The sequence below is a fragment of the Verticiella alkaliphila genome, assembly GCF_018904615.1.
GTDB lineage: Bacteria > Pseudomonadota > Gammaproteobacteria > Burkholderiales > Burkholderiaceae_B > Verticiella > Verticiella alkaliphila.
Map to the genome: position 1 here is coordinate 1 of NZ_JADCNH010000030.1, position 48621 is coordinate 48621.

The following is a 48621-nucleotide window of genomic DNA, read 5'->3' on the forward strand; positions in this document are numbered from 1 at the left end:
CGGCGTGCCGGCTGGCACACCTGTCGCCCGGCCGGCTGCGCCCGCGGATCGTCCACGGGAGGCGCCCTCGCCCCGTCTGGCGGCCCAGAGTGGGCCACAGGGCGCGGGTGCGTCGTCCCCCGTTGCCGACGGCCCGCCTGCGGCCAGTCTGCTGCGCCGGCCTTCGCCCGTGAATGTCTCTGCTGTTCCTTCCCGCGACACGCGGGACATGCCATGAATCCGCTTGTCAAACGTGCCCTCGGGCGCGTGTTCGTCTTTGATCCCTGGTTGTTGCTGCTTCTGCTGATGCTGTGCGCGGTCGGCCTGGCCACCATGCACTCGGCGGTGGGCGGCACGCACGGCCGTTTTGCCGAGCAGGTCCGCAATTTCGGCCTGGCGTTCGGTGCCATGTGGTTCGCCGCGCAGGCCTCGCCGCAGATGCTGCAGCGGCTGGCGGGTCCGGTCTATGTGCTGGGCGTGATCCTGCTCGTGCTCGTGGAAGTCGCTGGCGAAACCCGCATGGGCGCCACGCGGTGGCTGAATCTGGGCGTCACGCACATCCAGCCCTCGGAGATCATGAAGATCGGCATGCCATGATGCTCGCGTGGTATTTCCACCGGCGTGAAGGCTCGCTGCGCATCCGCGATTTCTTCGTGGCGGGCGTGCTGCTGCTGGTGCCGTTCCTTCTCATCGTGAAGCAGCCCGATCTGGGCACTGCGCTGCTCGTGTTCGCCGCGGGCTTCTTCGTCATTTTCTTTGCCGGGTTGTCGTTCAAGCTGCTCGTGCCCATCGCCGTGGCTGGAGTCGTGGCCGTCGGCAGCATCATCGCGTACGAGCAGACCCTGTGCGCGCCCGAATTCGACTGGGTGATCCTGCATGATTACCAGAAGCACCGCGTGTGCACGCTGCTAGACCCGACGACAGATCCGCTGGGCAAAGGCTTTCACACCATCCAGTCCTCGATTGCCATCGGCTCAGGGGGGGTCTTTGGCAAGGGCTACATGGCAGGCACGCAGTCGCAGCTCGACTTCGTGCCCGAACGCACCACCGACTTCATCTTCGCCGTCTTCGCCGAAGAGCTCGGCCTCGTGGGCGGCATCTTCCTGCTGGTGCTGTACTTCCTGCTGCTGATGCGCGGGCTCTCGCTCGCCTGGGCGGCGCCTAATGCGTTCTCCAGGCTGCTCGCCGGCGCCCTCACCATGGTGTTCTTCGTCTATGCCTTCGTGAACATCGGCATGGTGGCCGGCATCCTGCCCGTGGTCGGCGTGCCGCTGCCCTTCATGAGCTATGGCGGCACGTCCTTGCTTACCCTGGGGGTCGCCGCCGGTCTCTTGATGGCGGTGCATCGGCACCGCGTGCGGCGCACCTGAGCGCTACAGCAGCGTCCCCTGCGCCGACGTCACCAGCAGCTTGCGGATCGGGGCGGGCAGCCCGGCATCGGCGAGTTCGGCCAGCGGCACCCAGGTGTGTGCGGGATCGCTGAGCGTGCCCGGCTCGGCCGCGGCAATGCGCCACGGCGTGGCGGTCAGTCGAAAGTGCGTGAAGACATGCAGGAAGGGTGTCTGTGGATGTGCGGCGTCCGCCGGGATGCCGAGTCGTCGACAGGCTGCCACGGCGTCCTCACCATCGAATTCCGGCAGGCTCACCAAGCCGCCCCAGATCCCCGTGGGCGGTCGGCGTTCGAGCAGGATGCGGCCATCGTGCTCGATCCAGAGCAGGTGGGTGGTGCGCTCGGGCGAGACCTTGCGCACGCGGGGCGTGGGCAGCTCGTGCTGGCGCGCTTCGCGCAGGGCCACGCAGGTGCTGCGTACCGGACAGCGTCCGCAATCCGGCACCCCGCGCGTACAGAGCGTCGCGCCCAGGTCCATCAGACCTTGCGTGTAGGCCCGCATGGCGTTGGCCTGCGCTTCGGTCTCGGCGCGCAGGGCCGGCAGCTCGGCATCGGCATGCCTCCACATCACCTGCTGCACGCGCGTGGAGGCCGGATCGCCTTCGATGCCGAAGTGCCGCGCGAACACACGGCGCACGTTGCCGTCCAGGATGGCCGCGCGCTCGCCATAGGCGAAGGCCGCGATGGCGGCCGCGGTGGAGCGGCCGATGCCGGGCAACGTGGCGATGCTCGCCGCGTCGGGCGGGAACTGGCCGCCCCATTGCGTCACGATCTCTCGCGCACAGCGGTGCAGATTGCGCGCCCGGGTGTAGTAGCCCAGGCCCGCCCACAGCGCCATCACGTCGGCATCCGGCGCGGCTGCCAGGCTCGCCACGTCGGGATAGCGCGCGAGAAAGCGCTCGTAGTAGGGAATGACCGTCGCCACCTGCGTCTGTTGCAGCATGATCTCGGACAGCCAGATGCGATAGGGATCCCGCGTGTTCTGCCACGGCAGCGCGTGGCGCCCGTGGGTGCGTTGCCACGCGATGACGCGCTCGGCAAAGGGAAGATCCGGGGCCGCGGGGCGGCCCACGCGGGAAAGCACAGAAGACATGATCAGAACCGCTGGCAGCGCGGACAGTAGAAGGTGGCGCGCTGGAATTGCACGATGCGCCGGATGGGCGTGCCACACACCCGGCAAGGCAGGCCCTCGCGGCCGTAGACGCGGCTGTCGATCTGGAAGTAGCCCGAACTGCCATCGCTGTGGACGAAGTCGCGCAGCGAGCTGCCGCCCGCGGCGATGGCTTCGGCCAGGGTGGCACGCACTTCCTCGGCCAGCCGCAGGCAGCGGGCGAGGCTCAGCCGCCCCGCGGGCGTGCGCGGGTGAATGCTGGATCGGAAGAGGCTTTCGGAGGCGTAGATGTTGCCCACGCCCACCACGATCTCGCCGCCCAGGAGCACCTGCTTGATGGGCGTGGTGCGGCCGCGGGTGCCGGCAAAGAGCAGCGCGCCGGTGAAGGCCTCGTCGAAGGGCTCGATGCCCAGACTCGCGAGTCTCGGGTGCGCAAGCACCGGGCCGTCTTCCTCGGGGTGCCACAGCACGGCGCCGAAGCGCCGTGGATCGCGCAGCCGCAGGATGCAGTCGTCGAACACCCAATCGACGTGATCATGCACGGCCGGCGGCTGCGTGGACGGCACGACGCGCAGCGAGCCTGACATCCCGAGATGGACGAGCTGGGTGCCGTTGTCGAAACGCAACAGCAGATACTTGCCTCGGCGACCCGCTTCCAGCACGGTACGCCCGCTCACGGTGTCAGCCAGCGTGGCAGGCACTGGCCAACGCAGACTGGCGTTGCGCACCGCGAGATGACGCAGGGGGCGGCCTTCGACGTGGGGAGCGATGCCGCGGCGGGTGACTTCGACTTCGGGAAGTTCGGGCATGAAAGGTGCGTGAATGCGGCGTTTGCGGAAGATTCACAGGAAGCATGCAAAGCCGCCTGCGTGAGGATACCAAAGCCGCTCGGCGCGATTGCGCAACGCCTTGCCGGGATCGTGTGAAAATGGGGGCTGAGAGCCGCGAGGCAAGCTGGGATACGCTTTGATGCAGCTGAAAATCGTAAAGAACGCGGGATGGGCGCTTTTGCTGGCCGCCGGCTTGGCCGGAGCCCCTGTGGCCGCGCAGCCTGGACCTGGCGCCGCCGGTCCGGACATGCCGATGCTGGGCGAGCTCGAGGAGCCGCCGATCGTCGGTACCCTGCCCGAGAACGAGCTGACCGGGCAGATCCTCTTCCAGATTCTCGCCGCCGACGTGGCCGCCCAGGGCGGTTCGTGGGCGTCGGCCACGAGCACGGCGCTGGAGCTTGCCCGCAACACGCGGGATCCCCGCCTGGCGCGACGCGCGCTGGAATACGCGCTGGCGGGCGACAATCTGCCGCGCGCCTGGGACGCGGCCCGGCTGTGGCTGGAACTCTCGCCGGAGGATCCGCAGGCCTATCACACCGAGCTCATGCTCGCCGCCGCCAACGGCAACACCCAGCATCTGGCCGAGACGCTGCGCCGCCAGATCAACGAGTCGCGTGACAAGGGCGAAGCCATCGCGCAGGCGCAGATGGTGTTGTCCCGCCTGGCCGACCGTCCGCGGGCGTTGGCGCTGTTGGACGACATGTTGGTGGGCGAGCTGCGCGAATTGCCGGAAGCTCGTGCGGCGATGGCGCAGTCCGCCTATGAGGCCGGCGATCACCGCCGCGCGCTCACCGAGGCGCGTGCTGCGCTGGCGGCCCGGCCCGATTGGGAGCTCGCGGCTGGCATGGTGTTGCAGTTCGGCCTGCGCGTCGAACCGCAGCAGGCCATCAGCAGCACGCGCAGTTTCATCGCCCGCCACCCACAGGCGCGCGATCTGCGCCTGGCGCTCGTGAGTGCGCTGGTGCAGCGCGGCGATTACGAATCCGCCATCAACGAGCTGCGCGCCATGGGCCGCTACTCGCCGGAGGATTTCGAGCTGCTCTATCTGCAGGGCGCCATCAGCTATGAAGCCGGCCGCCCCCGAGAAGCCGAGAAGTGGCTCAAGGAATACATCCAGGTCGAATCGGATCGCCGCTCCGCGAGCGCAGACAGCTTCGACCCGACCTCCAGCCTCGTCGATGCGCAGCTCCTGCTCGCCCGCATCGCCGAGGAAGAAGGCCGACTCGATGCCGCCTACGACATCCTCGGCACGATGAGCGCGCCGGACGCCCGCTTCCCTGCACGCATGCGTCAGGCGGTGGTGCGCGCCAAGCAGGGCCGTATCGACGAGGCCATGCAGGTGCTGGACAAGGCAGGCCCCGAAGACGAGCGCGAGCAGGTGCTGCAGGCCATCGTGCGTGGCCAGATCCTGCGTGATGCCGGTCGTGTGCCGCAGGCCATTCGCGCCCTGCAGACCGCCTCGGCGCGCCTGCCGGACAGCACCGAGATCCGCTACGACCTCGCCATGCTGCTGGAGCGCCAGGGCGATGTCGATGGCATGGAGCAGCAGCTGCGTCGCATCATCTCGCTCGACCCGACGCATGCCCACGCCTACAACGCGCTCGGCTACACACTGGCGGATCGCAACGTGCGCCTGGACGAAGCCGAGCAGTTGGTGCAGCGCGCGCTTCAGCTCGAGCCCAACGACGCCGCCATTCTGGACAGCATGGGCTGGGTCCACTACCGCCAGGGCAATTTCCCGCAGGCCGTGGAATACCTGGGCCGCGCCTGGCGTCTGCGTCCGGAAGCCGAGATCGGTGTGCATCTGGGCGAGGCCCTTTGGGCGGGCGGCCAGCGCGACGAGGCCATGCTGATCTGGCGTGCGGTGCAGAACCGCACGCCCGATGACGCGCTCTTGCGCTCCACCCTGCAACGCCTGGGAGTGACGTTGTGATGATGCGTTGGCTGGTCGTGGTGACGACCTTGTTGCTGGGCGCGTGCGCTGCACCGCCCCCCGTCGTGCCTGTAGATGGTGCCTCGGTGGCCAGCGGCGCGCTGGCGCGCAGCGGCCGTTTCGCCTTGCGTGTGGACGAGATCAGCGGCAAGCAGAATGCGGTGCAGGGCGGCTTTGCCTGGCGTGACGATGGGCGTGCTCTGGTGCTGGATCTGACGTCGCCCGTCGGTGCCACGCTGGCCCGAGTCGACGTAGCGCCCAACGGCGCCGCGCTGCTCACCGAGGCCAACGGTACCCAGACGGCGGCAGCGACGGCCGACGAACTCGTCGCCCGCGTGCTCGGCAGCCCGATTCCTGTCGGCGGCTTGCGGGACTGGCTGCGGGGTCACCTGCCCGCCAATCCGCCCGCCACCATCGTCGAGCGCGATGCCGAAGGCCGGCCGCAGGCCTACGACCAGGCCGGCTGGCGTGTCCGCGTCAATGCCTACGATGCCACCGGCCCCGTGCGGCTGGAGATGCAGCGCAACGAGCCTGGCCACGGCGTGATCAACGTGCGGCTCGTCATCACACCGGCCTCCTGAGCGCCATGATCGCTGTAGATTCCGGCTTGGCACCGGCCGCTCCCTGCCCGCTGCCCGCCGAGGGGCAGACCGAGCTGCGCGATCTGCCGGCGCCGGCCAAGCTCAATCTCTTCCTGCACGTCACGGGCCGCCGGCCCGATGGCTATCACCTGCTGCAGACCGTCTTCACCTTCGTCACGCTGCACGACACCGTGCACCTGCGCCGCCGCGAGGACGGCCTCGTGCAACGGGTCAGCGCGCTCGATGGCGTGCCGTCGGATGCCTGCCTCACGGTGCGCGCCGCGCGCGCGTTGCAGGCGGCCACTGGCTGCGCGTTCGGGGTAGATATCGCGCTCGACAAGCGCGTGCCGGCGGGCGGCGGCCTGGGGGGCGGCTCGAGTGACGCGGCCACGGTTCTATTGGGACTCAATCGGCTCTGGGGGACAGGGCTGTCGCGCGAGGCACTGATGGCAATTGCCTTGCCATTGGGTGCGGACGTGCCGGTCTTCGTGGGTGGCACCGCTGCCTTTGCCGAGGGCGTGGGCGAGCGCCTGCAGCCTCTCACGCTGACGCCGGCCTGGTATGTGGTGGTTCAGCCACATGCCCACGTGCCTACCGCGGCAGTTTTTGGCGATCCTTGCTTGACAAGGGATTCATCCGTTGTCAGAATAGCGGACTTTCCTACCCAACATTCTTTGTCACCTGTTGATGAGAATGCTGACGCAGGAAATCGGTCGAAAGGTATCGACCCTGTGGCCTTGAGCCGCTTTGGCAGGAACGATCTCGAATCGGTGGTGTTTTCCCGGTTCTCGCAGGTCGAACAAGCCAGGCAGATCATGGCGCAGGCGGTGCAGCGAATCGGCCGCCAGGCAGGCGATGTTCGCATGTCCGGCAGCGGGGCCTGTCTTTTCGTGGCCTGTGATTCGCAGCAGCAAGCCGATACCCTCAAAGCCGAAATCGCAGCTACAATCCGAGCTTCGGATGAAGCTGCGAAAGCAGCGCCAGCGAATGCGATCCAGGCCATCACCGTGTGTGCTGGCATTGATAAGCATCCGCTGCAACACTGGGCTGAATGAGTCCAGTGCCGTTGGGGAGTCGCCAAGTTGGTTAAGGCACCGGATTTTGATTCCGGCATTCGAGGGTTCGAATCCTTCCTCCCCAGCCATTTTTTTTCCTGAAGGTCCTTCACGGCCGTGAATCAACGGTCACGCAGCCCTGCCGCAGTTGCCCTTTCGGGCTGGCGGGCTTTTCGGAAAAAGAATCCAAATTCCAGTACAGGTTCGCCAGGCTGTTGGTCGCGGTCGTGATCAACAGCCTTGTCATTGGTGCGACAGGTAACGGGCAATTCGCATGACGCGACACAACTTCATGATTTTCACCGGCACCGCGAACCCGCGGCTGGCGGTCGACGTAGCCAATCACCTCGATATGCCCTTGGGCAAGATGACCGTCGGTCGGTTCTCCGATGGCGAGGTGATGGTGGAAATCAACGAGAACGTCCGCGGCAAAGACGTTTTCGTGCTGCAACCCACCTGTGCACCCACGAACGACAATCTCATGGAAATCATGGTGATGGTCGATGCGCTGCGCCGCGCCTCCGCGGGCCGCATCACTGCCGCCATTCCGTATTTCGGCTACGCCCGCCAGGATCGCCGTCCGCGATCGGCCCGCGTGTCCATCTCGGCCAAGGTCGTGGCCAACATGCTCCAGGTCGCCGGTGTCGATCGCGTCCTCACCATGGACTTGCACGCCGACCAGATCCAGGGCTTCTTCGACATCCCCGTGGACAACATCTATGCCGCCCCGATTCTCCTCGGAGACATCTGGAAGCGCAGCATGGAGAACCTCCTCGTCGTGTCGCCCGACATCGGGGGTGTGGTGCGTGCCCGTGCACTCGCCAAGCGCCTCGAAGCCGATCTGGCCATCATCGACAAGCGTCGTCCGCGCGCCAACGTCTCCGAGGTGATGAACATCATCGGCGACGTGGAAGGCCGCAACTGCATCATCATGGACGACATGGTGGATACCGCCGGCACGCTGTGCAAGGCCGCCTCCGCCCTGAAGGAACACGGCGCGCTGAGCGTGGCCGCCTACACCACGCACGCCGTGCTGTCGGGCGGTGCCGTGGATCGCATCCTCCAGTCCGAGCTGGACAGCCTCGTCGTCACCGACAGCATCCCGCTTTCCGAGGAAGCCCGCGCGAGCGGCCGCATCCGCCAACTCTCGTGCGCCGCCCTGCTGGGCGAGACGATGCTGCGCATCTCGCACGCCGAGTCGGTGTCCTCGCTGTTCGTCGAGTGATTGCCCGGGCCGCCATCGCGGCCCGCGTCCTCGACAGACAGCGCATTTGACAGGTTTTCGTGGTGGGGCTGGTCGCGGCCCCGCTGCAAAAAGCGTGTCGCCACGTTGGCGGCGCGTCATCTTGGGCGGCCTAGCCGCCAGAACGGAGCATTTCCATGAAATTCAACGCAACCTCGCGTAGCGTCCAGGGATCGAGTGCGAGCCGCCGCCTGCGCCGCGCGGGCCGTGTGCCGGCCATCGTCTACGGTGGCGAAGGCCAGCCGCTGAACATCGAACTCGACCACAACGAAATCTACCATGCCCTGCGCAAGGAAGAATTCCACGCGTCGATCCTCAGCATGCAACTCGACGGCAAGAAGGGCGACAACGTCCTGCTGCGCTCGGTGCAATGGCACGCCTACAAGCAGCAAGTCCTGCACGTGGACTTCCAGCGCGTGGCCGCTGGCCAGGCCTTGCACACCAAGGTGCCGCTGCACTTCGTGAACGCGGAAGTCTCGCCGGCCGTCAAGCTGAGCAGCAACGTCATCACCCACGTGATGAACGAGCTGGAAATCTCCTGCCTGCCGAACGACTTGCCCCAGTTCATCGAAGTCGACCTGAGCAACGTCATCGCCGGCGGCTCGCTGCACCTGGATCAGGTCAAGCTGCCCAAGGGCGTGACCTACGTCTCGCACGGTGGCGATGCCAACCCCGTCCTGGCTTCGGCCGTGACCGTGGGTGGCGGTGCTGACGCTGCCGACGACGCCGAAGGCGAAGGTGACGCCCAGGCCTAAGCCCAGCTAATTCGCGCTTCTCAACGCCCCGGCTCGCTTTACGCAGCCGGGGCGTTGTGTTTGGTGCGCACGCCCGGGCTCGGCGCAGGGTCCTCCCACACGTGTCCAGGCCGTCGGGTATCCGCACGCAGGTGCGTGCCAGACAGCGCCCTGCGTCCGAGAATCCTCTCAATCTGTGTATCCTAGCGGGTTCGGTTTTCCACGTTCCCGCTGTTCAACTGCATGCCTCCATCGCCCATCCGCCTCATCGCTGGCCTCGGCAATCCCGGCCCGGACTACGAGAAGACCCGCCACAACGCTGGCTTCTGGCTTCTCGACGCCTTGGCGGACGACGTGCGCGCGAGTTTCACGCTCGAGAAAGCCTTTGCGGGATTCGTCGCCAAGGCCCGGCACGCCGGCGAGGCGGTCATTCTCGTCAAGCCGATGACGTACATGAACCGTTCCGGTCAATCCGTGGGCGCGCTGGCGCGCTTCTACAAAATTCCCGCCGAGCAGGTGCTCGTCGTGCACGACGAGCTGGATCTCATGCCGGGCCAGGCCAAGCTCAAGCAGGGCGGCGGTCACGCTGGTCACAACGGCTTGAAGGACATCCAGGCCGCGCTCGGCACCCCCAACTTCTGGCGCCTGCGCCTGGGTATCGGTCACCCCCGCACGCTGAACCTTGCCCAACCGGTGGCGGATTTCGTGCTGCACCCGCCGCGTCGCGATGAGCAAGGCCCGATCGAGGACACCATCACGCGGGGCCGCGCCATCATGCCCGCGCTGCTCGATGGCAACGTCGAGCAGGCCATACGCCAATTGCACGGGGGCAACCCCTGATGGCGGCATCGGTGCCGCGCCTGCGCTTTCGCGACGAGTTCCGGGACTTCTGGCGCTTCTTGCGCAAGCCCACGCTTACGCCCCGCCTGCCGCACGCGCCGATGCCTGCCGTGGCGAGCGACTGGGTCGGCAGCGTGCGCCTGGGCAGTATCGTGCGCTGGGTGCTGTTGCTGTGGGCCGTCAATCTCGTCGTCTTCGGCCCCATCGCGGCCGGCGTGGCCACCGCCACCGGTGCCAGCCATCGGCTCGACCCGAGTGCGGTGCCCTGGGTGCTCGCCATCCTCTGGGCGCCCATCGTCGAAGAGCTGATGTTCCGCTTCTGGCTGCGCCGCCCGGGCACCCTGCTGTGGCTGATGCCCGCCTTCGTGATCATCGTGATGTACGGCAAAGGCATGCTCGGCGCCACGGTGCTGGCGGGCCTGCTCGCGCTCACCGCCCTGCCCGGTGTGCCTGGCGTGCGCTGGCGCTTCAAGGCGCGCCGCCGCTACCGGCGCTGGTTCCCGGCGATCTTCTACAGCGCCACCTTCGCCTTCGCGATCCTGCACCTGCTGAATTTCAGCGACCTGAACATCGCCGCCTGGTGGCTGCTGCCCGTGTTCGTGCTGCCGCAATGGATCACCGGCCTCGTGCTGGGCTGGGTGCGCATGCGGCGCGGCATCGGCGCAGCCATCCTCATGCACGCCTGCTTCAACGCCGGCCCCGTGATGCTGCTCTGGCTGCTCGTGTCCCTGAACGGCGGCATGCCCCTGCCGCTGCCGGACGGCACATGATCCGCAACATCGCCAGCTGGGCCGTCCCCATCGCGCTGCTCGTCGGCGCGAGCGGGTGGCTGTACATGGAAGCCAACGCCGTCCCCGGCGAATGGGACCGCTACGGCGCCGTGAGCGAACGCGTGAAGATCGGCGAAGTCACCGCGCGCCACGCCTCCGGCAGCGGCTCAGAAGTGACCACTTTTTCGCAGGGTTCGCAATGGGTCGTGCAGGGTCTCGTGGCCACGCTGCCCGGCGCCAGCTTCGAGCGCGTGACGCGGCCCTTGGCGACGCTGGTGTGCGTGCAGGCGACGGATCGGTGCTGGCAGGCCGCGCCGGTGGAGGGGGTGCAGGTGTGGTTGGGGGCTGAGTAGGGAAACGCAGGATCGTTTGGGGTGCTAGAGGCACTCACCTGAAGTCCCAAATCGAGACGGGTTTTTGCTCTTTTACAATCTGAAAAATCGGTAGAATTTTTGGTGGTGGTTTTTCTTTTTAGAATCAGTAGGTTGTTGGAAGTGTGTTCCCCGCATACGCGGGGATGAACCGCAGACCACCAGCACGGCCTGCCGTCCTATGAAGTGTTCCCCGCATACGCGGGGATGAACCGCTGTCGATCTGGTTCGAGCTGATCCGCCCAGAGTGTTCCGCGCGCATGCGGGGATGAACCGCCGTAAAAGGCGAGGACCTAGCCGATGTTCTCGTGTTCCCCGCGCGTGCGGGGATGGACCGGGCACCGTGGCTGCGATCCGTGAGGTGCTGGAGTGTTCCCCGCGCATGCGAGAATGAACCGCCCCAGCGGTCGAGCTCAGGTCCGGGCGCGGCGTGTTCCCCACGCATCCGGGGATGAACCAGCCTGGTACGGCCAGCTGGTAGAGCTCGGTTAGTGTTCCTCGCGTATGCGGGGAGGAACAGAACGCATAGCCTTTGCCGCAGATGTTGGCCTAGTGTTCCCCACACATGCTTGGATGAACCGAGGTCATCGTCGCTGAGATGTGCGCTGCCGCTGTATTCCCCGCGCACGCGGGGATAAACCGACGTGTTCGCATCAAGCTTGCCCCGCACGCTTGTTCCTCGCAATGGTGAGGATGAAGCGCTCGACAGGCGATGAGCGGTCTCAATGCCGGCGCGGAGTGGGCACTAGGCGAGGAATGTTTCCCTCGCAAAGCCGCGTCCTAGTCATGACTCGCTCCTGACGCGCAGTGTGTTTCGCGCACGCGGGCAACGCCTCGCTACGCGGGCTCGTGTTCTTTCAACCAGTCTCGCAGTGCGTCGTCCATACGCCCTTGCCAGCCTGGGCCCGACGCTCTAAATGAGTCGAGCACGTCCGGCGATAGCCTGATGGTGATGCGCTCTTTCGTCGGTGCCTTCTGTGGGCCACGTCCGCGTATGCCCAGCTTGGCCTGCAGGGTGGCAGAAAGGACGTCAGCTGCCGGACGTGCGCGGCGGAATGTCGCTTCTGTCCATTCAGGGTTTTCGTCGTCAACCATCTCTGGGTTGGGCGTTCTGAGATCAAGCTTTTTCATATCGAGCTACCTCGCGAGCATTGGCTTTACGTAGGCTGATGACGCGTAGCGACACTTCACGTGCTGTGAACACCACCATGTGCAAACGGCCATCGATCATGCCAAGCGCCTGGAATCGAGGCTCACCGTAGTCGTTGCGGGTGTCTTCGGCAACCAGGGCACTGTTCCAATCGAAACGGCGCACTAGATCGAACGAGAGGCCGCGATCCGCGATGTTTCTATCGTTCTTGGCAACGTCGTACGTGATGTCCATCGCCTAAATTGTGCATACGATATGAAGTCTCTGCAAGTGAGCTTTTTAAGCTCAACCTAACTCGCGCAGAGGGTTGCGCCGAGCGCATGCGAAAGCACGGCGACCAAACCGTAACTCACATAATGACGCGTGTAGACTCGAATTGTCACGATTTCTGTCGTTTGCATGTCGTCGTCTGCCGAGACTACTTTCTTCCGCTACTGGGGAAAAGCAACCCCTCAAGGCGCGAACACATTCCATCTGTTGCCGTTCCACAGTTTGGATGTCGGCGCCTGCGGGGCGGCATTGCTGCGTCTGCCACAGTATTCACTCGAAGGCCTGGCGCGGGCGCTGGGTTGGCCTCTTTCGACGGTAGAGTCGCTGGCCGTCTTTTTTCTGCTCATTCACGACGTTGGCAAGTTCTCGCGGAGCTTCCAGGGCCTGGCCCCCGAACTGTCCGTTGAGCTCGTTCAGAATCACAAGCGACTCCCTTACCGATATCGGCACGATACGTTGGGCTGGGTAGTGTGGGAGGACGACATTTCGTCGGGCACTCTGAAGTCCTTGCTGCCTGGCGCTGGGTCAGATTTCTGGGGTGTATGGGCGCGTACGGCGTTGGGCCATCATGGCAGACCGCCTCAAGAGGCAACTGATAGTGGCGATGGGCTGTACGCCGAAGACCACTTCCTGATGGAAGATCGCGAGGCTGTCGACGCCTTCGTTTCCGAAGTCGCCGCCACTTGGCTTCCCGCAGACATTCCAACACCCGGTCGTCGCGAAGTGAACGTTCTGCGCCATCACGCCTGGAAGCTGGCAGGATTGGCCGTCCTAGCCGACTGGCTCGGCTCCAACCAACGCGTGTTTGGCTATTGCACGTCACCTGTCGCGTTGCGAACGTATTGGACAGATGTGGCATTGGCTGGTGCTGAGCGTGCGTTGGAACAGTCGGGGCTATCTCACAATCCCGTGAGAGCTTGGACGACACCGCTGGCGCTTTTCGAGCACTTGCGCGAACCGACGCCATTGCAGCACTACGCCGCAAACGTCTCGCTCGAGTCGGGTCCACAGATGTTTCTTCTGGAGGACGTGACCGGCGCTGGAAAGACCGAAGCGGCATTGATTCTCGCGCAGCGGCTCATGGCGCAAGGGGCCGCCCACGGGCTCTTCTTCGCCCTGCCTAGCATGGCCACCTCGAATCAGATGTACGACCGTGTTGGCGCCGTCTACCGTTACTTCTACGACGCATCCGCCCGTCCATCGTTGATCCTGGCGCACGGTGCACGAGACCTGATGGAAGGTTTTCGTCAAAGCGTCATTCAGACAGACGATCAGCCCCAGGATCGCAACTACACAGCCCAGGACCAGACCGCCTCAGCGCAATGCAACACCTGGCTCGCAGACAACCGCAAGAAGGCGTTGCTCGCGGACGTCGGGGTAGGAACCATCGATCAGGCGCTGCTGGGGGTGCTGCCCGTGCGTCACCAGTCGCTTCGCCTGCTTGGCTTGGCGGGCAAAGTGTTGATCGTGGACGAAGTGCATGCGTACGACAGCTACATGCGTGTGCTTCTGCGACGTTTGCTCGAAGCGCATGCTCGCCAGGGCGGCACCGCCATTCTTCTGTCCGCCACGCTGCCCTCGGGATATCGAGAGCAATTGGTGCAGGCATATCAACGCGGCCTCGGGTTGACGAGTGAAAGCGTCGCTCCTGATCTGCGCTATCCATTGGCGACACAGGTCGCCGCGTCGATCAGTGTTCATGCCTGTGAGACGCGGCCACAGCTGGTGAGACGAGTCGCTGTTGTGCCCATCCATGACGAGGCTGAGGCATTGGCCTTAGTGCTGGCCGAGGCAGCAGCCGGCCGGTGCGTTTGCTGGGTTCGGAACACGGTGGAGGACGCGCGTCGTGCGTTCGATGTGTTGTCTGACAGTTTGCCCTCGAACCACTTGACGTTGTTCCACAGCCGTTACGCGATGGGTGATCGGCTGGATATCGAGGCCGACGTACTGCGACGTTTCGGCAAGCACTCCGGGCCGGAGACGAGGCGAGGGCATGTGCTGATCGGTACCCAGGTTCTGGAGCAGTCGCTGGATTTCGACGTGGACGCCATGATCACGGATCTGGCGCCGGTCGACCTCATCATTCAGCGCGCTGGACGTCTTCAGAGGCACGCGCGACTCGTCGACGGAACGCCATCGGACGACGGGAAGGAGCATCGTCCCTCTCCGGTATTGCATCTTCTCTGCCCAGTGCCATCGGACGATCCGAGCCCTGCGTGGTACTCCGAAATGTTCTCCCAGGCCTGCTACGTGTATCCCGACGTCGGCACGCTATGGCGTAGCGCCCGAGCGCTGTCGGACTCGGGCTGCATCATCAGCCCAGGGCAGATTGGCGAGCCAGGGGCGGTGCGGCAACTCGTGGAGGCCGTCTATGGCGAGGACGCGGAGCCAATTCCCGAGACGCTGCAGCGCGCTTCGCGAGAGCAACTCGGCAAGGATCTGGCGCAGGCCAGCCAAGGCAGTTTCAACAGCCTCAAGCTGGATTGTGGCTACTGCTGGGATAGCGCCCCGAACCACTGGGCCGGGGCGATCGAGGTGCCGACCCGCTTGGGCGACGAAACGCGAGCGCTTTACCTGGCCCGGGAGGTGGATGGCGAACTAAAGCCCTGGCGGACCGACCTGGGGAGGCAGGCCTGGGACCAATCGGCTGTCCGGGTAGATGCCAAGCGTGTGTCCGATCTGGCGCCAAAGGATCTCAAGCGGTGGGGAGCTGCACTTGATGCGCTCCGCTGCAAGCATCGCCTTTTGGACGCACCCGCTGTCATCGTGCCAATGCGCCGCGACGATGGAATGTGGAAGGCAGATGTTGCGGACGGCTCAGGTCGTCCGTTGACCCTGCATTACGACGACGTGCGCGGCTTGTGGTGGTAGTCCATCGAAATGGCGAATAACAACGAGGCTCCAACATGGGAAAGCATTCATGAACCTGCTGTCTGATCCCTGGCTTCGCGTCCGAGATGCGGCGGGCAAGATCCATCGGATCTCACCGTTGCAGATTGGTGATACCGACTATCACGACATCGTCACAGACCGCCCGGACTTCCAAGGTGCGGTCTATCAGCTTCTGATCGGCGTGCTCCAGATCACCTATGCGCCTGTCGACAAGCAGGAGTGGAAGGAGCGCTGGGCCGCTCCGCCGGATGCGCAGACACTGCGCACATTCGTAGCCCCCATTCTGTCCGCCTTCGAGTTGGAAGCTGACGGTCCTGCTTTCATGCAGGATGCCGACCTGCCCTCGGATGCGAATCAGCTGTCCGTGCTCGACCTGCTGATCGACGCCGGCTCCGACAGTAACTTGTTCTTCAATAAGCCCCTGCGCAGGGTGGCATGTGCGAAGCCTGTGTGGCCCAGGCACTGTTCACCCTGCAGATCAACGCCCCTTCAGGCGGCCGCGGGATCAGAACATCGCTGCGTGGCGGCGGGCCGATGACGACCTTGCTGCTGCCCCAGCAGGAGGACGCCACGCTCTGGCAGCGGCTTTGGGCCAACGTGCTGACGAGCGATACGCTCGGTCATGATCCGGTGACAGCTTGGGGTGCCGTGCTTCCCTGGATGGCACCCACCCGGACAAGCGATGGCCCAGGTGCGCTCGACACGACGCCGGACACCGTACACCCCCTGCAGGCTTACTGGAGCATGCCGCGCCGGATCCGTCTCGACTCGGCGACGATCACGCAGGGAGATTGCGCGGTATGCGATAGCCAGGGCGTCAAGTTGTTCCAGCATTATCGGACGCGGTACGGTGGAACCAACTACACCGGCGCATGGATGCATCCTCTGACGCCGTACAGCCTGGATCCCAAGCACGAGTCGCCGCCGCTGTCTATCAAGGGGCAGCCGGGTGGCATCGGCTACCGGCATTGGTTGGGTCTCACGTTCGGCAAGCCAGATCAGCAGCCTCAGGCAGCGCAGGTGATCAAGCACTATCGAGCGACGCTCAAGGCAGGGCCCGCCCGGTTGTGGTGCTTCGGCTACGACATGAATAACATGAAGGCGCGTTGCTGGTACGACAGCACGCTTCCCGTACACGTCGTCGACGAAGCGGATCAGCGTCTTTTCATCGAACAGGTCAGTGATTGGACGAAAGTGGCGTCGGAAGCCGCCAGCGCTCTGCACTACCGCGTCAAGTCGGCCTGGTTCAAACGTCCCGGCGACACAGGTAGCGAGCCGGCCATCCATCAGAGTTTCTGGCAGGGCACCGAGCCTGCCTTCTATGCGGGTGTGCAGGCGCTCGCCGGCTCAGATGTACGCGATCCCGCCGAGTGTGCCGCACTGTCTCGTCAGTGGCTATCCCATGTTAGTCGCGCTGCGATGAACCTGTTCGAGCACTGGACTCTCTCGGGCCCTGTCGAGGAACGCGATCTTGCTCGGGTCGTCCGGGCGAGGGCAGCGCTAGCCAAGGACCTCAAGGCGGGCAAGGCGGCAAAGACACTTTGGAGTTCGATTTCCCCTCATCTGACGGAGAAAGCATGAAGGCGCGCAATCCTTATCTGGACGACAAACAGCGCGAGTTTGTCCGCGCCTGGTGGAAGGCTCTCCAGCCCAAGGAGTTCGACCCTGAAGCGAAGCACAAAGCGCTGGCATCGGGCCTTGATTTCGATCGTGGGGACCGCGCCCATCTACGGCGTGCCGCCAACCTGGATGACCTCGTGCTGGCCGCCGCCCCGCACCGGCTGGCGCAGCGTCTTTTGGCGTTGGACGCCGCCAAGACGCACCCGCGCCTGTCGGATAGCTCGGACGTCTATCGCCGTATCGCCATGACCTGCGGCTTGCTCGCTCACGTCAAGAAAGACGCCGGGGATGGCCGTTCGCTGGCGTGGCAGGTGGGTTATGCGCCCAAGCGCAAAGACAGCAAAGAGCTGCTGATGAGCGAGCTGCGTTTCAAGCGCATGCTCAAGGCGACATCGCTGGACGACTTGTACCGACAGCTTGTGCGTGCACTGGCGTTGGCCGATGGCCATGTCGACGTGACGCAATTCGCCGATGACGTGCTGGCCTATCTCACCGAAATCGACCGCCCTCCCAGCAATGCGGCGCAGAGCGTCAAGCTGTATTGGGCACACGACTATTACCTGAGCGCCAAGGAACAGGCCGGCGCCACGACCGATTCGAAGGAGTGACGAATGACCCGCTTTGTTCAACTGCACCTGCTGGTGTCGTATCCCCCCGCCAATCTGAACCGTGATGACCTCGGCCAGCCCAAGACGGCGCGCATGGGCGGCGTGGAGCGTCTGCGGGTGTCCTCGCAGAGCTTGAAGCGCGCCTGGCGTACGTCAGAGTTGATGCAACAGCAGGTGGGTGGCCATATCGGCACACGTACCAAGCGCTTGGGGCGGGACGCTTTCGAAACGCTTGTTGCCGCGGGCATTGCGGAGAAGTCTGCTCAGGCGTGGGCGAGCAAGATCGCGTCTGTGTACGGCAGCGTCAAGAAAGACAACCCGCTTGAAATCGAGCAACTGGTGCACGTCGCTCCAGAAGAGCGAGCGACGCTCGATACACTCGTCGCCACTCTTGCTGCAGAGAAACGAGAGCCTACGGACGAAGAGCTTGGGCGCTTGCTCCATAAGCAGACGGCCGTCGATATCGCTATGTTCGGCCGCATGCTGGCAGCCAAGAAGGAGAACAACGGCGAAGCCGCCGTGCAAGTCGCCCACGCACTGGGTGTACATGCCTCCGTCATCGAAGACGATTACTTCACGGCGGTGGACGATCTGAATCTCGATGATTCGGGTGCAGCCCACATCGGGGAGTCTGGATTTGCAGCGGCCGTGTTCTATCAGTACGTTTGCATCGACCGCGACCTTCTCAAGAAGAATCTTGGAGGTGATGAGGCGTTGACCCAGCAGGCTTTGCGCGCCTTGATCGACGCCGCGCACAAAGTGGGGCCGAGCGGCAAGCAGAACAGCTTCGCCAGCCGCGCCTATGCTCACTATGCGCTACTGGAGAAGGGGGCACAGCAGCCCCGTTCGCTGTCCCTGGCCTTTGTAAAGCCTGTGACCGGTTCGGACTATGCGGCCGAAGCCGTGACGGCGCTCGAGCGCGTTCGCGACAACATGGACCAGGTATACGGCGCTTGCGCAGATACGCGTTACCAGCTCGACGTGCTGCGTGGTGAGGGCAGCTTGCAGGAGTTGCTTGATATCGCAGCATCGGAGTAAGTCATGGCCACGTATCTGCTGATGCGGATCTACGGGCCTCTTGCCAGCTGGGGAGAGGTGGCCGTAGGTGAAATGCGGCATTCGAGCGTGCAACCGTCGCGCTCGGCGTTGCTGGGCCTTCTGGGCGCCGCGCTGGGGCTCGAGCGCGACGACGACGATGCCCAGCGTGCGCTCGCCGCAGGTTATCGCTTTGGCATCAAGCTGGTTGCGACAGGCTCGCCATTGCGGGATTACCACACCGTGCAGGTGGGGGAGCCCGGGCGAAAGCAAGTCTTTCGCTCACGTCGTCAGTCGCTGGTCGAGGGTAAAGTCAGTACGCTCTTGTCGACGCGCGAGTATCGTTGCGACAGCGTGGCCGTCGTGGCAGTAGAAGTCGCGCATGACGACGCCCCGTATTCACTGGAGCAGCTTGCTGGCGCATTGCGGACCCCGCATTACACCCCGTACCTGGGACGCAAATCCTGCCCGCTGGCGGTCCCGCTGATGCCACAGTGCATCGAGGCGGACGATCTGCGCGCTGCGTTGGACGGTGTACCGCTGCCATCCCTGATGGCTCTGCTGACGTCCCGCCCAGACGCCTCCTGGCCCAGTCCGATGGATCAGCGCGCGTTCGCGCTGCAGGCGCCCCGCTATTTCTGGGAAGATGGCATGACCCCTGGCATGGAGGCCAGCTTTTCGACGGTGCGCCACGACCAGCCACTGTCTCGACGGCGCTGGCAGTTCGCACCGCGTCGAGAACACGTGTCCTTGGGCGGAGGCGAGCCATGAGCCACTACTTCTCTCGGGCGCGGATCATTGCAAGGCCGCGGGATTCGGAGTTGCTCCAGACGTTGGCACGCCATGGTGCTGCTTATCGGGATCACGCCTTGGTCTGGCAGCTGTTTCCTGGGGACGGCGAGCCGCGAGACTTCGTGTTTCGTGCGCAAACGCAGGATGATGGTGGGCTGGTCTATTACGTCGTTTCTCGCCGTCTACCACAGGCGGATCCTGGTCTGTTCTCCGTGCAGACCAAGCCCTATTCCCCTGCGCTAGACGAAGGGGAAGTCGTGCGCTTCGATCTTCGTGCCAATCCGACCGTGAGCCGGCGTGTCGAAGGCGGGCCGTCGCGGCGGCATGACGTCCTCATGGATGCCAAGCGGGCGGTGGCGGGGGGCGGAGACGCGCGGTCAGCAGAGGTCAACGCAGCAGCCATGCGATGGCTCGTCGACCGTTCAGCCGCATGGGGGTTGAACGTAGATGCCGGCACCGTCCAGCAGTCGGCATACCAGCAGCACAGGTTGCGCCGCAAGGGCGAGGACATTACCTATTCCTCTCTGGATTATCAAGGCCTTGCGCGTGTGGCGGATTCAAAAGCCCTGCAAGATGCGCTGTGCCATGGTGTTGGGCACGCAAAGGGTTTTGGGTGCGGTTTGCTACTGGTCAAGAGACTGGGTTGATGCTCCCGCGCCTCAAGCCCCTTCCCATGAAAGACCGTGTCTCCATGATCTTCGTCCAGTACGGTCAGATCGATGTGCAGGATGGCGCCTTCGTCGTCATTGACCAGACGGGCATCCGGATGCACATTCCCGTTGGGTCGGTCGCCTGCATCATGCTCGAGCCCGGCACGCGCGTGTCGCACGCGGCAGTGCATCTGGCGTCTACGGTGGGCACCTTGCTCGTCTGGGTGGGTGAATCTGGCGTGCGGCTGTATGCGAGCGGCCAGCCTGGCGGAGCCCGGGCAGACCGTTTGCTGTACCAGGCCAAGCTGGCCCTGGACGACGAGCTGCGGTTGAGTGTTGTGCGCAAGATGTACGGGATGCGCTTTCAGGAGCCCGCGCCGGCACGACGTAGTGTCGAGCAACTGCGGGGCATTGAAGGGGCTCGCGTACGCGAGACGTACAAGCTTCTTGCGCAGCAGCACGGTGTGGACTGGCGGTCTCGCAACTACGATAGACAGCAATGGGACGCGGCCGATATTCCGAACCGCAGCCTTTCTGCTGCGACCTCTTGCCTGTACGGCATCACCGAGGCAGCGGTTCTCGCCGCGGGGTATGCGCCCGCGGTGGGTTTCATCCACACGGGCAAGCCGCTGTCGTTTGTCTATGACATCGCGGACTTGTTCAAATTCGAGACGGTGGTGCCACTGGCATTCCGGATCGCTGCCAAGAGCCCGCACAATCCCGAGCGCGAAGTGCGCCTGGCCTGTCGCGATCTGTTCCGTAGCAGCAAGCTCCTCACGCGCATCATTCCTGCTATCGAAGAGGTGCTGAGCGCGGGGGGTATCGACCCACCAGCGGCACCGCCAGAGTCTGTCCCCCCGGCGATTCCCAATCCCGAGATCATTGGCGATGTCGGTCACCGGGCACAGTAGATGAGTTTCCTGGTTGTCGTGACAGAGAACGTGCCACCGCGATTGCGCGGTCGCATGGCCATCTGGTTGCTCGAAGTGCGGGCCGGTGTTTACATCGGCGACGTTTCCAAGCGGACCCGTGAAATGATCTGGGAACAGTTGAGTGCGGGGTATGAGGACGGTAATGTCGTCATGGCGTGGGCGAGTCCTCACGAGTCTGGCTATGAGTTCCAGACGCTGGGAGCAAACCGACGACTGCCGATTGAGTTTGACGGACTTCAGCTGGTGGCGTTTTACCCTCTTGACAAACGCGATCTTTAACAAGCGGAATCGGTAGATTTTTAGGGGTGAATTTTTCCCTTAAGATTCAGTGGTTTGTGTTAAGTGTGTTCCCCGCGCACGCGGGGATGAACCGGATATGTGCTGACATAGTAGCCACGCGTGTAAGTGTTCCCCGCGCACGCGGGGATGAACCGAGAAGAGAACCATGGTCATCACGATGTCATCGGTGTTCCCCGCGCACGCGGGGATGAACCGGTAGGACATTTCCTCATCGGTGATCGACCCATGTGTTCCCCGCGCACGCGGGGATGAACCGTAGGGACATACACGGGGAAATTCATGGCTAACTGTGTTCCCCGCGCACGCGGGGATGAACCGGCTCCGAAGCCGGAGACGGACTGGTGGGCGGTGTGTTCCCCGCGCACGCGGGGATGAACCGCAGGCCAAGGCCACGAAGCGCACAGTGGATCTGTGTTCCCCGCGCACGCGGGGATGAACCGGGTGGAAAGGCGGCCAAGAACTACCGGCGCATGTGTTCCCCGCGCATGCGGGGAAGAAGCGGTGTTGCGCACCTTGCCGATGGTCAGCTCGTTGTGTTCCCCGCGCCGCGGGGATGAACCGGACAAGTGCCTGAAGCTATGCACGAAGCTGGAGTGTTCCCCGCAAACCTGGGGATGAAACATCAGATCTCCGAGAAGGGCTTGACCGGGCCATTCCGCTGTGAAAGCGCTCTGCTAGTTGATCGCTCGAACCGCTCTGAAGCGCTCACCGCAAGTTCTGATGCCAATCCTTCCAGGCTCGCGCAATATCGCAACGTCCAATGCCTCCCGCGAGCATCCCCCACAGCAATGCGCGCGCTTTGCGCGGACACAGCCAGCCGGCCATGATGGCGCCTCGGCGTGCCAAGTCTACCTCTGAGCCAATGTACCCATACGTGGCTGAGGTAGTGGGGCCCGCACCAGTGCGCGTCGCAATGATTACCGGCATGTCAGCGCATAGCGCTTCCATTCTTTCTGCGAAGCCGAAGGAGAGATGGCCTGCGCCGAAGCCTCCAATCACGAGGCCCTGATAGCCTGCCGCGCGCACGAGCTCGGCGATCTGCCCGTCGTCGCCCATGTACGTTTCGAGCAATGCCACGCGGACGTCGCCAGACACCGGCGGGAGCGCAGGGGGGCGGGTGCCCGCTGGGTGGAAGTAATGCGCTATGCCCTCCACGATGACGCCCAGCGGTCCGGTCTCGGGCGACTCGAACGCTTGCACCGTAAGCGTGTGGCGCTTGCGCACCCAGCGGGCGGCGTGAATCGTGTCGTTCATTACCACCATGACGCCGCGCCCTCGGCTGTCTTTCGAGCGCGCAGCCAGCACAGCCGACAACAAATTGGCTGGGCCCTCGGCGCCGGCTGACTGCGGCGCTCGCATAGCGCCTGTGACGATCAGCGGGGCTTCGCGCTGCCAGTACAGATCGAGAAAGAAGGCCGATTCTTCGATGCTGTCGGTGCCTTGGGTCAGGACGACACCTGCTGCGCCGGCATCCACCTGCCGCTCCGCCCAAGCCAAGGCGGCGAGCAGATTCGGGAAGCTGAGCGATGCGCTGGGCAGCTGGAACAAGGACTCTGCCGAGATATTGGCGACCTCAGAGAGCCCCGGCACGCTGGCGGCGAGTTGCTCGGCCGACAAACGGGGAACGACACCACCGGCGGCTGCGTCTGGCGTCATGCTGATGGTGCCGCCCAAAGAGGCGATGGCAATGCGAGGGAGTGTCATGGCGGTTTGCGACTGCTGACGTGGATCGGAGGGCTGACCCACGGGAAGATGGTTGCGCCTAGCTCGGTCAGCTGCGGGTGCTCCGTGGCGCGCAAGGGGGAGCACAGTCTAAGCGAAATTGTGAGGTGGGATTAAGGTAGCCACGGCGGGGTCCTGCAGTAGATACAAACGGCTCAGTTACATTTGGCAAGTTTGGTAGAATTTTGGGTGCTGATTTTATTCTTTAAAATCAACGTTTTGGGCTAAATGTGTTCCCCGCGCATGCGGGGATGAACCGACGGAATCTGTCGCTATCTCTCGTGCGGATGAGTGTTCCCCGCGCATGCGGGGATGAACCGGCGGTTTGTAGCCCCACCACATCGGTGCGAGAGTGTTCCCCGCGCATGCGGGGATGAACCGCCTTCGGCTTGGGTTCCGCAGGTAGCGCCGAGGTGTTCCCCGCGCATGCGGGGATGAACCGAACTGCCGCCAGGCTTCCATGCCATCAGCCTGGTGTTCCCCGCGCATGCGGGGATGAACCGTAGTGGGGCTCGATGCGGGTCTTGGGTCCGCGATGTTCCCCGCGTATGCGGGGATGAACCGTTGGATGGGGTGAAGTCATGGTGGGAGGCGGGGCATTCCCTGCGCACGCAGGGGGCAACCCTTTGCACAGCGGTGCTTGAAGGACCGCGGCATCAAAACGCACCACCACGATGAATGTAGGATCATTAAATCCCACCCCCATCCCAACGTCCGGAACGATGGCGCTGCGCTCGGCATTGTACATTTGGCTTTGCGCGCCACTCGACCGTCACCCCATGCCCACGCTCGCCCACCTCTACCGCTACCCTGTCAAAGGCCTCTCCCCAGAGCCTCTCCATGACGTCACTCTCCAGCCCGGCGACGGCTTCCCGCTCGATCGGCGGCTGGCCATTACCAACGGCGCCTGGACGTTCGATGCGGCCACCTATCAGCCCCTGCGCAAGACGTCCTTCGTGACGCTCATGCAGCATGAGCGGCTGGCCGCGTTGCACACGCGGCTGCTGGAGGAGGGAACAAAGCTGGAGGTCAAGGCGCCGGACGGTGGCAGCGTTACGGTGACGGTCGATGACGAGGACTCGGTGCGTGGCTTCTCGGACTTTCTCTCGGCCTTCCTGCCGCGGGCGTTGCCGGGGCGCCCCTGGCTGGTGCGCTCGGATACGCATCGCTTCACGGACGTAAGTGTGACCTCGGCGGCGTATATGTCGGCGATCTCGCTCATCAATCTGGCGAGTGTGCGGGATCTGGAGACTGCGGTGGGGCGGCCGGTGGATCCGCTGCGGTTTCGGGCGAATGTGTACGTCGACGGCGTGCCGGCCTGGGAGGAGCTGGGCTGGGTGGGACGGGAGGTGGCGCTGGGCGAGGTGCGGTTGCGCATCTTGAAGCGCACGGTGCGGTGTCCGGCCACGGAGGTCGATCCGGCCACGGGCGAGCGCGATCTGGATGTGCCGCGGGCCTTGCAGGCGCATGTGGGGCATCGGGACATGGGGGTCTACGGCGAAGTGCTGGTGGGCGGCACGATCCGCCCGGGGGATGCGCTGACGCTGCTCGGCTAAGCCTCATTCGCGTCCTGAGACCGCGATGCCGGCATGGCGCAGGCCAGTGCATGGCCCCCCGATACGCGTCATCCCCCGCGCGCCAGCAGCGCTGGCACGGAGGCGATCAACAGCGTGATGCCCGACAGCGTCAGCATGCCCAGCACCACCATGCGGAACTGCGCCTCGCTGATGCGGTGATAGATGCGTGTGCCCAGGAAGCTCGGCACCAGCATGGCGGGCACGAGCACGGCCAGCAGGGGCCAGGTGTCGCGGGTGACGAGGCCGGAGATGAGGTAGCCTGCCATCGCCACCAGCAGCAGCGCGAGGTTGAAATTCTGGATCACGGCGCGTTGCGTGGCCTTGTCGACGCCGCGCAGCGTGCACCACAGCGTCGGGGCGATGCCGGTAAAGCCACCCAGCCCGCCCATGACGCCGCCGATCACCCCCACCGCGCCGTCGGCGCCGCGGCCGCCGATCGTGATGCGCGGGATGCGCTGGATGGTGAGCATGATGGGGCACCAGATGACGAGGATCGCGCCCAGGATCACGCGAAAGTGGGTGACGTCCAGGCGGGGCAGCAGCCATACCCCGAGCGGTAGCCCGGCCAGGCCGCCCAGCAGGAACGGGGCGAGGTGGCGCAACTGCACCGTGCGGCGCACGGACGCCGCCGCCACCAGCTGCCCGGTCAGCGCGCCTGTCACGCCCAGCACGGCCGCCACGCGCGGCTCGATGCTCCACACCCAGAAGGACATGGCGACCATGCCGAAACCGAAGCCGGAAATGCCCTGGACGAGGCCGGCCACCATGGCGCCCAGGGCTACCACCACCATCGTCGAAATCATGCTGTCTTCGCTGCGCGACAACCAAGCGGGGCCCTATTGTGCGCCTATTCCTATCGAGCGGGCGGGTGGATTGGGGCATGCTGCTGCGCGAGCGACAGGCCGGCGACAAGACCGCCCCACGCAGGCGCGCAGCGACACGCCGCGCTCGCCGGGTACAATGCCCGGTTGACGGCGAGGCCCTGCCTGGGTATGCCGCGCCCTGATTCTTCATAGGTTTCCCCATGGCACTGCAATGCGGCATCGTCGGCCTGCCCAACGTCGGCAAATCCACGCTCTTCAACGCGCTCACCAAGGCGGGCATCGCGGCTGAGAACTATCCCTTCTGCACGATCGAGCCCAATGTGGGCGTGGTCGAGGTGCCGGACCCGCGTCTGGACAAGCTCGCCGAGATCGTCAAGCCCGAGCGCGTGGTGCCTGCGGTGGTGGAGTTCGTGGACATCGCCGGCCTGGTGGCCGGTGCCAGCAAGGGCGAAGGCCTGGGCAACCAGTTCCTCGCGCACATCCGCGAGACGGATGCCATCGTGAACGTGGTGCGCTGCTTCGAGGACGACAACGTCATCCACGTGGCGGGCAAGGTCGATCCGATCTCGGACATCGAAGTCATCACGACCGAGCTCGCGCTGGCGGATCTGCAGACGGTCGAAAAGGCCATTCACCGCAACAGCAAGATCGCGCGCTCGGGCGACAAGGACGCCGCCAAGCTCGTGGCGCTGCTCGAGAAGATCCAGCTGGGCCTGGACCAGGGCAAGCCCGTGCGCACGCTGGGCCTGGATGCGGACGATCTGTTCCTCGTGAAGTCGTTCGGTCTCATCACTGCCAAGCCGGCCATGTTCGTGGCCAACGTGAGCGACGACGGCTTCACGAACAACCCGCTGCTGGACCGCCTGACCGAATACGCGAACGCCCAGGGCGCGCCCGTCGTGGCCATCTGCGCTGCCATCGAGGCCGAGATCGCCGAGCTGGGCGACGAGGACCGCGCGGTCTTCCTGGCCGACATGGGCATGGAAGAGCCCGGCCTGGATCGCCTGATCCGCGCAGGCTTCAAGCTGCTGGGCCTGCAGACCTACTTCACCGCAGGCGTGAAGGAAGTGCGCGCGTGGACGGTGCGCGTGGGCGCAACAGCCCCGCAGGCCGCCGGTGTCATCCACACCGATTTCGAGCGCGGCTTCATTCGCGCGCAGACGATCGCGTATGACGACTTCGTTCAGTTCAAGGGCGAAGCGGGTGCGAAGGAAGCGGGCAAGATGCGCGCCGAAGGCAAGGAATACATCGTGCAGGACGGCGACGTGATGAACTTCCTGTTCAACGTCTAAGGTTCTTCTCGCGATAGCCCTGCGCGTAGGCTTCGTTCTAGCTGGGCATTGACGGCGGGTGACGAAGGTCACCCGCCGTTTTCGCTGGGGCTTGCTGCGAACCGGAAGTGGCCACTGGTTTTCTTAGTAGAGGTTCGCATTTTTCTAAGGGGTTGATTTCAAAAGAACTTTCCTTGGAAAGCCATGTGCTTGAGGGGTCGCACCCCACGCGGGTGCGTGGATTGAAGCATGGTGGTTCCAGGTCAGGCGTAGCGCAGCATGAGTCGCACCCCACGCGGGTGCGTGGATTGAAGCAGCGCGCTCGGCGCTGACCCCAGGCTTCGACGTTCGGTCGCACCCCACGCGGGTGCGTGGATTGAAGCACGCCTGGAGGAGGGCGACCCCATGCAGTTGAGCACGTCGCACACCACGCGGTGGCACGACTGGCGTGCTGTCATCGGTTGTAAACGCCTAGTCCTGCAAAAACAGCCTACTTCCCCCGCGCCTGCGCAAACACGATGAGCGACACGATCCCCCAGAACACCAGGTACTCGATGCCGCCACCGGACCAGGCCCAGCCCCAGCCGCCCACGGCGACGATGGCGTAGGCGGCGACGGCCATGATGAGGGCGGAGCCCAGGGCGGCGTATCGGGTGAAGACGCCGAAGATCAGGGCGAGGGCGACGGCGAGCTCGGCGACGCCGGCCAGCACGACGAACGCGTTACCGGGCTGCAGGCCGGCCTTGGCGAAGAAGCCGGCGGCGTTGTCGAAGCCGACGATCTTGCCGTACACGTGGGGCAGGTACCAGGCACCGATGAGGATGCGCAGGAGGGTGGCGGGAAGCTGACGCTGGGGCGCTGAAAAATAGGTGGACATGGCTGATGGGCACCGTGTGGGGCTGTCACGGGTGCGACAGGGCGACGGCGTGCAGAATGCCACATTCTGTCAAGAATCGTCATGATTCGCCACGGCCACGGCATCCGCCGGGCGAAAATCAGCGATTTGCGGGTGCCTGCTGCTGTCCCGCTTCCAGCTCCCTTACCTCCGCCGCACTCAACACCGGCAACACCCAGAATCCGGCGATGTGGTCGCTCGCGTCCACGCTCACGGTCATGCGCAGCGGGGCGGTGGCCTGGGTCCAGCGGGCGACGCGGCTGTAGACAGTGAGTTCGCCCTCTCGGGTCTGGGTCTCGGCGATCACCTCGCCTTCCTGGCCGAAGCGCTGACTCAGATCGTTGCGCACCTTGGCGAGCGTGTCGGCCGAGCCGAGGGCCTGGTGCATCTCGGGGGTCATCGCTGCCCAGATCGGGGCGGTGTCGCCCCGCAGGAACTGCGTGGCGGCGGTATGGCCGCGCGAGGCGGGGTCGGCCTGGATGGCCGTGCTGAGGGTGACGCCGGCGACGAGGGCAGGCCAGGTCCACACGGGTTTCATGGGGTGCCTCCTGAAGGTCGTGAACAGGCAGGCGCCTGGGGCACGACGAGGTCTGGTGTGATCTCGGCGAGTGTCGCACATCCGAGCAAGGCCATGTCAGTGGCTATCTCGTTGCGAAAGATGTCCACCACCTTGCGGATGCCGTGGGCACCGCCCACGGCCGCGCCGTAGAGCTGGGGGCGGCCGGTGAACACCATGCGCGCGCCCAGGGCAATGGCCTTCAAGGCATCCGTGCCGCGGCGCACGCCGCCGTCAAGCATCACCGGAAAGCCTGCGGGCACCGCGGCGACGACGCCGGGCAATGCCTGCAAGGGGGCGACGCAGCCGTCGAGCTGGCGTCCGCCGTGGCTGGAGACGATGACGCCGTCAGCGCCTGCGGCGTGCGCCAGACGCGCGTCTTCGGGATGCATGACCCCTTTCAGGATCAGCTTGCCGGGCCAGCGCGCCCGGATCCAGCGGATGTGCTCCCACGACAGGCGATCGCGTCCACCGCGAAAGCCATTGGGCGGATCCTGCGTGATGGGCGGGCCGATCTCCTCGTACAGGTTGGCAAAGCGCGGTACGCCGCTGCCTCTCAACGTGCGCAGGAAGACGTCGAACGTCCAGCGTGGGTGCAAGAGGCCGTCCAGCATCACGGAGGCGCTGAGCTTGAAGGGCACGGTGAAGGCCAGGCGCTGCAGGTTCTCGCGGTTGGCGCCCACGCACGTATCGATGGTGACGACGAGGACATCGATGTGCGCGGCTTGCAGGCGGGCGAGCAGGCGGCCGATGCGGTCGGTGTCGCCGGGCAGGTAGGCCTGATACCAGCAGTGGTTGCCGGTCTCGGCCTGCAGGCGCTCCAGCGGCACGCTGGAAGCACCGCTGATGATGAACGGAATGTTGGCATCTTTCGCCGCGCGAGCCAACGCGAGATCGCACTCCTCCATGACGATGGCCGCAAAGCCGGTGGGCGCGAAGCCCACGGGCAGGGCGTAGCGCTGGCCGAACACCTCGACCTGGCTGCTGCGCTGCTCGACCACGCGCAAGCCGCGCGGCAGGAAGCCGATCTGCCCGAAGGCGGCGGTGCTGGCTGCCAGCGAGGCGCCGTCCTCGGTGCCGCCGCACACATAGCCTTCGACGCAGCGCGGCAGGATGCGACGCGCCTCGCGTTCCAGGTCGGGAATGGACAGGCAGCGATCGAGCCGGCTCATGCCGCGCCCGGGACCACGGCTTCGCCCAGGTTGAGCATCAGCCGGTTGGCCCAGGCGAAGAGGGCGCTGGCATGCAGCGCGTCGAGCAGCTGGATATCCGTGAGGCCGACATCGCGCAGGGCCTGCAGGTGTGCAGGGCCAATCTGCCCGGGCGTGCGGGTGAGCACCAAGGCAAAGCGCACGATGGCGCGCTCGCGGGGCTGGGTGCCGGCGGTGTCCGGATCCTGGAAGAGCTGGGCGATGACGTCGTTGCGCTTGGCGAGCTGCTCGAAGCGCTGGGCATGCACGGACAGGCAGTACACGCAGCCGTTGGCGCGCGACACCGCGGCCGTGGCGAGTTCGCGCTCGGCACGCGGCAAGCCGCCGGGGGCATACATGATGGCGTTGAACGCCGCCGAGCGGTGCTCCAGCACGTCGGGTTGCTGGGCAAGCAGCAGATAGAAGTCCGAGCTGCGCGCCTGCGGATGACTCGCATCCAGCACGGCCTGCTGCTGCGGCGTGGCGGTGGCCGGGTCGAGCACGGGCAGCCAGGCCTTCCAGCCCAGTGTTTCGCTCGTGAAGCCGTTGATGCGCAGCACTTCGCCCGGGGGCGGCAGATTGGCCGGGTGGACGAAATCCTCGGCGGGCGCGGCAGCGACGGCCTCGGATGCTGCACCGGCGGGGCCGAGTGCCTGCAACGCCTGCAGACCGGCCACGACGCGCAGCTGATAGGCCACGTAGCCCACGAGCTGGCCCAGCAGCACGATGTCCGCGGTCGACAGACCCGCGTCGCTCAGGGTGGCGAGGGCGCGGCGATCGGCCGCAAGCGGATCCCGTGCGATCGTGCGGGCGTAGTCGAGGATGGCCTTCAGGCGGGCAGCGTCGGTGGCCTCGCCAGCGGCACGCAGGCGTTCGCCGTAGGCCGCCACCAGCGCGGGCACGCCCGAGGTCTCGGCCACGGCTTGGGCGGTGGCGAGCCGGTCGTTCTTGCTCAGACTCGTGCTGGCGTGCGCAAAGAGGTGATCGTCCACCGCCTGGGTGGCGGTGACGACTTTCTCGCGCAGCGCGCGCACGCTGCGGGCGTAGCTGTCAGGCGCGAGTGCCGCAGCGTGATCGATGGCGTCGGCGGGGATGGCGGGCGAGGTCGAGGTAGTCTGCGTCATGTGGGGACTATAGCGTTATGAGGCCATGGCGCTGGCTGGCGCCACGCGTCCGGTGATCGGAAGGGTTGCGTCGAATGGACAGCGAGGCGGCCCCTCGCGTGCTGCCTCACGACAGGCTGGCATGGCCGCGTCGACGGCGCACGGCGGGACAACGCTCACTCGCGCTGTGTCAGCCGGCCCGGCGCTGCCGGCGTCCATTCATCGCCTTGCAGTTCAGGCTCTGCGTAGTCCTGCAGCACCTGCCAGTGATGCTCGACGTCTTCGCGATAGAAGAGGCTCGCGATGCCGGTGGCGAGACGCCGGGCGCCATCGCTGATCGCCGGAATGTCCCCCGAGATCGTGCCGAATGACAGGGCGGCGGGATAGCAGAAGGCATGGATGCGATCCAGGCCGGGGCAGGCACCCGGGGTCTTCTCCTGGAATTCGAAGACCGGGCCCAGATCCGGCGAGGCGGCGAGTTCGGCGTCTGCGTCGGCAGGGTCCGGGCGGAAGCGATCCTGCCAGAGCCGCACATGGGGGGCGAAAGCGGCGAAGGCGGGGCGCTGCGTCCAATCGATCACGAAGCCCGTGGACACGATGAGGAAGTCGGCATCCAGTGTGCCGCGCGGGGTGTGGATGCGCAGCGAATCGAGGGTGCCGTCGGCAGCCGGCCGTGTCTCGATGCGCTCGATCGGCGCACCCGTGTGAAAGTGCGCGTTCGGATGCCGCGACACGCGCTGCGTGCTGCCGCGCGGGGGTGGCACCTGCTGCGCATTGATGTAATGGCGGATGCGCCACTTCCAGGCGTCGGGCAGGTCGTGGTGGCCATGCGTGAGGCCGGGCACGCCGGACGCCTTGGATTTGTTGATGCGCGGGATGTCCGCGCGGCGCACGAAGAGATCCACGCTGGCCGCGCCGCATTCGAGCGCGGTGGCGGCGCTGTCCATGGCCGAGGAGCCGGCGCCCACGATGGCCACCCGCTGGCCGCGCAGCCGGGTGTAGTCCAGGGCGTCCGAGGAGTGTGCCCAGCGGCTGCGCGGCACGCCCTTCACGAAGGCCGGGATGGCCGGGCCGCCCAGGCCGTCGCGCCCGGTGGCCAGCACGACCGCGGCGTGCGAGCAGGGCGCGCTCGGTGCCTGGCGTGCCGGTGTCGCGCACTTGCAGGCGCACGAGGCGATGCGGCGTGGGCGCGACGGCCAGCACCTCGCAACCGTTGACCACCTGCGCGCGGGTCACGCGGCGGTACCAGCGCAGATAGTCCATCCACTGCAGACGAGGGATCTTGTCGAGGGCGGCCCAGGCGTCGGCCCCGAACTGCGCGATGAACCACGCGCGGAATGTGAGCGAGGGCACGCCCATCGCGGGGCCCGTGAGCTCCTTGGGCGAGCGCAGCGTCTCCATGCGGGCCGTGGTGGCCCAGGGGCCTTCCTCGCCTGGCGGCGCCCGGTCCAGCAGCGTGGCGGCGATGCCTTGCTGGGCAAAACCGAACGCCGCTGCGAGGCCTGCCTGGCCGGCACCGATCACAATCACGTCATGCACCGTCTGGCCCTCATGGGTGAGGGCGGGCATCCAGCGTTTGCCGGGCCAGCCGATGCTGATGAGATCGTCGGCGACGCGGGCGTCGTGAGCGGCAAGGCCAGGCAGAGAAACAGCAGTCATGAAGTCCAGCAGGGAAAAGGGCAGACCCGGCGGCAACCGCCGGGCCATGGGTCATGCGTCAGTCGATGCGGATGTTGGCCTTCTTCGCGATATCCGCCCATTTGATGCGATCCGCGTGCACGGTCTCACGGAACTGCTCGGGCGTCTCCAGCCGGATCGTGTTGCCCTGCTGCTCGTAGCGGGCGCGGATGGCGGGATCCTCGAGCGTCTCGCGCACGGCCGCATTGATGCGCTGCGCGATGGCCGGATCCGTGCCCTTGGGCGCGAAGATGCCGAACCAGATGGCGCTGTCGAAACCCTCGGTGCCCGCAATGCCGCTGGCGGCGATGGGGGGCACGTCCTTGACGGCCGGCACCGGCTCGGCGGTGGTCACGCCCAGCAGGCGCACCCGGCCGGCCTGCGCGTGCGGCAGCACGGTCTGCACCTGGTTCATGATGCAGCAGGTCTCGCCGCGCACCACGGACAGGATGGCTTCGGGGCCGCCCTTGTAGGGCACGTGGATCATGTTCAGGCCCAGGCGCGAATTGAATTCCGCGAAGGCCATGTGTGTGCCGGCGCCATTGCCCGTGGAGGCGAAGTTGTACTTGCCGGGGTTGGCGCGCACGGTGTCCACGAAGCCCTGCAGATCCTTCACGTCGATCACGTCCGGGTTGATCGTGAGCACGTTGGACACGTCCAGCACCGGGGCCACGGGGACGAAGTCGGCTTCGACGTCAAAGGGCAGGTTTGGGTAGATGGCTGCGTTGCTGCCGTGCGTGGCAGCCGTGCCGAAGACGAGCGTGTAGCCATCGGGATTGGCGCGGGCGACGTGCTCGCTCGCGATGTTCCCAGCCGCGCCTGCCCGGTAATCGATGATGATGGGTTGGCCGAGCTTGGCCGAGAGCGGCTCCTGCAGCACGCGGGCGACGACGTCCACGCCGGAGCCTGCCGGAAAACCCATGATGAGGGTGATGGGCTGGCGCGGCCACTCGCCAGTGGGGGCGGCCGCAAGTGCGGTGGCCGCGGTGCCAGCAAGCAGCGTGGCGGCAGCGGCGCGCCACAGGCGGGAGAGCGGAAAGGAGCGCATGATGGACGGCGATTCTTTATGAGAAAAACGCTATTGTCCGCAAAACGTTATGACTTAAAGTAATAACAATATGCCCCCTGCCGCGTGCTCAACCCCCCGCCAGATGACGCGTCAGCGCCCCGTGCAGCATGTCGTAGGCAGTGAGCCCAGGCAGCCGGCTGAAGAATTCGTTGCGCTGCGTCGAGGCCCCGATGCGCGACCACAGGCTGAGCGCATAGACCGTATGGTCATGCCAGGCCAGCAGCCCGATCATGTCGCCGGCGCGCTCGCCATCGCGGTTGGTGACGGGAAAGCGAAAGTGCTGAGACGGGATGCCATGCTGCTGCAACACCGGATCGACGGCGTGCATGGCCGGCGCGTACGCACGCAGATCCGACGTCTGCCCCATCAGATACCCGGGAAAGAGCCGCTTGCCCATGGCCGTGAGCTCTTGCGGGGTAGGCGAGCGCGGCGCGGGAATGGCGGCGAGCCAGACGGTGCCGCGCGTGTCGCCGTCGTCCCCGCGCGTGAGGTGCAGCTCGGCGGGCAGGCTGCCCTGGAAATCATTGATGCGCACGTCCCACGCGTTGGGAACGACGAGCCCCAGGTTCTGATCACCGATCACAGCCGGAATACGGCGCAGCTGCTGATCGTCATGGGCGGTGGGCCGGCCATCTGCAAAGCGCAGGTTGGTGAGCATCCCGCTCGCAAAATCCGCCGCGGTGTCGGACCACTGCCGGCGCTGCTCGTCATTGGCGGCGCCACGGCTGTCGAGCTGGAAGGCCAGCGTGAGGACACGATCGCCACGCACGTAGCAGGCGCTCAAGGCACTGCCCTGGCGTTGGCCCTGGCCATCGGTCTGGTGGCCGATGCGCTGGGCGGCAGTGAGATCGCTGCTCCCGGTGCCGGCCGAGATCCGATAGCCCGCTTCCTCGAGCAGCCAGGTACAGATGCGCGCAGCGGCGGGGGCGGTGGGCACCTGGAACGTGGTGATGGTGGCCGTGACAGGCGCATCACTCGGATCCGGCGTGACTTTGGCCACGATCCGCAGATGGGCGACATTGCCGACGTCGAGTGGGCGATCCGTGGGCAGCGGCGATACCTCGACGGTCGCGTCTGCCGGGATGTACGTCGTGAAATCCAGCGCCGGCACGCCTAGCGCAAAGGCATGGGGGACCCAATCGCGTTGCGCGGCTGACACTTCATCGAGGGGGGCGGGGGGCAGGAGCGACGGGGCGCCGGCCGCGCCCGCAAGGGGGGCCTGGCAAAGGGCGGCAAGGGCGAGCGGGACGAGCCAGCGGCGCGGATGGAGTGTCATGGGCGGCCATCGATGCGGAAGGAACGCGCGGCATTCCAGCAATGACCGCGCCGCGGGAGCGCCAACCCTGCGCCGCCCACTCCCTCGTTTGTAGTCGATGTGCCGGGGCCCTGACAACGGTGCGATCGTCGCGCCCATACGACGATCCCGGTGGCCCCGCGTCGGCCGGGGCCGTCGAGAGGGTCGAGACGAGGTCCGCGTGCTCAGTTCAACGCGAGGCGCGCACCCGAGGGCATCTCGGCACGCTCGCGCGGCCCGGGCAGGGCGCTCGCGCCCCCGCTCATGCGGAAGACGGCCACGGTCTGCACGAGCTGGCGAGCCTGATTGCGCAGGTGTTCTGCGGCAGCGGCGCTTTCCTCGACCAGCGCCGCGTTCTGCTGGGTGGTCTCGTCCATCTGCGTCACGGCCTGTCCCACCTGGACGATGCCGGCGCTCTGTTCGCCGCTTGCCGCGCTGATCTCGCCGATGATGTCGGTGACGCGGCTGATGGCCCGGACGATGTCGTCCATGGTCTGCCCGGCCTGGGCGGTCAGGGCGCTGCCCTGCTCGGCGCGGGCGACGCTGTCATCGATCAGGGCCTTGATCTCCTTGGCCGCATCGGCGCTGCGCTGGGCGAGGTGGCGCACTTCACTCGCCACCACGGCAAAGCCCTTGCCCTGTTCACCGGCGCGCGCGGCCTCCACGGCGGCGTTCAACGCGAGGATGTTCGTCTGGAAGGCGATGCTGTCGATCACGCCGATGATGTCGACGATGCGGCGCGAGCTCTCGTGGATGCCTTGCATGGTGGTGACCACATCCGTGACGACGCGGCCTCCGCGCGTGGCGGTGTCGCGCGCGCCCTGGGCGAGTTCGTTCGCCTGGCGCGCGTTGTCTGCGTTCTGCGTGATGGCCGAGGACAGCTGCTCCATGGAGGCAGCCGTCTCTTCCAGCGCGGCGGCCTGGGATTCCGTGCGGCTGGACAGGTCCTGATTGCCCTGGGCGATCTCCTGGCTCGCGTCGGCCACGCTCTCGGCGCCCTGGCGCACGGTGGTGACAATGCCGGCCAGGCTCGTCTGCATCGTGCGCAGCTGTGCCATCAGGCTTTGCGTGTCGCCTGCACGCAGGACGATGGGCTGGCCCAGATCGCCCGCGGCAACGCGCTGCGCGACGTTGGCGGCCTCGCCGGGCTCGGCGCCCAGCTGGCGCATCAGGCGGCGCACCGTCAGGAATCCCATGAGGATGGCGAGGATGGCGCCCACGACCACCAGTTCGAGCGTCCAGCCCACGGTGGATTCGAAGCGATCGGTCGATTCCTCGAACACAGTCCTGGCCACGTCGGTCTGCAGCGTGGTGAGCTGGCTCACGACGACGTCCAGATCGCCGGTGAGCTGGGGCAGGCGCTCACGAACGATCCGGCGCACAGTGTCGAAGTCGCGGGCACGCATGGCCTCGACGCCGGGCTGCAGACCTTCGCGCACGAAACGCGCACGAACGTCGGCGAACTGCTTGGCGAGTTCGGCCTCGCGCGGGGTGAAGGCGTTGCCCTGATAGGCGTTCACCAGCTGCGTGATGCGCGCGATGTTGCCCTCGATGGTGCGCGTCGCCTGCGCAATCTCTTCCTGGCTGTCCATGACCACGGAGCCGGTGAGCAGCAGCCGGTTGCACAGGATGAGCGAGTAGATCTCGCCGATCTGGATGGCCGGCAGCGTGCGTTCGCGGTAGACGGTGCCCAGATCGTCATTGGTGCGTTGCATGCCATACAGGCCCAGGGTGCCCACGGCAAGCAGCACGCCAGTGAGCAAGGCGATGAGCAGGGTGAGGCGGGTCGACACCTTGAGGTCCTTCATGGCAGTCTCGGCAGATCAAAAAATGACAGGGTTAACGCTAATGTGATTTATTGTGTCAACTCATGTCAATGGATTTCTCGAGACAGTTTGATGGACATCAAGAGCGCGTGCTTTCGTCGCTCCGCAAAGGCTCAACGCCGGCGAAAGGGCGCGGCGTAGAATCAGCGGCACCCGAAGACAGCGAGGAGACACTCATGAAGGTCTGCATCTACGGCGCTGGTGCGATCGGTGGTCTGATCGGCGCGCATCTGGCGCAAGCCGGGGAGGCCGACGTGAGCGCCGTGGCGCGGGGCCAGACGCTGGCGGCTTTGCGCACGCAGGGCTGGCGCGTGCGGCGCGAGGGTGTCGTGCGCACGGCGCCCGCGCGGGCCGTGGCCGATCCGGCAGAGCTCGGCGTGCAGGACGTCGTGGTGATCGCGGTCAAGGCGCCCGCCCTGGCCGAGGTGGCGGCCCGGCTCGGGCCGCTCGTCGGGCCGCAGACGATGGTGGTGCCCGCGATGAACGGCGTGCCGTGGTGGTTCGGCCACGGCCATGCTGCGTTGGGCGAGGCGCCGCTGGCCAGCGTGGATCCCGATGGCCGCATTGCGCGGGCGATCCCGTTGAACCACGTGGTGGGCTGCGTCGTCCACATCGCTTCCGCCACGCCCGAGCCTGGCCTCGTGGAGCACACCATGGGCACGCGCCTGATTCTCGGCGAGCCGGGGGGCGGCGTCTCTGCGCGAGTGGAGCGGCTGTCGGCCCTGCTCACGCAGGCCGGTCTGCAACCGGAGCCCTGCGCCGATGTGCGCCGGGAGATCTGGTACAAGCTGTGGGGCAATCTCACCATGAACCCGGTGGCCGCGCTGACGGGGGCCACCAGTGACCGCATCCTGGACGATGAGGACGTGCGGGGCTTTTGCTCGGCCATCATGCTCGAAGCCGCAGAGATCGGCGCCCGACTGGGGTGTGCCATTGACCAAGCACCGGAAGCGCGTCATGCGATCACCCGGCGCCTGGGCGGCTTCAAGGCCTCCATGCTGCAGGACGTCGAGTCCGGCCGGGCCATCGAGCTGGACAGCATCGTCGGGGTCGTGCAGGAGCTGGGTCAACGCCTGGGCGTACCCACCCCGAACGTCAATGCCCTGCTGGGCCTCACCCGACTGATGGCGCAGACGCGCGGGTTGTATCCGCGGGCCTGAGTCTTTGCGGGATGTGAAACATCACGCCGCGACTGCTACCTTGGTCGGTGCCTGCACCAGCGCGTCGATCACGTGTTGCTGTTGAGGCGCAAGGGTTTCCACGGACCACATGACTGCCACCTCTGTAGGCCCGCCAGGGCTCGGCAGCCGTAGACGACGCATGCTGCCGTCGCTCGCCAGCATCTGGGCGGCGTGATCCGAGGTCACGAAGAGACAGTCGAGCTGCTGCGCCATTGCCCGATTCGTGAGCAAGGACGCCGACTCGAGGACTGCGCGAGGACTTGGTACCCCTGCCTGGGTAAAAGCCTGTTCGATCCGGTGGCGCATGGGCGAACCAGCGACGGGTAATACCCAACGTGCGCCTGCGACGTCTGCCCAGGTGAGCCGTTGCCGGCGATGAAGGGGGTGCGCCGCGCTCGCCAGCACACAGACCGATTCGGTAAACAGAATGCGCCGGTTCATACCCGTATTGAGCGCAACGTTGTCCATGCGAGCAATGAGCAGGTCAAGGCGGTGTTCGCGCAGGAGCGGCAGCATGACGTCCAGCGTGCTTTCGCGCAGCTCGAGATCGAGCGCGATGCCCCGTTCCCTCAGGTGAGCAATGACTGCGGGCATGAGCATCGCCCCCAGGCCGGGAAGCACACCCAGTACCAGACGACCAAGGCGCCCGCCCTGCAGCGCCTGCAATTCGTCCTGCGTTCGTGCGGCGTCACCGAGCATGCGTTCGGCATGACGCAGCACCACATCGCCGAAGGGTGTTGGGCGCAGACTGCGTGTCGTGCGTTCGAAAAGCGGGGCACCCACGTCTGTTTCCACTTCCTTGAGCCACTTGGAGAGTCCGGGTTGCGTGGTGGCCAACTGTTCAGCTGCACGGCTCAGATTGCCCACTCGGGTGATGGTGAGGAGCCATTCCAGATGGCGAGGTGAGAGCCGACGGCACCACGCTGGCACGACGGAAGCCATTTATGTGTTCCTTGGCATGAATCGAGGGTCATTATTCATTGGATCTCAGAATTTCCGCAACGCATACTCGACGCTCTGACGACGAGCTCCCCGGTCGCCCATGTCCTCTGCACCCAACTTTCTTTTCATCATTACCGACCAGCAGCGCGCTGACCATCTCGGGGCGTATGGCAACTGCATCGTGCAAACGCCCAACCTGGACGCGCTCGCGCGGCGGGCCTGGTTGGCAGAGCGATTCTTCGTGGCCACGCCTATCTGCATGCCTAATCGTGCAAGTCTTCTGACTGGCCGCATGCCATCGACGCACGGCGTTCGCGCCAATGGCATCCCGTTGTCGCGACGCGCGACTACATTTGTCGACGCACTGCGTGAATCTGGTTATGCCACCTCGTTGGTGGGCAAGTCGCATCTGCAGAACATGACAGGCCGGCCAGCTCTCTGGCCTAGCGCGGCCGAGCAGCGGACGCGTCAGGCGTGGCTATCCGAGCCTGGGGACTACGACGACGAATGGGCGCCTCGCTGGCGCGAGGATGCATTGGCTGACGTCCGTCTGCCGTTTTATGGCTTCGAACACGTCGATCTGGTGATCGATCATGGGGATACTGCTGGGGGGCACTATCGCCGTTGGCTCGAGCGTGAACATCCAGAGGTTGCCGCGATGACAGGCCCCGAGCATGCGCTACCGTCAGACTACGCGCTTGCGCGCGCAGGCCAGGCCTGGCGCACGCGCGTGCCGGAAGCGCTGTCCACGACCAGCTGGATTGCCGATCGGGCCATTGATCGCTTGGCTGAACATGCTGATGGGCAACGTCCGTTCTTCATGCAGTGTTCGTTTCCCGATCCGCATCATCCCTTCACGCCACCAGGACGATTCTGGGACATGTATTCGCCGCAGGACGTGGCATTGCCCGCGTCGTTTCACGACAAAGGCCCGCGTCCGCCGCATGTAGCGTGGTTGCGTGCGCAACGCGAGGCTGGCAAGGCGGTCAAGCACACGCCCGCCGTCTTTGCCTGTTCGGAACAGGAGGCGCGCGAAGCCATCGCGCTGAACTACGGCAGCATCAGTCATCTCGACGAGGCAGTCGGCCGGATACTGGCAGCGCTCGACAGCCTGGGGCTGGCCAAGAACACGGTGGTCGTCTTCACAAGCGACCATGGCGATTTCTTCGGCGATCACCAATTGCTTTGGAAAGGGCCGCTGCACTACGACAGCATTATCCGAGTGCCATTTCTATGGGCTGAGCCTGATGGCATGGGCTTGCGCAGCGAAGCCCTATGTTCGGCCATCGACCTAGCCCCGACGGTACTCGCACGCGCGGGAATTCCCTCCTTCCATGGCATTCAAGGCCGGTCGTTGCTGCCCGCGATCTGCGGCGGTCAGGATGTTGGCCGTGACGATTTGCTGATCGAGGAGGAAGGTCAGCGCGTCATGTTCGGCTTTTCGCAAAGGGTGCGCATGCGCACCCTGCGCACAGCGCGCTGGCGGCTAAGTCTATACGATGGTGTTGCATGGGGCGAATTGTACGATCTTGATCGCGACCCCCATGAATGTACCAATCTATGGGATGACCCTTCGAGCGCGCCAGTGTTGGCAGATTTGATGCAACGTCTAGCCCGTCAGATGCTGGCTCACACCGAAGACAGTCCTTATCCAAGCGCGCTCGCCTAGTGCGCCATTCCACAACGGAGACATAATGATTCCCTATTCCCTTGCCCGGTTTGCCGGCGCCATTCTCGCCATTCTCGCCATTTGCGCTGTGGCCGCGCCTAGCGCACACGCGCAGAGCGACAGCCAGCCGGTCCGGCTCATCGTCGGTTCGGCCGCCGGTAGCGCGCCCGACATGTTCGCGCGTTTGCTGGCCGAAGGGATGTCAGGACGGCTTGGCCAGACGGTGCTGGTCGAGAACCGCTCAGGCGCCAATGGCAATATCGCCGCACAAGCTGTGCTCCAGCAGGCGGCAGATGGAAACACCCTTTGGGTAGGTACGCAGTCGATGGTTGAAATCAATCCGTCGGCATTTCAGCAGATGCCGTGGAAGCCCGAAGATTTCACACCCATCATCAAGGCGGTGGAGGCGCCGTTGGTGCTGGCGGCACATCCGAGCGTGCCGGCCACCGACTTCAAAAGCCTTATCTCTTGGCTTGAGAGCCGCAAGGGCAGCGTCAGCTATGCCTCGTTCAGCCCGGGCACGCCATCGCACTTCCTTGGGCATCAGCTGAGCGACCGTTTCAAACTGGATCTTGTCCACATTCCCTACCGCGGCTCCGCGCCGCAGGTCACGGATCTCATGGGCGGGCATGCGCTGATCGGGTTTACGCAGTTGCAGAGCGCGCTGCCGGCAGTCCAGGGCAACCGGCTGAAAGCTTTCGCTACCACGGGTGCGACGCGCACCCGCCAGATGCCCGATGTGCCGACGCTGCACGAACTGGGTTTGCCAGAGTTCGACACCACGATCTGGTTTGGTTTGCTCGCGCCGGCGAAGACACCGGTCGCGCGCATTGACGCCGTACGCGACGCAGCCGCTCAGGCGCTGGCTGATCCAGACATGCGTAGCAAGCTCGAGGAAGCCGGGTTTGATGTCTCAGGACAGACGGGCGAGCCCTTCGTGCGCAGCATTGAGCAACAGCGTACGCGCTGGGCTGCGCTCGTCAAGGCCACGGGATTCTCAGCGACAGAATGACCGTCGACGCGGCTTGGCGCCGCGCGCGGAGTTCGCAGGCGTGATACAACGGGCGGCATCGCGGCAGGTTTGCCGTGGTCCCGCCCGCTTTCGTACCCGCCATGACGCTTTCTGCAGACGACCTCCAGGCGCTTGCCCGCGCCAAGCAGCAGCTGGAGCAACCCGGCCTGGCTGCGCGCATCGGCCATTTCGTCGGTGCGCCGATCGAGCGTGGCCTGAAGGCCTTGCCCGGACCGGTATCGGGCATCGTCACCACCGCCACGGAAAAGGCCGTGAGCAAGGCCTTGCAGATTGCGGTGACGAGCCTGGGCAGCCGCACGGGCGGCACGGCGCGCGAAGGGTGGCACAAGCTGGCCGCGGGCGCTGCGGGTGCCGCGGGCGGCGCCTTCGGCTTTGCAGCGCTCGCGGCCGAGTTGCCGATCTCCACGGCCATCATGCTGCGCTCGATCGCGGCGATCGCCCGCAGTGAGGGCGAGGATCTCGCCGACCCGGCGGTGCGCATGGCCTGCGTGCAGGTGCTCGCACTGGGCGGCCCCGGCAAGGCCGACGACGCGAGCGAAGCCGGCTACTTCACCTCGCGTGCCGCGCTCGCACAGGCCGTACAGGCAGCGGCGCGTCATCTCGCACAGCGCAAGGCCGCCGACAGCGGGGCGCCGGTAATGGTAGCCTTCGCTGCCCAGGTGGCCGCGCGATTCTCCATCCCCGTCTCCGAGAAGGTCATGGCCCAGGCCGTGCCCGTCGTGGGGGCAGTGGGCGGCGCGGCCTTGAACACGCTTTTCATCGACCACTTCCAGACGATCGCGCACGGGCACTTCACCGTGCGCCGCCTGGAGCGCCGCCACGGCGAAGCCGCGGTGCGCGAGGCCTACGAACGCCTCTGAGCGAGAAGGCCGTTTTCCTTTCACGACCATGTCCCAGACCAACGATAATCTGTACCAACATTTTGCTGACCGCTTTCCGGCGGACGCTTCTGCCGTCTGTCTCGATGGCTCGGACGGTCGCAGCCTCACCTACGGCGAGCTGGCTGCGCAGAGCGCGCGCTACGCAAGCGTGCTGGCGAGTCTGGGCGTGCAGCCGGGCGACCGCGTCGCCGCGCAGGTGGACAAGTCGCTCGAAGCCGTCTGCCTGTATCTGGGTTGCCTGCGCGCGGGCGCGGTCTTCCTGCCCATGAACACGGCCTACCAGCAGGGCGAGGTGGCGCACCTGCTGGGCGATGCGCGCCCGGTGGTGTTCGCCGTGCGCCCCGCGCTGCAGGCGATGGCGCGCGAGGTGGCGGCCGGCGTGCCGGGCGTGCAGGTACTCACGCTGGGCGACGACGGCTCGGGCGAGCTGGCCGCGCTCGCTGAAGCGGCACCCACGGATTTCGCGCCAGTGCAGCGCAGCCGCAGCGATCTCGCGGCCATCCTCTACACCTCGGGCACCACGGGCAAGCCCAAGGGCGCCATGCTCACGCACGGCAACCTGCTCGCCGGGGTGTCCACGCTGCATGCCTTCTGGCGCTTCGTGCCGGGCGACGTCCTGCTGCACGTGCTGCCGATCTTCCACATCCACGGGCTTTTCGTGGCGCTGCACTGCGCGCTGTGGAACGGCAGCACGATCCGTTTCGAGCTCAGGTTCGACGCGACGCGCGTGGTGCGCCTCTTGCCGCAGAGCACGGTCTTCATGGGGGTGCCCACACACTACGTGCGGCTGCTGGACGAGCCGGGGTTCGACGCCGAGGCGTGCCGCACGATGCGGCTCTTCGTCTCGGGCTCGGCGCCGCTCTTGCCGGACACCTTCCAGCGCTTTGCCGAGCGCACGGGGCACACCATCCTCGAGCGCTACGGCATGACCGAGGGCGGGATGTTCACGTCCAACCCCTACGCGGGTGAGCGGCGCTGCGGCACGGTGGGCCAAGCCCTGCCGGGCGTGTCCGTTCGCGTGGCCGACGAGGCGGGCAACGCCTTGCCGGCGGGTACAGTGGGCGGTATCCAGGTCAAGGGTGCGAACGTGTTTGCAGGCTACTGGCAATTGCCGGAGAAGACTGCCGAGGAACACACCGCGGACGGCTACTTCAAGACGGGCGATCTAGGCGTGATGGCCGCAGATGGCTACGTGAACATCGTTGGGCGCAGCAAGGATCTGGTGATCTCGGGCGGGCTGAACGTCTATCCCAAGGAAGTCGAGGAAGTCATCGACGACATGCCGGGCGTGGTGGAATCCGCCGTGATCGGCCTGCCGCACGCGGATCTGGGCGAAGCGGTGACGGCCGTGGTGGTGTGCCGTCCCGGGGCTGCCGTGAGCGAGGCCGACGTCGTGGCGCACGTGAAGGCACGCCTGGCCGGCTTCAAGGTGCCGCGCGCCGTGCACGTGGTCGAGGACCTTCCACGCAACACCATGGGCAAGGTGCAGAAGAACCTGCTGCGCGCGCAGTTCACCGCCTGAGGATTCACGCGCGCGGCGATGCTCGCCTCCGTCGGGCATTGTCATCATTGCCAGGGAGGCTCGGCGGTATCATGGCCCGTCCCTCCCTGATGGCCTGCGCCGCATGCTCGAACAAGAAATCAAGTTATTCGTACCGCCCGCCGCTCGCGCGGCGGTGCGTGCCAGCCTGGCCAAGCTGCCCGGCCCGCGCCGGGTGCGCATGCGCGCCATGTATTTCGACACGGTCGATCGCGGGCTCGCGCGTCAGCGCGCCGCCGTGCGCCTGCGGCAGGAAGGCCGGCAGTGGGTGCAGACCTTCAAGATGGCGGGCGCCGATGCCGTCTCGCGGCTGGAGCTGAATCACGATCGCCCGGGGCCGGAGCTCGACCTTTCCGTCTACGCCGGCACGCCGGCCGAGGCCGTCTTCGCGCAGTTGCAGAGCGAACTCATCCTGCGTTACGAGACGGACGTCATGCGGCTCGTGCGCGAGATTCGCGTGCGTCGCACCAACATCGAGATCGCCTACGACGTGGGCGTGGTCAAGGCGGGGCGGTTCTCCGCGGGCATCGACGAGATCGAGTTCGAGCGCACCGCAGGCTGGCTCGACGGCGTCTTTCACGTGGCTGCCGACTGGAGCGCACAGCACGGTCTGGTGCTCGATGCGCGCAGCAAGGCTGAGCGCGGCGATGCGCTGGCCCGGGCCGAAGCCACGGTGATGGCGGCCGCGCCCGAGGATCAGGGTGAAGCCGAGCAGGCAGAGCTGGCCCGTCTGGGCCTGCCCGTCGGCGCGGAGAAATTCGCGCTGGACGCCGATGTCGGAGCGCCCGAGGCGCTGGCCCGCATCTGCCTGGCCGCCTACGACCAGATCGTGCGCAATGCCGTGCTGATCGCCACCGTGCCGGGCGATGCCGCCGAGCACGTGCATCAGCTGCGCGTGGGCATTCGCCGCCTGCGCTCGGCGTGGCGCTTCTTTCGGGGCTGGGCCGAGCTCCCGCCGGCCGCGGTGGAAGAGGGCGCCAAGCGCTACTTCGCCGCGTTTGGCGAGGCGCGCGATGCGGACGTGATGGACGGCACCGTGCTGCCGATGCTAGAGCGTGCCGGCATGCCGCCCTTGCCACGCCGCAACGATGCGCAACCGGTCCCGGCGACCTCGCTGGTGGTGGACCCTGGGTTCCAGACCTGGATGCTGGAGCTGCTGCAGTGGATCAGCCAGCCTCCGAGGCTGCCGGCGGCGGCCGAGGGTACTGAGGCCGCACCGCTCGTCTCGCTGGCCGCCCGCCGGCTGCGCAAATGGCATCGCGAGCTGGTGCGCGACGGCGCCGGCTTCACGGCCTTGCCCGAGGAGCAACAGCACACCTTGCGCAAGGAGGCCAAGCGGTTGCGCTATGCGCTGGGCTTCGTGCGCAATCTCTTCGATGCGGACCGCACGAAGGCGTACCTGAAGGCGTTGTCGGCGCTGCAGGATTTGCTGGGCGAGCTCAATGACCTGGCCGTGGCGCGCCCGCACTTTCTCACGCGCGCGCACGGCGAGCCCGCGGCCTGGTTTGCCGTAGGCTGGATCGCCGCGCGCAGCGAGACGCTGGCCACCCAGGCCGAGGCGGCGCTGATCGAACTCGGCAAGACCAAGCCCTTCTGGAAGGGCTGATGCATTGACCGGACGTCGCCCCATGTCGGGCGACGCTGTCACCCAAGGAGACACGATGGGCCGCCTCTACCTGATCCGGCACGGCCAGGCCTCGATGATGGCCGACGACTACGACGCGTTGTCGGAGATGGGGGTGGCGCAATCGCGCGTCGTGGGCGCCTGGCTTGCCCGGCGGGGGGAGCGCTTCGATCACGTGGTGATGGGCGGGCTGCGCCGCCACGCGCAGACGGCGCAAGCCTGCTTGGCCGAACTGGGGGAGCTCGCCGCGCCACCCGCGGTGGATCCGGATCTGGACGAGTACGAGGCCGATGGCATGATTGGCCGGTTGCGGCCGGCGCTTGCCGAACGCGCAGCGATGCGCGCCTGGCTCGCCGCGCAGCCGCACCCCCGCAAGGCCTTCCAGGCCGTCTTTGCCGAGGCCTTCGCGCGCTGGACGGCCGCAGCCCATCCGGACGACTACGCCATCGCCTGGGCGGACTTCCGCGCCCGCGCGCTGGCCGCCGTCGAGCGTATCGCGGCGGTGTGCGGCAGTGGTCAGAACGCCTTGGTCTTCACCTCCGGCGGGCCGATCACGGGCATCGTCCAGCACCTGCTCGGCGTGCCGGATGCGCGCGCGGGCGACGTCCACTTCGTCCTCTACAACGCCGGGATCACGGAGCTGCTCTGCCGGCCGGGCAGCCTCGCGCTGAGCTACTTCAACGCCATCGGGCCGCTCGAAGCGGCCGGGCGCGAATACCTGACCTACCGATAAGTCGCGCCGGGCCACAACGGCCCGCTCAGCCCGCATGCCGCGCGGGCCGCCTGCGCTCGTCTGCTGTCTGCGCGACCGATCCACATTGACGCTGTCCCGGGATCTCTCTATATTGGCGCATATTGGTTCACATAAACCAATTTAAACCAATTGGAGCGATACGTATGCGGTTTGCCACTTTGGACATCGGCGGGCAGTCCACGCTGGTTCTCATCTCGGACACGGGCGACGCCTATCAGGCCGTCGGCCAGATCGTGCCGGGCGTCGAGCGCCTCGCGCAGCTCATTGACGGCTTCGAAGGGCATCGCGCGGCGCTGTCTGCCGCGCAGCATTGGCAGCCGCTGGGCAATGCCGGCTGGCTGCCGCCGCTACTGCCCCGTCGCAACATCTTCTGCGTGGGCAAGAACTATCACGAGCACGCCAAGGAGTTCAGCCAGTCGGGTTTCGACAGCTCGTCGGTCAACGGCGAGTTCGCGCCGCCCGCACCGGTCGTCTTCACCAAGGCACCGAGCTCGGCCATCGGCCACGGCGCCATGATCGAAGCCTTCGCCCACATCACCGAGCAGCTCGATTACGAAGCGGAACTTGCCGTCGTGATCGGCAAGGGCGGGCGTGGCATCCGCAAGGCGGACGCGCTGGATCACGTCTTTGGCTACACCATCGTCAATGACGTCACCGCACGCGATCTGCAGCAGAAGCATCGCCAGTGGTTCCTCGGCAAATCCATGGACACGTTCTGCCCGATGGGGCCGTGGGTGGTCACGGCCGATGCGCTCGATGGCGCGAACCTGGGCGTGCAATGCCACGTGAATGGCGAGCTGCGCCAGGACGCGAACACGCGTGACCTGATCTTCGACATCCCCACCCTCATTGAAACCATCTCGGCCGGCATGGCGCTCGAACCCGGTGACGTCATCGCCACGGGCACGCCTGCGGGCGTGGGCATCGGCTTCAAGCCGCCGCGCTTTCTGACGGCGGGCGACGAGGTGCGCGTCAGCATCGAAGGCATCGGTTCGCTCACCAACCGCGTCGGCTGAAGACCGCACGCGCACATCACATAACAACGAGGAGACACCCCATGAACCGTATCCCCCGCCTGGCGGCCGCCATGCTCGCGAGCCTGGCCTGCCTCGGTGCCCATGCCGCCGAGTCGGGCGCCTGGCCCGCCCAACCCATCAACATGATCGTGCCGTTCCCTCCAGGCGGCGTGGCGGATGCCGTGGGGCGCCCGGTGGCCGAGGCCCTGGGCCGCGCCCTGGGTCAGACGGTGGTGGTGGAGAATCGCGGTGGCGCGGGTGGGGGGATCGGCATGGGCGCGGTGGCGCGGGCTCAGCCGGACGGCTACACGGTGCTGATGGCGCTGTCCTCCATCTCCATCATTCCGGAGGCGGACCGCATCCTGGGTCGCGCGCCTATGTACCAGCTGGACCAGCTCGTGCCGATCGCGCGTTTCACGGCGGATCCGACGGTGCTGGTCGTGCCCGCCGACAGCCCGTGGAAGACGGCGCAGGAATTCTTCCAGGCGGCCAAGGACGGTCCGCGCGAGATCTACTACGGCTCCTCGGGCAACTACGGCACGATGCACGTGCCCATGGAGATGCTGCGCAACGAGGCAGGCCTCACCAAGCTCACGCACGTGCCGTTCTCGGGCGCAGGCCCGGCTGTGGTGGCTTTGCTCGCGGGGCAGGTCCAGGCCGTGTCGACGGGCCCCGCATCGGTGCTGCAACACATCAAGGGCGGCAAGCTGCGCGCGCTGGCGCACTGGGGCGAAGGGCGTCTGGCCTCGCTGCCGGACGTGCCGAGTCTCACGGAATTGGGCCATCCGGTACGCTTTGCGCAATGGTCGGGGCTCTTCGTGCCGGCCAAGACGCCGGAGCCGGTGGTGATGCGTCTGCGGGAGGCTGCCGGCATGGCGGCCAAGGACGAGCGCGTGCGCTCGGTGATCGAAGGCGCTGGCAGCCCGATCCAGTACCTCGATGCGCCGGCCTTCGCGGCCTACTGGGCGGACGACGCGAAGCAGATCACCGAGGCGGTGCGCAAGATCGGCAAAGTAGAATGAGCGCCTGACTTTCACGGGCCTGAGCCCATGCCGGACGCCGCTGCACTCCTCGAGGATTATCTGCTGCAGAACCTGCACGCCGGCCGTTGGCAGCCGGGCGAGCGCCTGCCCACGGAGCGTGAGCTGGGCGAGCGCTTCAGCCTGGGCCGAACGGCGGTGCGCGGGGTGCTGGCGGTATTGAAGACGCGCGGGCTGATTGCGCAGCGGGTGGGTAGCGGCACCTTCGTGTCGGACGCGGCGCCGGCCTTGCTGGCTCAGGCGCCGCCTGCAGCGCCCACGGTGCCGGCGGTGAGCCCGGCGCAGCTCATGGAGGCGCGTCTGGCGATCGAGCCGGCGCTCATCGAGCTCGTGGTGCGCCACGCCACGGCGGCGGATTTCGCGCACATGCAGCAGTGCTGTGCGCAGGCCGAGGCGGCTACGACGCTGGTGCAGTTCGAGTACTGGGACACGGCGCTGCACCAAGCCATCGGGGCGGCGGCCCACAATGCCTTCGTGGATCAGTTGATGCGCGACCTCAGTCTGGCCCGTGAGCAGGATGACTGGGGGCGGTTGAAGCGGCTGAGCCTGACGCCTGCGCGGCGGGCGTCGTACCAGCGCGAGCATCGTGCGCTGGTGCAGGCGTTGAGCGATCGCGATGCGCCTGCGGCCACGCGTCTGTTGCGCGAGCACCTGGTGCATGTGCGGCGCAATCTGCTGGATGATCCGGGCTGAGTCTTTGAGTTCTTGAGGCGCCGCTGGCGCGACGGCCGGCAGCGGGGCCGGTCGCGCGGCCGGGCCTGAACGGCCCGGCTGCCCTCTCGCTCCGGATGTCGTGACGGGCGGTCGGCGAACTCGGAGGGTGGACAGTCCCCCGGACTGTCCACACCCGC

At 66.0% G+C, this 48621-nt stretch carries 43 protein-coding genes, 1 tRNA gene, 3 pseudogenes and 2 CRISPR repeat arrays; of the genes and pseudogenes, 32 read left to right on the forward strand and 15 right to left on the reverse strand.

Features of this window, described 5'->3' with window-relative positions; all coding sequences use genetic code 11:
• Together IMZ29_RS16670 and rodA are read left to right on the forward strand one after the other, a co-directional pair.
• Positions 1 to 217: pseudogene (locus tag IMZ29_RS16670) on the forward strand (hypothetical protein); the annotation flags it as partial.
• A pseudogene (gene rodA / locus IMZ29_RS16675) lies at positions 214 to 1349 on the forward strand (rod shape-determining protein RodA). The pseudogenes IMZ29_RS16670 and rodA, both read left to right, overlap by 4 nt.
• Positions 1350 to 1352: 3 nt before the next feature.
• Here the strand turns inward: rodA and mutY are convergent.
• A complete protein-coding gene (mutY, locus tag IMZ29_RS16680; RefSeq protein ID WP_216186185.1) occupies positions 1353 to 2462 on the reverse strand; it encodes an A/G-specific adenine glycosylase in 1110 nt (369 codons plus the stop codon).
• Positions 2463 to 2464: 2 nt separating this feature from the next.
• Positions 2465 to 3289, reverse strand: coding sequence for a bifunctional DNA-formamidopyrimidine glycosylase/DNA-(apurinic or apyrimidinic site) lyase (mutM, locus tag IMZ29_RS16685; protein WP_216186187.1), 825 nt, complete (start codon positions 3287 to 3289; stop codon positions 2465 to 2467).
• 229 nt (positions 3290 to 3518) lie between these two features.
• On the opposite strand from mutM, the gene IMZ29_RS23375 reads away from it, so the two are divergent.
• The 9 genes from IMZ29_RS23375 (at position 3519) to IMZ29_RS16730 (ending at position 10819) form a co-directional block, all read left to right on the forward strand.
• Positions 3519 to 5243: a tetratricopeptide repeat protein gene (locus tag IMZ29_RS23375; RefSeq protein WP_216186189.1), complete on the forward strand. Its 1725-nt coding sequence runs from the start codon at positions 3519 to 3521 to the stop codon at positions 5241 to 5243.
• A complete protein-coding gene (locus IMZ29_RS16695) occupies positions 5243 to 5824 on the forward strand; it encodes an outer membrane lipoprotein LolB (protein ID WP_216186191.1) in 582 nt (193 codons plus the stop codon). Before IMZ29_RS23375 ends, IMZ29_RS16695 begins: the two co-directional genes overlap by 1 nt.
• Before the next feature lie 5 nt (positions 5825 to 5829).
• Positions 5830 to 6879, forward strand: coding sequence for a 4-(cytidine 5'-diphospho)-2-C-methyl-D-erythritol kinase (gene ispE, locus IMZ29_RS16700; RefSeq protein WP_216186193.1), 1050 nt, complete (start codon positions 5830 to 5832; stop codon positions 6877 to 6879).
• 12 nt (positions 6880 to 6891) lie between these two features.
• A tRNA-Gln gene (locus IMZ29_RS16705) sits at positions 6892 to 6968 on the forward strand.
• A gap of 185 nt (positions 6969 to 7153) precedes the next feature.
• Positions 7154 to 8104 carry a ribose-phosphate pyrophosphokinase gene (locus IMZ29_RS16710; RefSeq protein WP_216186195.1) on the forward strand — a complete coding sequence of 317 codons (951 nt, stop codon included), beginning with the start codon at positions 7154 to 7156 and terminating at the stop codon, positions 8102 to 8104.
• 155 nt (positions 8105 to 8259) lie between these two features.
• Entirely contained in the window at positions 8260 to 8877 is a 618-nt protein-coding gene (locus IMZ29_RS16715; RefSeq protein ID WP_216186197.1) for a 50S ribosomal protein L25/general stress protein Ctc, read from the forward strand.
• Positions 8878 to 9099: 222 nt separating this feature from the next.
• Entirely contained in the window at positions 9100 to 9696 is a 597-nt protein-coding gene (pth, locus tag IMZ29_RS16720; protein ID WP_216186199.1) for an aminoacyl-tRNA hydrolase, read from the forward strand.
• Positions 9696 to 10466: a CPBP family glutamic-type intramembrane protease gene (locus IMZ29_RS16725; RefSeq protein ID WP_216186201.1), complete on the forward strand. Its 771-nt coding sequence runs from the start codon at positions 9696 to 9698 to the stop codon at positions 10464 to 10466. The genes pth and IMZ29_RS16725 overlap by 1 nt, the downstream gene beginning before the upstream one ends.
• Complete coding sequence (locus tag IMZ29_RS16730; RefSeq protein WP_216186203.1) at positions 10463 to 10819, forward strand: hypothetical protein; 357 nt, start codon at positions 10463 to 10465, stop codon at positions 10817 to 10819. Before IMZ29_RS16725 ends, IMZ29_RS16730 begins: the two co-directional genes overlap by 4 nt.
• Positions 10820 to 11674: 855 nt before the next feature.
• On the opposite strand, the gene IMZ29_RS16735 is transcribed toward IMZ29_RS16730, so the two are convergent.
• A complete protein-coding gene (locus IMZ29_RS16735) occupies positions 11675 to 11968 on the reverse strand; it encodes a BrnA antitoxin family protein (RefSeq protein WP_371820324.1) in 294 nt (97 codons plus the stop codon).
• Positions 11955 to 12221: a BrnT family toxin gene (locus tag IMZ29_RS16740; protein ID WP_216186205.1), complete on the reverse strand. Its 267-nt coding sequence runs from the start codon at positions 12219 to 12221 to the stop codon at positions 11955 to 11957. Before IMZ29_RS16740 ends, IMZ29_RS16735 begins: the two co-directional genes overlap by 14 nt.
• A 165-nt stretch (positions 12222 to 12386) precedes the next feature.
• On the opposite strand from IMZ29_RS16740, the gene cas3 reads away from it, so the two are divergent.
• From cas3 to cas2e, 9 genes are read left to right on the forward strand one after another with little or no spacing between them, the layout of a single operon-like run.
• A complete protein-coding gene (cas3, locus tag IMZ29_RS16745; RefSeq protein WP_216186207.1) occupies positions 12387 to 15128 on the forward strand; it encodes a CRISPR-associated helicase Cas3' in 2742 nt (913 codons plus the stop codon).
• Positions 15129 to 15177: 49 nt separating this feature from the next.
• Positions 15178 to 15687, forward strand: a complete 510-nt coding sequence (gene casA / locus IMZ29_RS16750; protein WP_216186209.1) for a type I-E CRISPR-associated protein Cse1/CasA — start codon at positions 15178 to 15180, stop codon at positions 15685 to 15687.
• Positions 15585 to 16730, forward strand: a complete 1146-nt coding sequence (gene casA, locus IMZ29_RS16755) for a type I-E CRISPR-associated protein Cse1/CasA (RefSeq protein WP_253207205.1) — start codon at positions 15585 to 15587, stop codon at positions 16728 to 16730. The genes casA (IMZ29_RS16750) and casA (IMZ29_RS16755) overlap by 103 nt, the downstream gene beginning before the upstream one ends.
• Positions 16727 to 17377 (forward strand): type I-E CRISPR-associated protein Cse2/CasB, encoded by a 651-nt coding sequence (gene casB / locus IMZ29_RS16760; RefSeq protein ID WP_216186213.1) that lies wholly within the window; start codon positions 16727 to 16729, stop codon positions 17375 to 17377. The genes casA (IMZ29_RS16755) and casB overlap by 4 nt, the downstream gene beginning before the upstream one ends.
• Positions 17378 to 17380: 3 nt before the next feature.
• Positions 17381 to 18415: a type I-E CRISPR-associated protein Cas7/Cse4/CasC gene (cas7e, locus tag IMZ29_RS16765; RefSeq protein WP_216186216.1), complete on the forward strand. Its 1035-nt coding sequence runs from the start codon at positions 17381 to 17383 to the stop codon at positions 18413 to 18415.
• A 3-nt stretch (positions 18416 to 18418) separates the two neighbouring features.
• Entirely contained in the window at positions 18419 to 19183 is a 765-nt protein-coding gene (cas5e, locus tag IMZ29_RS16770; RefSeq protein ID WP_216186218.1) for a type I-E CRISPR-associated protein Cas5/CasD, read from the forward strand.
• A complete protein-coding gene (cas6e, locus tag IMZ29_RS16775; RefSeq protein ID WP_216186220.1) occupies positions 19180 to 19851 on the forward strand; it encodes a type I-E CRISPR-associated protein Cas6/Cse3/CasE in 672 nt (223 codons plus the stop codon). The genes cas5e and cas6e overlap by 4 nt, the downstream gene beginning before the upstream one ends.
• Before the next feature lie 26 nt (positions 19852 to 19877).
• Positions 19878 to 20765, forward strand: a complete 888-nt coding sequence (gene cas1e, locus IMZ29_RS16780) for a type I-E CRISPR-associated endonuclease Cas1e (protein WP_253207206.1) — start codon at positions 19878 to 19880, stop codon at positions 20763 to 20765.
• Positions 20766 to 21065 carry a type I-E CRISPR-associated endoribonuclease Cas2e gene (cas2e, locus tag IMZ29_RS16785; protein WP_216186224.1) on the forward strand — a complete coding sequence of 100 codons (300 nt, stop codon included), beginning with the start codon at positions 20766 to 20768 and terminating at the stop codon, positions 21063 to 21065.
• A gap of 65 nt (positions 21066 to 21130) precedes the next feature.
• A CRISPR array of direct repeats spans positions 21131 to 21587; the repeat unit is 29 nt; unit sequence GTGTTCCCCGCGCACGCGGGGATGAACCG.
• Between the two features lie 204 nt (positions 21588 to 21791).
• Here the strand turns inward: cas2e and IMZ29_RS16790 are convergent.
• The gene (locus IMZ29_RS16790) at positions 21792 to 22790 is read right to left on the reverse strand and encodes an asparaginase (protein WP_216186226.1); all 999 of its coding nucleotides are present in this window, start codon (positions 22788 to 22790) and stop codon (positions 21792 to 21794) included.
• A 248-nt stretch (positions 22791 to 23038) separates the two neighbouring features.
• Positions 23039 to 23372: a CRISPR direct-repeat array (repeat unit 29 nt; unit sequence GTGTTCCCCGCGCATGCGGGGATGAACCG).
• Positions 23373 to 23587: 215 nt separating this feature from the next.
• Here IMZ29_RS16790 and IMZ29_RS16795 point away from each other — a divergent pair.
• Positions 23588 to 24364 carry an MOSC domain-containing protein gene (locus IMZ29_RS16795; RefSeq protein WP_216186228.1) on the forward strand — a complete coding sequence of 259 codons (777 nt, stop codon included), beginning with the start codon at positions 23588 to 23590 and terminating at the stop codon, positions 24362 to 24364.
• Positions 24365 to 24432: 68 nt separating this feature from the next.
• Here IMZ29_RS16795 and IMZ29_RS16800 read toward each other — a convergent pair whose 3' ends face one another.
• Positions 24433 to 25188, reverse strand: coding sequence for a sulfite exporter TauE/SafE family protein (locus tag IMZ29_RS16800; RefSeq protein WP_216186230.1), 756 nt, complete (start codon positions 25186 to 25188; stop codon positions 24433 to 24435).
• Between the two features lie 221 nt (positions 25189 to 25409).
• On the opposite strand from IMZ29_RS16800, the gene ychF reads away from it, so the two are divergent.
• Positions 25410 to 26501 carry a redox-regulated ATPase YchF gene (ychF, locus tag IMZ29_RS16805; RefSeq protein ID WP_216186232.1) on the forward strand — a complete coding sequence of 364 codons (1092 nt, stop codon included), beginning with the start codon at positions 25410 to 25412 and terminating at the stop codon, positions 26499 to 26501.
• 469 nt (positions 26502 to 26970) lie between these two features.
• On the opposite strand, the gene IMZ29_RS16810 is transcribed toward ychF, so the two are convergent.
• The 8 genes and pseudogenes from IMZ29_RS16810 to IMZ29_RS23115 form a co-directional block, all read right to left on the reverse strand.
• Complete coding sequence (locus tag IMZ29_RS16810; protein ID WP_216186234.1) at positions 26971 to 27357, reverse strand: DoxX family protein; 387 nt, start codon at positions 27355 to 27357, stop codon at positions 26971 to 26973.
• A 118-nt stretch (positions 27358 to 27475) separates the two neighbouring features.
• Positions 27476 to 27913: a hypothetical protein gene (locus IMZ29_RS16815; protein ID WP_216186236.1), complete on the reverse strand. Its 438-nt coding sequence runs from the start codon at positions 27911 to 27913 to the stop codon at positions 27476 to 27478.
• A complete protein-coding gene (locus IMZ29_RS16820) occupies positions 27910 to 29103 on the reverse strand; it encodes an alpha-hydroxy acid oxidase (RefSeq protein WP_216186238.1) in 1194 nt (397 codons plus the stop codon). The genes IMZ29_RS16815 and IMZ29_RS16820 overlap by 4 nt, the downstream gene beginning before the upstream one ends.
• Positions 29100 to 30245 (reverse strand): CMD domain-containing protein, encoded by a 1146-nt coding sequence (locus IMZ29_RS16825; protein ID WP_216186240.1) that lies wholly within the window; start codon positions 30243 to 30245, stop codon positions 29100 to 29102. The genes IMZ29_RS16820 and IMZ29_RS16825 overlap by 4 nt, the downstream gene beginning before the upstream one ends.
• Positions 30246 to 30400: 155 nt before the next feature.
• Positions 30401 to 31883, reverse strand: a pseudogene (locus IMZ29_RS16830) (SidA/IucD/PvdA family monooxygenase).
• Positions 31884 to 31941: 58 nt separating this feature from the next.
• On the reverse strand, positions 31942 to 32949 hold the full coding sequence (locus IMZ29_RS16835; RefSeq protein ID WP_216186242.1) for a Bug family tripartite tricarboxylate transporter substrate binding protein: 1008 nt from the start codon (positions 32947 to 32949) through the stop codon (positions 31942 to 31944).
• A gap of 88 nt (positions 32950 to 33037) precedes the next feature.
• Positions 33038 to 34246 carry a hypothetical protein gene (locus tag IMZ29_RS16840; RefSeq protein WP_216186244.1) on the reverse strand — a complete coding sequence of 403 codons (1209 nt, stop codon included), beginning with the start codon at positions 34244 to 34246 and terminating at the stop codon, positions 33038 to 33040.
• Positions 34247 to 34449: 203 nt separating this feature from the next.
• A complete protein-coding gene (locus IMZ29_RS23115; RefSeq protein ID WP_216186246.1) occupies positions 34450 to 36072 on the reverse strand; it encodes a methyl-accepting chemotaxis protein in 1623 nt (540 codons plus the stop codon).
• Positions 36073 to 36266: 194 nt separating this feature from the next.
• On the opposite strand from IMZ29_RS23115, the gene IMZ29_RS16850 reads away from it, so the two are divergent.
• Entirely contained in the window at positions 36267 to 37250 is a 984-nt protein-coding gene (locus IMZ29_RS16850) for a 2-dehydropantoate 2-reductase (protein ID WP_216186248.1), read from the forward strand.
• A 21-nt stretch (positions 37251 to 37271) separates the two neighbouring features.
• Here IMZ29_RS16850 and IMZ29_RS16855 read toward each other — a convergent pair whose 3' ends face one another.
• On the reverse strand, positions 37272 to 38213 hold the full coding sequence (locus IMZ29_RS16855; protein WP_256445193.1) for a LysR family transcriptional regulator: 942 nt from the start codon (positions 38211 to 38213) through the stop codon (positions 37272 to 37274).
• Between the two features lie 100 nt (positions 38214 to 38313).
• Between IMZ29_RS16855 and IMZ29_RS16860 the strand changes: the two genes are divergently transcribed.
• From IMZ29_RS16860 to IMZ29_RS16900, 9 genes are all read left to right on the forward strand, one after another.
• Positions 38314 to 39882, forward strand: coding sequence for a sulfatase family protein (locus tag IMZ29_RS16860; RefSeq protein ID WP_216186252.1), 1569 nt, complete (start codon positions 38314 to 38316; stop codon positions 39880 to 39882).
• A 25-nt stretch (positions 39883 to 39907) separates the two neighbouring features.
• The gene (locus tag IMZ29_RS16865; RefSeq protein ID WP_216186254.1) at positions 39908 to 40894 is read left to right on the forward strand and encodes a Bug family tripartite tricarboxylate transporter substrate binding protein; all 987 of its coding nucleotides are present in this window, start codon (positions 39908 to 39910) and stop codon (positions 40892 to 40894) included.
• A 101-nt stretch (positions 40895 to 40995) separates the two neighbouring features.
• Positions 40996 to 41775 (forward strand): EcsC family protein, encoded by a 780-nt coding sequence (locus tag IMZ29_RS16870; RefSeq protein WP_216186256.1) that lies wholly within the window; start codon positions 40996 to 40998, stop codon positions 41773 to 41775.
• Positions 41776 to 41803: 28 nt separating this feature from the next.
• Positions 41804 to 43318 (forward strand): malonate--CoA ligase, encoded by a 1515-nt coding sequence (locus IMZ29_RS16875; RefSeq protein WP_216186258.1) that lies wholly within the window; start codon positions 41804 to 41806, stop codon positions 43316 to 43318.
• A 103-nt stretch (positions 43319 to 43421) separates the two neighbouring features.
• Positions 43422 to 44942, forward strand: a complete 1521-nt coding sequence (locus IMZ29_RS16880) for a CYTH and CHAD domain-containing protein (RefSeq protein WP_216186260.1) — start codon at positions 43422 to 43424, stop codon at positions 44940 to 44942.
• Positions 44943 to 44997: 55 nt separating this feature from the next.
• Entirely contained in the window at positions 44998 to 45693 is a 696-nt protein-coding gene (locus IMZ29_RS16885) for a histidine phosphatase family protein (protein WP_216186262.1), read from the forward strand.
• Between the two features lie 164 nt (positions 45694 to 45857).
• Positions 45858 to 46730 carry a fumarylacetoacetate hydrolase family protein gene (locus IMZ29_RS16890; RefSeq protein WP_216186264.1) on the forward strand — a complete coding sequence of 291 codons (873 nt, stop codon included), beginning with the start codon at positions 45858 to 45860 and terminating at the stop codon, positions 46728 to 46730.
• Positions 46731 to 46771: 41 nt separating this feature from the next.
• Positions 46772 to 47752 carry a tripartite tricarboxylate transporter substrate binding protein gene (locus IMZ29_RS16895; protein WP_216186266.1) on the forward strand — a complete coding sequence of 327 codons (981 nt, stop codon included), beginning with the start codon at positions 46772 to 46774 and terminating at the stop codon, positions 47750 to 47752.
• A gap of 27 nt (positions 47753 to 47779) precedes the next feature.
• On the forward strand, positions 47780 to 48463 hold the full coding sequence (locus IMZ29_RS16900; RefSeq protein ID WP_216186268.1) for a FadR/GntR family transcriptional regulator: 684 nt from the start codon (positions 47780 to 47782) through the stop codon (positions 48461 to 48463).
• The last annotated feature ends 158 nt before the right edge of the window (positions 48464 to 48621 follow it).

Excerpts from the sequence above, each read along its gene's own strand:
- mutY (WP_216186185.1), bottom strand. The coding sequence starts at position 2,462 with ATGTCTTCTGTGCTTTCCCGCGTGGGCCGCCCCGCGGCCCCGGATCTT.
- mutM (WP_216186187.1), bottom strand. The coding sequence starts at position 3,289 with ATGCCCGAACTTCCCGAAGTCGAAGTCACCCGCCGCGGCATCGCTCCC.
- IMZ29_RS16695 (WP_216186191.1), top strand. The coding sequence starts at position 5,243 with ATGATGCGTTGGCTGGTCGTGGTGACGACCTTGTTGCTGGGCGCGTGC.
- ispE (WP_216186193.1), top strand. The coding sequence starts at position 5,830 with ATGATCGCTGTAGATTCCGGCTTGGCACCGGCCGCTCCCTGCCCGCTG.
- IMZ29_RS16710 (WP_216186195.1), top strand. The coding sequence starts at position 7,154 with ATGACGCGACACAACTTCATGATTTTCACCGGCACCGCGAACCCGCGG.
- IMZ29_RS16715 (WP_216186197.1), top strand. The coding sequence starts at position 8,260 with ATGAAATTCAACGCAACCTCGCGTAGCGTCCAGGGATCGAGTGCGAGC.
- pth (WP_216186199.1), top strand. The coding sequence starts at position 9,100 with ATGCCTCCATCGCCCATCCGCCTCATCGCTGGCCTCGGCAATCCCGGC.
- IMZ29_RS16725 (WP_216186201.1), top strand. The coding sequence starts at position 9,696 with ATGGCGGCATCGGTGCCGCGCCTGCGCTTTCGCGACGAGTTCCGGGAC.
- IMZ29_RS16730 (WP_216186203.1), top strand. The coding sequence starts at position 10,463 with ATGATCCGCAACATCGCCAGCTGGGCCGTCCCCATCGCGCTGCTCGTC.
- IMZ29_RS16735 (WP_371820324.1), bottom strand. The coding sequence starts at position 11,968 with ATGAAAAAGCTTGATCTCAGAACGCCCAACCCAGAGATGGTTGACGAC.
- IMZ29_RS16740 (WP_216186205.1), bottom strand. The coding sequence starts at position 12,221 with ATGGACATCACGTACGACGTTGCCAAGAACGATAGAAACATCGCGGAT.
- cas3 (WP_216186207.1), top strand. The coding sequence starts at position 12,387 with ATGTCGTCGTCTGCCGAGACTACTTTCTTCCGCTACTGGGGAAAAGCA.
- casA (WP_216186209.1), top strand. The coding sequence starts at position 15,178 with ATGAACCTGCTGTCTGATCCCTGGCTTCGCGTCCGAGATGCGGCGGGC.
- casA (WP_253207205.1), top strand. The coding sequence starts at position 15,585 with ATGTGCGAAGCCTGTGTGGCCCAGGCACTGTTCACCCTGCAGATCAAC.
- casB (WP_216186213.1), top strand. The coding sequence starts at position 16,727 with ATGAAGGCGCGCAATCCTTATCTGGACGACAAACAGCGCGAGTTTGTC.
- cas7e (WP_216186216.1), top strand. The coding sequence starts at position 17,381 with ATGACCCGCTTTGTTCAACTGCACCTGCTGGTGTCGTATCCCCCCGCC.
- cas5e (WP_216186218.1), top strand. The coding sequence starts at position 18,419 with ATGGCCACGTATCTGCTGATGCGGATCTACGGGCCTCTTGCCAGCTGG.
- cas6e (WP_216186220.1), top strand. The coding sequence starts at position 19,180 with ATGAGCCACTACTTCTCTCGGGCGCGGATCATTGCAAGGCCGCGGGAT.
- cas1e (WP_253207206.1), top strand. The coding sequence starts at position 19,878 with ATGAAAGACCGTGTCTCCATGATCTTCGTCCAGTACGGTCAGATCGAT.
- cas2e (WP_216186224.1), top strand. The coding sequence starts at position 20,766 with ATGAGTTTCCTGGTTGTCGTGACAGAGAACGTGCCACCGCGATTGCGC.
- IMZ29_RS16790 (WP_216186226.1), bottom strand. The coding sequence starts at position 22,790 with ATGACACTCCCTCGCATTGCCATCGCCTCTTTGGGCGGCACCATCAGC.
- IMZ29_RS16795 (WP_216186228.1), top strand. The coding sequence starts at position 23,588 with ATGCCCACGCTCGCCCACCTCTACCGCTACCCTGTCAAAGGCCTCTCC.
- IMZ29_RS16800 (WP_216186230.1), bottom strand. The coding sequence starts at position 25,188 with ATGATTTCGACGATGGTGGTGGTAGCCCTGGGCGCCATGGTGGCCGGC.
- ychF (WP_216186232.1), top strand. The coding sequence starts at position 25,410 with ATGGCACTGCAATGCGGCATCGTCGGCCTGCCCAACGTCGGCAAATCC.
- IMZ29_RS16810 (WP_216186234.1), bottom strand. The coding sequence starts at position 27,357 with ATGTCCACCTATTTTTCAGCGCCCCAGCGTCAGCTTCCCGCCACCCTC.
- IMZ29_RS16815 (WP_216186236.1), bottom strand. The coding sequence starts at position 27,913 with ATGAAACCCGTGTGGACCTGGCCTGCCCTCGTCGCCGGCGTCACCCTC.
- IMZ29_RS16820 (WP_216186238.1), bottom strand. The coding sequence starts at position 29,103 with ATGAGCCGGCTCGATCGCTGCCTGTCCATTCCCGACCTGGAACGCGAG.
- IMZ29_RS16825 (WP_216186240.1), bottom strand. The coding sequence starts at position 30,245 with ATGACGCAGACTACCTCGACCTCGCCCGCCATCCCCGCCGACGCCATC.
- IMZ29_RS16835 (WP_216186242.1), bottom strand. The coding sequence starts at position 32,949 with ATGCGCTCCTTTCCGCTCTCCCGCCTGTGGCGCGCCGCTGCCGCCACG.
- IMZ29_RS16840 (WP_216186244.1), bottom strand. The coding sequence starts at position 34,246 with ATGACACTCCATCCGCGCCGCTGGCTCGTCCCGCTCGCCCTTGCCGCC.
- IMZ29_RS23115 (WP_216186246.1), bottom strand. The coding sequence starts at position 36,072 with ATGAAGGACCTCAAGGTGTCGACCCGCCTCACCCTGCTCATCGCCTTG.
- IMZ29_RS16850 (WP_216186248.1), top strand. The coding sequence starts at position 36,267 with ATGAAGGTCTGCATCTACGGCGCTGGTGCGATCGGTGGTCTGATCGGC.
- IMZ29_RS16855 (WP_256445193.1), bottom strand. The coding sequence starts at position 38,213 with ATGGCTTCCGTCGTGCCAGCGTGGTGCCGTCGGCTCTCACCTCGCCAT.
- IMZ29_RS16860 (WP_216186252.1), top strand. The coding sequence starts at position 38,314 with ATGTCCTCTGCACCCAACTTTCTTTTCATCATTACCGACCAGCAGCGC.
- IMZ29_RS16865 (WP_216186254.1), top strand. The coding sequence starts at position 39,908 with ATGATTCCCTATTCCCTTGCCCGGTTTGCCGGCGCCATTCTCGCCATT.
- IMZ29_RS16870 (WP_216186256.1), top strand. The coding sequence starts at position 40,996 with ATGACGCTTTCTGCAGACGACCTCCAGGCGCTTGCCCGCGCCAAGCAG.
- IMZ29_RS16875 (WP_216186258.1), top strand. The coding sequence starts at position 41,804 with ATGTCCCAGACCAACGATAATCTGTACCAACATTTTGCTGACCGCTTT.
- IMZ29_RS16880 (WP_216186260.1), top strand. The coding sequence starts at position 43,422 with ATGCTCGAACAAGAAATCAAGTTATTCGTACCGCCCGCCGCTCGCGCG.
- IMZ29_RS16885 (WP_216186262.1), top strand. The coding sequence starts at position 44,998 with ATGGGCCGCCTCTACCTGATCCGGCACGGCCAGGCCTCGATGATGGCC.
- IMZ29_RS16890 (WP_216186264.1), top strand. The coding sequence starts at position 45,858 with ATGCGGTTTGCCACTTTGGACATCGGCGGGCAGTCCACGCTGGTTCTC.
- IMZ29_RS16895 (WP_216186266.1), top strand. The coding sequence starts at position 46,772 with ATGAACCGTATCCCCCGCCTGGCGGCCGCCATGCTCGCGAGCCTGGCC.
- IMZ29_RS16900 (WP_216186268.1), top strand. The coding sequence starts at position 47,780 with ATGCCGGACGCCGCTGCACTCCTCGAGGATTATCTGCTGCAGAACCTG.